A 57,671-nucleotide genomic window follows, 5' to 3' on the forward strand; every position below is an offset into this window, starting at 1 on the left:
ATAGTACCGTTGCATTTGAGCTTCAATTGGGGCAGGGTAGGGGGTGATCATCTATCCGCTCCTCTCGCTACCTCTCTAGCTTAGGAGCCCAACCCGCAGTATTACACCTTATTCAATCCACGATCCTGAGTGCATAGGTCTTGCCCGCTCCCGCTACTCCCTGCCACGCCATCACCGCATCCGGTGTGGTTGCCGCCATCTCCACCGCGTTTTGCTGCTCCGGGTTCAGAGAATGGTTGGTCAGACCATTTAACCGGGTGCCACTGGGGACAATCGGTGCCATCTGTCCCCGTCCCTGCTGCATCAAACAGATCGTGTTGAGTTCCAGATTGAGCGCGGTTTGGGTGGTGAACTTGCCGTCGGCGACGCGAATGAGTTCAGGGCTTTCGGCGAGCGCTCCCTCAATCGCCTCAAACCCCTGCACCCCCAGCTCATGCTCAAAGACAAACCGCTCCAGCGTCGTGCGCCGAAACACCGACTCCCGCTCCCCACAGTGCTGGATCGCCGCGTCAATGACCGATGTGGCTGATGGCTGGTCGCCAACTGCTTGGGTAGTGCCATCCGGCAAGTTTGGTAGCTCCAAACCCTTCAATTGAATCAGCGCATTCCATCCCCGCCGCAACAGACCCTCATCCACCTCCTTGGGCTTCCGTTTCCGCGAGACTAAAGTTGCCGTCTCCCGCATCGCCCGGTTGTTCTCAGAACCTGTCGCCTCCCATTCCTCGATCAGCTTCAGGATCTGCTGTCTGCGGGTCGAAAACGCCTTCAGTAGTTCCGGTGAATACCCCGCCAGTTCAAACTGCCCATGGGCCTTGGGCTCAATCTGGTAGCCGTGCTGCTTCAGCGCTACGGCCAGCTCGTTCTGGTAGATCTGGCCCAGGAGCTTTTGGTTGGCGATCGCCGCCTCATTGCTCAAACTAAACCACCGCCCATCCTCCAACTGCGTCGCACTCATCACCACACAATGGCTGTGCAACTGCGGCTCCGCCTCCCGACTAGTGGAATGGGTAAACACAGCCGCCGCGATATTGCCGGTCGTCACCTTTGTCCGGCCCGCTTCCGTCGAGATCCGCGTCTGGGCATAGCGCTTTTCCAAAACCGATAGAGCTTTCGCCACCGCCTGATGATGGGCTTCCAATACCCGTTCATCCTGCTGCACCAGAGCCGCAATGCTGACGCTCTTAGGCGCACTAAACGTAAAGTCGGTCGCTGCCCGGCGCTTTTCGGGGTCAACCACTTTCCCGGTCAGCGATAGCCCATCGGGAGCCTGTCCTGAGAGCATCTGGCTGAATTCCTGCTGATTGACAACTCCAGCCAAACCCAACGACGCCGCTCCTTTGCCCACCCACTTAGTCGGGTGAGCCGCTTCTTCTGAGGAGTAATAGTCCTCGTGGGTGTAATAGGTCTCCGCTTGAGCCGCAGAGAGGTTGCTCGTGGAAAGCATGGAGAAGCTGGGTTAAAAACACGACGCCACCCTGGAGCGAAAGCGGCAGCGTCTTCAAAAACGGTAGAAACCCTGGAGGGAAGGCCATTGCCCGGTTTTTGCCAAAACCTTGGCGTACTGTGTGACCTCTCCGCGAAGCCCCCGATAGGGGCGCAGCATCCTGATACACCAAATTATATTCCAATTAATCAGCATTTTGAGCACCCATCCCAAAAGGTCACAACAACTCCGTGGAAAACGGCGCTTTTCGTAAACTTTCACAAAGTTGCACGGATTTAGCTGATTAAGTGCTGATAAATAGGACAGTGATTGGGAGATGTTCCTATGAATTCTCATGCTCCGACGCTTTTATTGGCCTGTGACTTGGGTAAATCGAGCGGCAAGTTCTTCTATAAGCTGCTCCATGGGCAGACTCACGCCCTTTGGATGGAGACGGAAGTAGCCCAGCGCGAAGCCGCTGGGGTCGAATCGATCAGCCCTGGGGGCCGTCCGCAAGATTGTGCTTGGTACCGCAATGGTGAGGTGTTGACGTTTGTGGGCAAAGCGGCTCAACGGTTTCTTGACTACAACAGCTTTAAGGAGGATAAAAGCCTGAAGGCTCCCGAGCGGATCGTGGGGGTGCTGGGGGCGATCGCCAAAACCGAAAGCCTTCCAGCTCGGTTTGATGCGGTGGTCTGGGTGCTGCTGCCCATCAATGAGTTGGCTACCCGTCAGCAGATCTCGTCTCGATTAACCGTCTTGGCTCAAGGCTTTCGGTTCCAAGACGAAGCGGAGTATCGGGTGAATCTGAAGCTCAGCTTTCGGCCTGAGGGCTACGGTATCTATGTCCAGCGCAAGGCTCAGCTTCAGCAGACGGGGGTGGCCATTGCTCAGCGCACCACCTGGATTGAGATGTTGGGCCACCGCAACGGCACCCAACTGGCTTTCGAGACGGGGACGTTGAACTCGGCTAAATCCACATCCAAGTTTCCGGGCTTCTGGGAATCTTTCGAGAAAGCGGCTAATGCAGCGGGGGTGTCGGTCACGGAATACGACGTGCTGCTGAGGGCGCTGGAGACGGGGCAGGCTCAGCAGTACTCGGTGGCCAAAGGGACTTCGGTTAATTTCTCGGCGGCGATCACCCAGGTCGAAGCGGCATATCTGGCCAGCCTGGAGTCCCACTTCACCGACCACCTGCTGCCGAGTCTGGCAACAGGCAAGGGGGATGTGGTGTTGGCGGGTGGGGCCGCTTATCTGATGCGAGAACCGTTGCGGCAGTTCTTTGACGAGCGAGGTTTTGCGTCTCGCCTATCGTTTACCTGGGAGCATCAAGAAGCGTTAACTCAATTGGTCAAAGCTCAGCTGCCGGAAGCGGTTGAAATGCCGTCTCTGTCGATGCGGATGACTGATGGCTTTGGTTTGTTCCAGGCGTTACTCGGAGATGTCAACCGGATGCGGGGGGCGTCATGAGTCAGGACGGTCAAACCCATTCGGCTCGGGTCAAGTTTATCTACAACGCTCAGTTCCCGGCGGCGACAGCGGTGGTGCTGAATTATCTGTTGAACAATCCGCACTTCACTGGTCGTCAGGGCCGACAGCAGGGGATGGATGCCATGATGGCGTTCTACCGTCCCCTGGCGGAGGAGTTCCACGGTGAGCTATCGGTCTCGGAAATTCAGGAAATGGCGCGGCACTGTGTAGAGCGGTTGGCGAAGCAGATTGCTGATTTATGCGATCGCTACCACATTGCTAATCCAGTCACATCCCATGTCGGTGCTTCGGCTCCATTGGGCAGCACTGCTCGCCTGGAAGCCATCTTGGAGGAGTTAGTGGCGGCGGTTAGAGGGGGAGGGGCGATGGCCCTTCCGGGCCAGTCTCTGACCATCGCGCATCAATCCACCTCCTCAGCTCCCGTGGACATTGAGCAGGGGGTTGCGATGGATGGCAATGAGCTAGGTGACCTCGGAGACATCCTCAACGATTAAAGCCATGCTAGCTCAGAGTTTCAGATACTAGAGGCTTTGGGAATCTACATTAAACTGGCTGTAGATGTTGAGCGCAGGATTCTATCCGAAGGTGGGGAACTTCACGCCGATTGTGAGCTGATTTTGCTGGATGATGGCAGTGTGCAGGCCATCATTTGGGGAGCTGATTGGTATCCACTCAGGCAAAAGGTTGGGTATGAATCACTCATCAACATTCGCCCTAGTGCGGATAATAAGTCGATGGAAATTCAAGAGCCTGTTCTGCGGGAAGACATTAGCCAAATCGTGCAATCTCTTTTGGGCAACGTTGAATGGCAATAAACTGGGACATTCTCAAGACACAGTATCTTCAGGCTAACCGGGCGGCTCAGCTAAATAGTTTGGCCCTGAATTTGACGCGGATCCAGCTCTTGCCGAGGAGCGGTACCGATGAGTCGGTTGCTCAACATCTGGTCAGAGAGAGTCAGTTCTTTATTGAGTGGGCGATACCCAGTATTGATTTGGAGACGGATGCAACCTTCGCGACTGAGTTGGTAGACTTGCAGCGGTTGCTCAGCCGGTGGAAGCTAAGTTGGTCAGAGCTTTGGGCTAGTGAGAGTAAGCGACGGGAGATTGCTACGCTCGCTCAGCAGTGGTGCGATCATGTTCATGGCCAATATGAGTCGCTGACAGGGTAAGGGTAGCTCACCACTATCCGAGCTGAAGCTATGACGGTAAAGACAATAGAGCTAACTTTAAATTGAGAAACTATGTCTAATAAGCTCAACACCATTATCCAAAGAGTTGTAGGCGATACCTTAACGGATGAACAGCAACAAGCATTACTGGTAGCCATTCAATCAGGGCAGGCAACATTAGCCACAGGCGATCGTGCCCTGGCTGTGGGCGGCAATGCTGACAATGCAGTGCTGATTACCGGCGATCGCAATATCGTGGGCGATCGCAACATTATCTTTGAGGGGGCTGACGCTGAGGTCATTCGTCAATATCTCCAGCCCGCACGGGTGGGAATTCCCGAGAACTTGCCTCGGAGTGGGGTAGTGCAATTTGTGGGGCGAGGGGCGGAACTTAATCAGCTCCACTACCAACTGCAGGCGAGTCAGCAATCAACAGTATTTGCCATCAGTGGTATGGGCGGCGTTGGTAAAACTGAATTAGCGTTGCAATACGCCCATGCGTACAAGCATCTTTACCAGGGGGGTGTGTGCTGGCTGCAAGCGAAAGGAACGGATATCGGAACTCAAGTTGTGCAGTTTGCGAGATCGCGCTTACAACTTAACCCCTCTGAGGGGCTAGACATTCTAGAGCAAGTGGGTCACTGTTGGACTTATTGGCCTGAAGGCAATGTTCTGGTGGTGATTGATGATGTAATTGACTACGACATTATTAAGCACTACCTACCTGCTGGTAAACCTCGATTTAAGGTTTTGCTGACAACTCGATTAAGGCTAGGGGCTTCGATTCAGAATCTGGCTATCGAAGTACTGAAAGAAACAGAAGCTTTAACCATGTTGAAATCACTGATTGGAGAAGAGCGAGTGCAGTCAGAGATTGACGATGCTCTCAAGATATATCAGTGGTTAGGCGGGTTACCTCTAGGTTTGGAATTAGTGGGGCGCTACCTCAATCTGAAAGAGGATCTCTCGCTGACAAAGATGTTTCAGCGATTGCAGAAAAAACGCCTTGACTCTCCCGCGATCTCCGATCCTGATGATAAGGAAATGACAGCTTGTTTAGGGATTGCCAACGCTTTTGAGTTGAGTTGGGACATGCTCGACGACGCAGATCAAGAGCTAGCTTATCTGCTGTGTTTATTTGCCCCGACATCGATCCCTTGGCATTTAGTGGAATGGTGCCTGCCAGATAAAGATGAAGAAGACTTAGAAGATCTGCGCGATCAATCGTTAGTTAAATTACATCTCATTCAGCGCAAGGGGAGAGGGAGCTATCAGCTTCATCAGCTGATTCGAGAGTTTTTGCAAGACAAAGCAGAGTCTGTACCTCAGGCAGAAAAGTTGCGGGAGACATTAGCCAAAACCTTGGCAAGGATAGCGAGTAAAATCCCCGAATCGCCCACACAACCCTGCATTCTGGAATTGAACCCAGTTATTCCTCATATCGAAGAGGTCGCAATCTCACTACAGCCTTGGTTGAGAGATGATGAAATCTCTATCATATATATCGGAATTGCAACTTTCTATTACAGTTTAGCCACCTTTAGAAAAGATTCAGCAGCAAGTTTAGCTGACATCACTGAAACCTCCAGCCTTAAACAAGCTACTCGTAAAGGGCTAAAGCAATGGAGAAGTTCAAAGCAATGGCTAGAGAAAGGTTTAGAAATCACAAAAAAACGTGTAGGAAAAGTTAATCTCCAAATTGCCGATCTTCTAAGCAGATTAGGGGTGATTTCTTATTCTTTTGAAGGGAATTACGATAAGGCTGAACAACAATTTCAGGAGGCTTTGAGGATCAGAAGGGAACTTCTGGATGAATATCATCAAGATTTGGCAACTGACTTTCATAATTTAGGTTCTATTCAACTCTCAAAAGGTGTATATGACAGGGCTGAAGAGCTCTTACTAAGAGCATTAAGGGTTAGAGAACATCTTGCAAATAAAATCCCTAATCCAGAATTAGCATCTACTCTCAACAGCTTAGCGAAACTACGAGAACTTCAATGCCGATACTCTGAAGCAGAAAATCTATATAAAGCTTCGCTTAACATTAGGGAGATTCTTTTTGGTGAAGATCATCTCGATACAGCGCAGAGCTACAATAATTTAGGATATTTATACACAATGCTGGAAAGATTTTCAGAGGCGGAATTTTTCTATCTCAAATCTTTGAAAGGCAGAGAAGAACATTTAATAGAAAATCATCCTGACATAGCACAAAGCTATAATAACCTAGGTGACTTATATGGCAAAGTAGATCAAAAATTCAAATTCGGGCTTCACCATCAGCAACGGGCTCAGTCATATTACAAAAAAGCTTTAAGAATATTTGAATGTCGGGAGGAAGAGACTGGTGAAACTCATCAAGAATTTGCTAAAACTTTAAGCAATTTGGGAGTCTCTTACATTAAACAGGGCTATTTTTATGAAGCCATATCTCAAGTTGATGAAGCAATTGATTACTATTCAGAAGCTATGGAGATCTTTCGAAAAGCACACCAAGCATTTGCAGATTTGTTAGGTCCAAATCACTCTATCACTCTATGTGTTTTGGAGAAGATGGAGTCTACAGAACAGCTCATCAAAAGCTGCGAAAGATGAAGTGACTTATAACTCTTCTAAGTGATCGATGAACTGAAGATGTAGAAGCAGTTGTACTTTTTGGTGATTTCAACAACAAAAGAAGACCAGGAACTAAAAATTTATTTCTTAAGGCTCAAATTCAAAAAATTAGAAAAAATGGCGATATAGGAACTATTTTGAATGCAAAGCCTGAAACTTCATTGAAGGAACAGCATCGTCTTTCCAGATTTCAGATTTAGAAGCAATCATTTCGTCTGGATGAATTGATGCATCTAAGAAAGACCAACGTGTGGGGGTATCTACATAAGGTTGAGGTGCCAATGTGCTTACTTGACCTAAGAAACTCCGCCACGAATCTGGATTAGTTTGTTTAACATACCTAAATAGGGCTGAGAAACGCATCGTATTCATGGCTGCACCATACACAGCAGTATTATACTCCTGCACAAATGGCAAAGCTGTTCTTATTCGTTCAGTTAAAGAGCTTACCGGAACAACTCTTGAACCATCAAGCTTCCAAAAGTAATAATAAGGTCGGTTACCTAAACTAATATATTCTCCACCTTCATTATTTTCTGCCACAGAGATATTTACCCCTAATCCTTCATCTGTTAAAACCCAAGACTGAAAATAATCGCCACCAAAAGCCTCTGAAATTTCACTTGCTGCAGTTGTCCAAGTACTACTGTCAGAATAAGATTCTCCTTCACCTAATATGGTTTCTCCATTCAAGGCAGGAAGTTGCCAAAATTCTCCCAAATCGAAAAACATAATATCTGCCTGCATTAAGCGTAGTCCAAGCAGCGTATTATCGAAAGCAGGATGATAAACAATGTGATAAGCACTGTCATTTGTGTCCTCACCAAATAAAGACACACAAGCGCTATATTCACTATCCGCATACTTAGCAATGGGAATCAACTGCCAATCGGGAAGCAAGGAATCATACAGTTGGTCCCTAATCTTAACTTGTAATCTAGTGCCATCTTCTCTTGAGGAGTTATAAATCAGTGAAACCTGATTGCCACTTAAAGCTTCTGCTGGAGTGGCAGTAGCATTGAAAGAGACCCCTCCTACTTGAGTGACAAATCGAGGAGATGTCAGGCTTGCTGGTTCGACTTGCAATGGGCGACTGGGAAAACCGTAGTCAAAAGAATAACTACCTATATTTATAGAGTTAGGTTGAGTGAAGCCGAGATCCACTAAGACAGGCAGGAAAAACACTAATGTCAACGAAGAAACTACCAATGACAAAAATTTGAATTTGAGGTTGCCAATGATTTTTCTCATTTCCCCACCTTCAGTCAAATTTTATTATTTTCTAAAGTATTGAAACACTACTCCGGAGTGTTGGCTACAATTACTGCTAACTAAAGCAGATAAGAACCACATTTCAGTGTACATCTATACAGGATTAGCTATTTTAGTAATCCAGGCATGGTGAGTTGAAGTCTGTTTCATACGTTAGGCATTCTATCATCAAAATCTTATTCTAAACAATAAAAATCGTTAGCTCTTTGACTCGGGTAAACCAAACCTTTAAACTCATAACGTTTATGCTGCGCGGAACAAGATTGAGAGCTGCTCTAGTTTGACTATTTCTGCCGATATTGCGCGTTGCTCGAATAAATGATCATGTGTGGCTATTCTCTAAATCATTGATCTAACTCAATTGATTAAACGATGGCAAAGAACTTCAATCATGGGGATGCATTCCTGGTTGATGAAGGTCAATATACCGAGCCGCAGTTGTCTCTGCCAGTAACGGTCCAAAACACTCGGGCTTTATACCTGATTGTGGTTAATCCTCAGCTTTGTGGTTACCCGGATAATGCTTAGCATTTGAGGGTGTTGCATGATGAGGGCGCAACTCAGCAAGCCATCCTAGACGGTTTGGAGTAGTTGAAGGCTCAAGCGATCGCTGATTCAGGAGCGACGGTGGTGTACTACTCTAGACATAGCTAGCTAGAGACCACGAATGGCAACTACAGCAGTCCGTCTCTAGCACCATCGGTTCGCCGCAGAGCATTGGTAATTGCATTGCGAGTAGCTTCTGCGCCAAAGCCCCAAGCTAGAAGGGCAAAATAATCTCGTAACCCACTTGAGCCGAACGTCGGGTTCTCCAGATAAAGCTGGTTAAAGCCTGTTCCAGCCAAAAATCCGATGGTGGTTAGATAGCCCGCGATCGCAAAAAGCTGAAGACGTTGTTTGGGATTCTTGATCAGGGCAGCAATGCTGTTAAATACGAAGGTATCATCTAAGGCCGCGACAGGAGTTTCCGTTACTGTAGCATGAGGCATTGCCACTTCTGAGGGGGGACTAGCTTCTATAGCTGCTTTTCCTTTTCCTGGCTTAAATTCTCGCAAGCCATCTACAGGAGCAGAATCCTCTGCTTTCTGTTTCAACGTATTTAGAACCGGGTTAGCCTCAGCGATGGCTAAACCAACCGATTGCAGTTGGGGATCATCGCCGGAGTCAGAAGGTTGAAGGGTCATGAGAGTTTCTTTCCAGGCATCAGTCCAAGAATTCATATCCTGTAGGGCTTTTTGATCGGAGGGTGCTAAGGCATCGGGATTAAGCTCCTCCAGAGTTTGCTGAAACTGGCGATATTGCTGGAGAATTCTTAGATAGCGAGTAGACTGTTGTGAAAAACGATTGATGATTTGCCCTAACGCTGCGGCATTGCCAAAGTTAGCAACATTGTCTAACACCGTCTGTAGATTAGAATAAATCGTCTGTAGATAGGGCGCGTGGCTCACTGTCGGGAGTTGTTCTGAAAGCTTAGACTGTAATTCCTTGCCCACCTGCAAAGTACTGAGCCACTCTGGGCGCTCACGAAACCATTTTCCCCACATTCCCCCGGCGGTATTGAGGGACTGACGAGCATTTTCCAGTTGTTTGGCATCGCGGGCTAATTGGGCATCAGCCAGATGCACTGCAATGCTAGAGGCAAATGAAAGGGGGATCTCTGAATCATTTTGAGTCTGGGTGCGCAGCGTTTCAATGCCGACCGTCAACTCATCGGTTGTTTTTCCCCAACGGCTGTAGCTAGAAACAGTGGTGCCAAGGATCACGCCCAAAATCAACAGTGCCAATGGCAAGTACCAGGCATCTTTCACGCGAACTGTAATGGGAACAGTTACCTGGTCGTCGCTGTAACTTAACAGTAATGACCCTTGAAACTCACCACTGGGAGCAGCCTGCAGATTAAACGTCACCGGCAAAGTGATCAGGGTACCCACCTTAACGGAGCCAATGGCGGTGGGAGTGGTAATGAGGCTTTGGGGGAAAACCCGATCGCGATCGCGACTGTACAAATCTAGAGCGTGGATTTGTAAATCTGTTATGGGCTCAGTTGCTCGAATCGCCAGGGTGCGGATTGCCGGTTCAGTTTCACCGCGAGTTCCAGTCGCCGTAAGGGCTTCAGGGGTGACGATGACAGTTGTTTGGGCCAGAATGGGTTGAGCCGGGAGGCAGCCCAATAGGGAGAATGCCAGGCTCAGCCAGGGAGAGGGATGGAGTTTCATGGGGAGATGGATGGATTGAAGAGCGATCGCAATTGTTAGGACTACAGCTCATGACCCCTGCCTGCGCAAGAAACATGGGTAAATCATGGTAAGACTCAATTTTATGGCTAAGAAACTCTAACCCTTTTTAGCGGCAAGGCCATAATGGCTGAAGACTTGGTGGATTTTCCAGTTGAGGGCAAACAGAGATGAGTCACCTTTTTGAACAAGGGCATGCTTGCGTGATTGGGGTCGGCGGCGATTTACCCAGTACAGCCACCGATGCCAAAGGTCTGGCTAAGGTGCTGAAAGACCCGGAGCGCTGTGCCTATCCAGAAGACCAGGTGCAGGTGCTAACGGGGGAAGAGGCAACCCGCAACCAGATTTTGCAAACTCTGGAGACCTTGGCGGCTTCAACCGACGATGATTCGACGGTGCTGATTTATTTTTCAGGTCATGGCCACCAACTACAAAAGCCGTTTAAGTCTTATTTTTTAATGCCCTACGGCTACAACACTGAAGCTTTGGATGAGACCGCCATTAGCGGCAGCGAGTTTGTAGATTACCTGCGAGAGATTCCAGCCCAGAAGCTGCTGGTGATGCTGGATTGCTGCCATGCTGGCGGATTAAGTGATGTCTCTGCCTTTGAAGTGACCAAGGCTCCATTACCACCGGAAGCTCAAAGGATGTTTGCCAAAGGGGGCGGACGCATTATGATTGGCTCCTCACGGCCAGAGGAGTTGTCCTATGCCGGAGAACCCTATAGTGCCTTTACCTATGCCTTGATGAAGGGATTATGCGGCGAAGGAGCCACGCAGCAAGATGGCTACATTCGGGCGACGGATTTGGCGATGTATGCCAGCCGCATTGTGCCGACGTTGACCAGCGATAAGCAACACCCAGTGCTGGACATTGAAAAGGCCGATAACTTTGTGCTGGCCTACTATGCCGGAGGAGACCTGCAGCCGAAAGGCTTGCCGCCTGAACTGGCAACCGAGCCCCGGATTGAGGCGCAGCCTGGTGAACTCAATAACCAGATCATCCAAACTACTACCGTGACTGTTTCGGGAAACCGCAGTGTTGGCATTGGTGGTAGTGTCCAAGGGGCAACCATCATCACTGGAGATGGCAATGTTGTCGGTAATAACAATCGGATGCAAACGGTAAATCAAAAAGGAAAAACTAACATCAGCATCGGCCAGGCGCACGGGTTGCACATCGGTGACTCCTATGGATCCGCTCGGGATGACGAGGAATAAGTAATTCGATGTCAGAAAGCCTGGAAAATCTTAAAGCGGCACTTAAGGATCTCCCTCAGGAAAATCTTCAGGCGCTACTGGCTGAAGTCACCGCGTCTGGTCAGGGAGCGGTGGCGATCGCCCGCGATGCCACTGGAGCAAAGATTGTCACGGGGAGTGACAACATCCTGGGTGACCACAACCGGGTAGTGATTCATCAGGGGATGGATGCAGAAACCCTGAAACTGGTATTGCAGGAGTTGCTAGCATCTCAACGCGTCTACTTCTATGGATTGCCAGAAACGCAGCCGCAAATTCAGGCTATCGCTCAAGCCATTCGAGAAGAGATAAACAAGTTAGTACCGTCTCAGGCAACAGAAGTTGCGTCAGTGGACAAGTTGGTGCAACAGGTGCGATCGCGCCTCCATGATGACATCCAGCGCTTACATGGCACGATGCCACTCTGGGGCGTGGATCATTGGATGCCGCTGGGAGAGCTGTTTGTGGATGTGAATATTTTGGAGGAGGTGAGTAGCAATCGCCGAACAGAGTTGGCTGACCTGTGGCAGGATTTCAGCCAGAATCCTGGCTATCGCAGTTTGGACCGCATGGGATTGGGGGAGGAACGGCAGAGGGTGTCGGGGCTGGAGGTGCTAGCTAGGAATACCAACCTGATGGTGGTGGGCAAGCCGGGTTCGGGAAAGACGACCTATTTGCAGCGGATGGTGACGGAGTGCAATGCGGAAAATCTACAAGCTAATAAGATTCCCGTTCTGATTAAGTTGCGGGAGTTTATAGAAGATGGGCGGGACATTGCCTATTCACTGGAGCAATATCTAGAGCGGAGCTGGCAGTTATCGACAATAGAAACTCAATTGGTTCTCAACCAGGGACGATCACTGATGCTGCTGGATGGGCTTGACGAAGTAACGGGGGAAGGGGAGAAGACTATTGCCAAGCAAATCAAGCGGTTTGCGCGGATCTATCCGCAGGTGCAGGTAATTGTAACGTGCCGGATGCAAAGTCAGGAGTCGCGGTTTGAACGGTTTGATTACGTAGAAGTAGCCGATTTTAATGAACTACAAGTCAGGGCATTTGCAGAGCATTGGTTTCAGACAGTTTGTGGGGATTTAACAACAGGGCAGGCTAAGGCAACCGCTTTTCTGGAGCAGTTATTTCGGGGAGAGAACAAATCGATTCGCAACTTAGCGATTACCCCGATTTTGTTGAGTTTAACCTGTGCGGTGTTTCAGCAGAAACAGGCATTTTACTCGAAGCGTTCTAAGCTCTATGGAGAAGGGTTGGAGCTATTGCTAGAGCGGTGGGACAAGTCTCGGGAGATTGAGCGGGATGAGATATATCGTGATTTGTCGGTGGAGCGGAAGCTGGATCTATTGAGCCATCTGGCGGTGAAAAAGTTCGAGCAAGAGCAGTATGTGTTGTTTGAGCAGGCAGAGATTGAGGGATATATTGCGGAGTTTTTGGGGATTGGGTTGCAGGAAAGTCAGGAGGTGTTGAAAGCAATCGCACAGCAACACGGATTATTGGTTGAACGGGCACATAAAATCTGGACGTTCTCACACCTAACATTTCAGGAATACTTTGTAGCGAAGTGGTTTTGGGGGCGATCTGGCTTTGATAAATTAGCGTCCCATATCTGGGACACTCATTGGCGTGAAATTTTTCTATTAACAGCCGAGGCGATAAGGGAGCCTTGCGAATTATTTTTATTAATGAAAGGCCAAATTGATCATTTTTTAATAGGCGACGAACAATTACAAGAGTTTCTGGATTGGGTACATAATCAGTCATCATCAACTAACAGTAGCTATAGTATTTCTGAGATTCGAGCATTCTATTTCAACTTTCAACAAGCTCACTTTGGAATGCTTAACCTTGATTATTTTCAGGTTCATCTAAAATTGCTAGGTATTGATAACAATCTTAAGCAGGCAACAGAAGGAATCACGCAATTAAATCTCAACCTAATTTATGGATATAGGCTTGAAGAAAATTATATTAAACGCATTCAACACCTTCTTGATTTGTCTTTATATCGAGACTACGCTTTAGCAAGTTTGATTTATTGCAGCCAAGCCTACATAGATAAAAACGTTAATAATATTAAAATTTTTGAGCACCCTCTTCGTTTAGAAGCACTAGATAGAGGGTTCTTTATGTACCTTAATCGACTTCTTGAAATTGAGGGTAAAAGTGTTTTTGGAGTTAAGCTAAAACAGCTTGCGATGCATTTGCCTCAAGTAGAGGCATCGCAAGAAAATTGGAAATGGTATGTCAAAGACACAGAAGCCTATAGATATTGGTGGGAAAATCACTCTCAAGACTGGATTTCTGAGTTGAAAGAGGCATCTGTTAAATATCGAAATATAGGCAGAAACTGGAAATTTAGCGATTTGCAGAATCAAGCACTTAAGAAATATTTTGACGCTAGCAAACTGTTGGTAGACTGTATACAAATTTCCCAAAGCCTAAGTAACAGCAGCTATGGCATTGTTGAGGATATTCAAGAGAATCTATTTTTACCAATTGACGAAATTGAGAAGCGAAAAAAACAAAGTTCAAATTAGCGATCGCCTTTTGCCTTGTTTGACAGCATTTCTGCAAAGTGCTCTCGTAATAATCCCTGGATAAAGCGATCGCGATCGCCCCTTCGATAGTTTCAGTCATCCACTAGGCCATCTGCTGCAACAGCGTCGTCCTTAGTGATGCAGAAAACTCCTGAAGACTTTATGTATAAAGGATTTTCGTCGAGACAGCGAATTTGGGGTTTCTCAAGGGATCGAACAAAGGCAATGGATTTCAGCCGCTATTTTGACGGTCTGAGCTGTCCGTCATGAGACTCAAAATAGTTTCTGCACCACCAGGGTAGAGTAGGTATGATTGTGAAGACCTAATCGACGTTTGCCAAAAGATATGCCTCAAGACCTCACGACTATCATTCAACGTGTTGCGGGCACATCCCTTACTCTTCAACAGCAACAGCAATTATTAGAGGCAATTCAATCAGGACAAGCCACTCTGGCAACGGGCGATCGCGCATTGACCGTGGGCGGCAATGCCGACAATGCCGTACTGATCACAGGAGATCGCAATATCGTCGGCGACCGTAACATCATCTTTGAGGGTGCTGATGCTGAAGTTATCCGTCAATATCTCCTGCCCTCACGAGTGGGGATTCCAGAAAACTTGCCTCGCAGTGGGGTTGTTCAATTTGTAGGACGAGCTGCTGAGCTAAGTCAACTCCATCAGCAATTACAGGGAAGTCAGCAATCAGCAGTGTTTGCCATCAGCGGGATGGGCGGCGTTGGCAAAACGGAATTGGCTTTGCAATATGCCCATGCTTACAAGCATCTGTATCAGGGCGGTGCTTGCTGGCTTCAGGCTAAAGGCACTGATATCGGGACTCAAATTGTGCAGTTTGCGCGATCGCGGTTGGAGCTTAACCCATCCGAAGACCTGAAAATCTTAGAGCAAGTGGGACACTGCTGGACCTATTGGCCCGAAGGGGATGTTCTGGTGGTGATTGATGATGTTATTGATTATGACGCTATTAAAAACTATCTTCCCGCTGGTAAATCTCGATTTAAGGTATTGCTCACGACTCGATTAAGATTAGGAGCTTCAATCCAGAAGCTGACCGTTGAGGTACTGGAAGAAACAGAAGCCTTGGCTATGTTAGAGGCTCTGATTGGGCCATTGCGAGTGCAGTCGGAGATTGACGATGCTTTCAAGATTTACCAGTGGCTAGGGGGATTACCCCTGGGTCTGGAATTAGTGGGGCGGTATCTTAACCTCAAAGAGGATCTCCCTTTAGCGAAGATGTTTCAGCGATTGCAGAAGAAGCGCCTTGACTCTCCAGCGATCGCTGATCCAGATGATGAAGAAATGACAGCTCGGTTAGGGGTTGCCAACGCCTTTGATTTGAGTTGGGAAATGCTTGATGAAACATCTCAAGAGCTCGCATACCTGCTATGTTTATTTGCTCCGGCATTGATACCCTGGCATCTGGTGGAATTATGTCTGCCAAACGAAGATGAAGAAGACTTAGAAGATCTGCGTGATCAATCGCTTGTCAAATTGCATCTCATTCAGCGTAAGAGGAGCGGTGGCTATCAACTCCACCAGCTGATTCGTGAGTTTTTGCAAGACAAAGCAGAGCTCGTGTCCCAGGCAGAAACACTGAAATACACGTTAGCGAAAACCTTGGCGGCAGCGGCGAGCAAAATTCCCGAATCACCTACGCGATCACTCATCCTAGAACTAGATCCAGTAATTCCTCATATCGAAGAGGTAGCGGCATGCTTCTGCGATTGCCTTGAAGAAGATGATCTAATTCAACCGTTCAAGGGGCTTGGTCATTATTACGAAGGGCAAGGTTTCTACAGTAAGAAAGAAGAGTGGTACCGACGATGCTTAGAAACGGCCCAAAAGCGGTTTGGCGATAAGCATCCACAGGTCGCGATGAGCCTAAATGGGATAGCTTCGGCTTGTCGTGCCCAAGGTCGATATTCTGAGGCCCAGCCTTTTTGCGAAAAGGGATTAACCATGCGGGGTGAACTGTTTGGCGATGAACATAATGAAGTCGCAGATAGTCTCAATAGCTTGGGGCTGTTACTAACCGAAAAAGGCGATTACTCAGAAGCTGAGCCGATTTACCTTAAGGCGTTAGCAATTCGACAAAAACAATTGCCTGCCGACCATCCTGACCTCGCCGATAGCTTAGACAATTTGGGTTTGCTGTATAACAACCTGCACCGCTATGAAGAAGCGGAACCGTTACTGCGTCAGGCATTAGATATTCGACAAAACGCCTTGGGCAAAACGCATCCTCGGGTGGCTACCAGCTTGAATAACTTGGCCTGCTGTCTGTCTGGTCAGGGAAAGCTAGAAGAGGCCAAAGCGGAATATCTCGCAGCCTTAGAGCTATATAAACAAGTTGTGGGTGAAGAGCATCCTGAAATTGCCATAACCTCAACTAATTTGGCTTTCGTCTACTATCGTCAGGATCAGTTTTCTCAAGCAGAGGATTTGCTGCGTGACGCTTTGAAAGTTAATCAGCGCATTTTGGGTGAAGAACATCCAAATGTGGTAAATAATTTGAATAGTCTGGCCATCCTTCATGATGTTCAAGGTCGTATTGATGAAGCTGAAGTGCTGTATTTGAAAGTATTAGGAAAGTGGAAGCAGCTTTTCTCTGACAAACATCCTAATGTAGCAACCTGTCTTAGCAATCTCGCTAAGTTTTACTGGTTGCAGAAACGTTTGAATGATGCTGAACCGCTTTATTTGCAGGCAATTAATATTTTTGAGCAGAGCTTAGGAAAGTCTCATGATAGAACCCAATCAGTGCGTAACGACTATCAATCCATGATTCAAGAACGGGATGCGACTTAGTCTTCTTGTGAGACTTCGATCAAAGTAAAACCAGCCCAGTTGATAGGGTCTTTGTATTTTTCATTAGACTTAATCTCTTGCATGGCTTTACGTAGTGCCCCTGCCGGATCAATAGAGTCTTCGTAAATAGATTGGCGATACATTTCGGCATAATAAACGCGCATCAACTCCTGGGTTGGCTTATCCGGTACTGACCATAAGGAGACAACCACTCGCGAAGCACCTGCTGCGCCTAGTGAAAAGGGTAAACCTAGAATCGTGCTCTCCCCAGAGATTCCTCTCGCAGTGTTACAGGCACTTAGCACCACTAATTCCGCATCTAATTCCAAACCGAGCAGTTCACTCGCTCTAAGTAAGCCATCATCTCTGCCCTCTGGTGTTAGGGCAATAGCTCCTGGAAGCAAGTCGTCCGCTAGCTTACTAAAATATTCCGTTGCATGGGCTCCATATCCATATTCATCCTCAATAATTTTGCCCAGGTCAGCATTTGTTAACGCGAGGTTACGGCTATCTAAAATGCCATGGGTTGCTAAATGAATCACGGAAGCATTAGCCATTTTCTGGCGTACTGCTGCTTTAGTTGCTATTCCGGTCAGGGGTTCGGACGCAAACAAGCGAGAAATCACATTCACCTCTGTTTGTGCTCCAGGCAGGGATGGCAATTTCTGTGGAGCATCATTCTCAGTCCGTTGAACAGTCGGCATATCTGGGTTGCCTACGAACAAGATGGCATCTTCCTTAGGAAACTCATTTAACGTTCTTGCAGACTGGCTCAGCGTCTTGAAGTTAGGCGCGACTCGAATGGTGTATTGGTCAATTAAGTAGTCGCCGAATTCATTCTGGAGGGCCGCAAATGGCACTCCGAATAACGGTCCTTGAGGAATGAAGACAACATGACTATCAATTGCCGGATCTGAATTGGGAGCCGGAAAATATTCATCAATCGGCGCAATGATCGATCTATAGAGACCTTTCAATGTTTGCGTTTGCTCATCCTCAGTCATAATAGATACTGCGGTATCAGTGTCACTCGATCTAAGATCGCCGCGTTTCCAAACGATGGCGCCCGCACCACCGTCGCCGCGATCTACGTTTGAGGAAGCTGCTTGTCGAGTCCTATCAACTTGTTCTGAAATGATTTCTGTAGGAGCTATAGGCAAAATCTTAAACTCAGGATTTCTTGCATTGGGTCTCACCACCCAAGCATAAATTTCGCGGTCATTGATGAGCGAGTAGTAAACAATAGTAGAGTTTTGCTCGTTTGCAATTTTCTTAATATCAGCCACACTCACTCGGTCTGGAATAGCAGGTTCTGAAAGTCCTGCACCTGCATTCAACAAAGGTGAGATGCGAACATATTCAAACTCGCGGCTCAGTTCGGCAATCTCTAATGCTTGATTGCGATCACCATTGACTACAAGTATTTGTTGCAGCAGTTTGATACTGTTACTGGTCGTGCGGTGTGCCCGTTCAGCATTCTCTTGTAATCGGGCACGAATATCTCCGTCTTTAAATAATTCTGGAAAATCTTCTTCAGAAAGTGTCGATTCTCCGAAAAATAATTGCTCTGTTGATTGCAGTAAAGGGAGGGTTACAATTCTTGCAAACCAAAAGTTTACTTGACAAAGCCCTCTGAATAACCAACCGATCAAAGGAACGTCAGACGGTGCATCACAAGGACGCTCACCTTCGTGCTCAACCCCTTCATACTTTGGATCCGGTTCAGTTTTAGGAAAGCTGGGATCTACCGATCTAGATATGACCCATCTGAGCTTTGCCTCAGAAGCTGCATAATCCCCTGCCTGAAAATCGCTCTTAGCATCGCGATAAAGTTTCTCCAGCTCATCAACTTGTTCTACAAGCTCTTCAAAAATCTGTTCTGCTTCTTGAGTTTTATCAGAACCAGTGTCCATATCAGTTTGAGCATCTGCTTGAGCCATATCAAAGCTCCTGGCGTTAGATTCCGTGAGTCCTGGAGCTCCGGAAACAAGTGCTAAAGCCGTGACGAGGCTAATCAGATAATGAGCTTTTCTAAATTGACGATTCATTGCCGCAAGTAAATTGGTGATTTGAGAATAGCCTTCTTTAAAGGCTTGGGTTAAGATAAATCCCTGGCCAAGAGCTGGTCATGAGCCGCCACGAATAAGTCATGTGGTTCACACTGCCATCTCATACCTATCTTCCTGCCAAATTCTCTTAACTTTACACCGTAAGCTGATCTCTGTAGAAAAATTCTTGTTATGACCCACGGCCATGATTGACTATTTATGGTGATTTGTGTGCTGCGCGAATGAATGGGCATACAGGGCTATCTTCTAAATGAATCGATTCAACTCAATGGCTAATTAGGGTGGGCCAGTGTGCCGAGCCACAGTTATCTCTACCAGTGATAGTCAGAGTTACCCAGGCTTTGTATCAGGTACTGGTAGATCTACCACTCCACGCTTACCCCGACAAAGCTTAGCATTTGCGATTGCTTAATGATAAAGTAGTGGCTCAGCAACCCATCCTGACCGGTTTGGAGTGGTTAAAGGCTCAAGCGAAGGTAGATCCAGAAGCCGTTGTGACTGTATACTGCCTTGGGCATGGTTGGATTGGTGCGGCAAGTGGCCACTACTACCTCATTCCCACGATTTTGATTCCTATGACTGAGCCCAAAGACCGCATCCAGTACATGCAGTATTCGGAGCAAGGGATTTAAGAGCTAGACCAATAAATCCGCAGTGTATCTTCCGCTAATCTAGGGGGCTTTCCCGAAGATAAGTAGGCCGCTCTAAATAAACGTAGTTCTGTCATGTCGAGCCGAGCGGAGCGAAGTCGAGACATCTCGGTCGTTGGCAGAGTCCGAGATTCCTTCCTTCGGTCGGAATGACATCGTTTAATTACGACACTCTACTTATCGACCTCTACAACAAAATCCGTTAGTAATTACCTTGCCTAACTAATAAAGTTGTTGTAGATTAAACTCGAAAAACCTCGAAATTCCTTCCAAACAAGGCTTTCAGTCCTTATTGGCTGAAAGCTCCGAAAATATTTTTTGGCAAGGCTTTCAGCATTTTTGAATTGCATTTCACAACATGTCTCACATCCTTAAAAACTTGAATATCCTCACAGCTACAACTCAAAGTGAGTCTGGGTTTAAAAAATTGATGCTGTCAAGAAAAATGAATGATTGGCTGAATGACAATTCACAAAAACTTTATTCTTCTTATTATGAATACCATGCTTTATAAAAACTTTTAAAGTCTAGAAAATCAGAAATATTCCATAAACCTTTGTAGCAAGCTAAAGCTGGTTCCTGAGTGCCGATACTGATAAGTGCTCTCTTCTTCTGATCCTTTTCTGGCAGGGATTCTATACATCTCTTCAGTGAGGTTACTAAATTAGGGTATGACTCATTTGGGACTGAGGGTAGGAAATCATGAAGAACCAGCTCTAGGCACCATGCAGCTTTCTTCTGGTTTCTTTCGTCCTGAGTATCAGCTACAATATTGATTAATTTTTCAATAATTTCTAGCCGCTTCAAGTTTAAGCTTAACCCTATCACTGACAATCTTTCAGCCAGATCTTTTTCTAGAATTTCACGATTGGTTCGAAGATTTGAAGTGTCGATACCTGTATTTTGAATTCCTAATTTATATAAGCCTTCTGAAATTTCATGTCTGCGTGATTGGAGCCAATTATTCTGAGATAAGAACTGAATCATAGCAATAGCTTGTTCATTGTCAGGATCGAATTTGAGAATACTAAAGGAAGCGGATAAAGCTAACTATAGCTGAGGTGGAAGCAAAACAGTAGTTTTTTCTAGAAATTGTGGCTGTATAAAATTTTCAAGATTCTGTATTACTTTTTCCTTTTGTATTTCTGCATATCTTAGAGCTTGTGCAGCAGGAATTGCCAAAGTAGCATCTATTCCCTGACTATATAAAATTTGAATTAAACCATCTATAGCCATTACGTTCGTAGAATCAATTTCTAATAAACTACAAAGCGCATCACAGCGGGTATCTTTGAACTCGGTTGTTAGAGCCAAGTATTCTAAAGCGTTTACTACTCTAGAATCACTACATTTCAGTTCTCCTACTAATTTGGCTGCATCGTGTTGAAGGTGAACATTTTCACATCTCAAAAACACTGAAAATGTTTCGGCTAGCACTGAGCACGGTATTTCTTTAAGAAGGTTCCTGGCGGAATTAGCGGTGGGGTTATTAAATGTTTCTATTTGGCTGATCGACAGATTTAGAATCCAGTCAGTTACTTCTTGCTTTTTGCTAAAAGATTGAAACTCTACAAGGCTAGAGGCTGCTAATAGTTTGGCACGAAATCTATAAAAGTCTGGCTTGCCAAATCCATCGTCAAAATTCATCAATGCACCCAATAGTTCTTCTTTCAGTGAGTTGGAGATGTGTTGATTTCCTAGCCATAATAAAAATACTTCCCGCCATGGCTGTTCAAAGGCAAAATAACTGGCATCCGGTTGAAGAGGATTGCCAGGAATATGATTGAGAAAGAAATGCCAGTCATAAATCGCTAAGCTTGCAAAATACTCTTGAAATGTAGGATGGAAAAAGGCATAGACCGCCGTTCTTCTATTTTCTTCTTCTACTCCGATTTTATTAAGCCACCCTAAACTCAACGCAAGTTGAAAAAGCGAACCTTCCTCGTCAGGTTCACCTAAAAACTGACAGACAAAATCATGCCGTAGCCGAAACCGCGTTCCCTCCTGGCTGATCGCTTCCCGGCCAACTCCCCCAACGCCGCATTCAACCGCCGCCGCTGCGCTGCCATCGTCGGAAACCGCTCTCGCTTCCACTCATAAAAATCCGCCACAAACTGCTCATACAACCCCGCCTTCGTCTCCGGTAGCGTTCCCTCTCCCAAATACCAGTTGAAACACAACAGCGTCAGCCGCAACGGATTCTTCACCAAATCCCGCAGCCGTTCCTTCCCCGGTTGCCTCAACGCCCCACACAACCGTTCTGCCTGCCCCACCTGCGCCTCCGGCAGCGCCGCAAACCACTGCCCCACAAACTGCTCTACTTGTCCCGGATACGCAAACTCCAACGTCCGATAAACGTCAAACGTATCTAGCGCATGACGATCTCCATCCCATAGATTCAACCGACAAGTCAACACAATCCGCGCCTGCGTCAACAACCCCCCCAACCGCGCCTGCCGCTCCATCTCACCCAACGGATTACCCGCCACCACCGGCATTTCATCCACCCCATCCAGCAATAGCCACACATGCCCTGCCCGAAACTGTGCTGCCAACGCATCCTTCACCAGCGTTGAAGCCTCCGCCTGTCCCTGCTGCTGCACCATCGCTGGCAACCATTGCTCCAGTAAATAATCTTCCAGTGATCGCCCCTGCAAATCCGCCAAAGATACCCAAATTGAGATCGCCCCTGCAATTTTTTCAGACACCCAGCGGGCCATCTGCTGCAACAGTGTCGTCTTGCCCGCTCCCGGCTCCCCAATCACCGCAATCCGTCGTCCCCCACTCCGAGGACTCTGCCCCCGCCGCAACACCTGCTCCAGAAAGTCCTCATGCTCAAACTTCCGGGTAATCTCCGTTTCCTCATACAGCAACGAGCCTTGTTCCGGCGACACATCCTCCCTCCGCCGCGACACTTTCTTGCGTTCCACCAACCCCAGCGGCACATACACCTGCTCTGTCCGATAAGCGATGCCCTCGTTACGGGTGAGTGGATTTGAAGTCAACCGCTCAATCTGGTGCTCCAGGAGTATGCGGCTAACCTTTGGCCAGTCAATCTCAATTTTGGGCTTCAGAATTTCCTGGAGGAGAGATCTCAACATCTCAGCTCCATCTCCCTGGTAGTCACGTTCCCCAACTCTCAATCCATTTGCCTGAAACACAATGTTGAGAATGTGATTGCCATCGCCAGTAGTGATTGTGGCTCCATCTGCGCTTTGGTTGATGGCTACCGACTGCGAACCGGGAGCTACCGCCCCAAGCCGTAATTGTTGTAGCTGTAACCAGTCGGCGTCATCCGGATGACCATTGAGGATGCGATCTATTGAGGCAAGCAACTCTTCAGGAACAGACATGGCTTAGGATGGTAAACATACTTAGGAAGAAAACTGAAATACTTACCTCAGGAACTATGCACTGACATCTAGTATGGTAGAACTCTCTAAATAATGGCATTTGATTAAAGAAACCCTCTGTAAAGAAATCTGCCAGTAATCCCCCTGTAGAACCGGTTTATGGAGTCAAACGTTCAGCAGTCAGGTAAATATGGAATCAACCTGGGCGAAGGTCAAGGAGATATTCATATTGGCGATCGCATTTACCAGATCGACCAAGAAACCTTACGAAGCATCATCCGAGATGAACTGTGGACGAACGAATACAGCCGTGAAGCCGAAATCGTGAAGACCCTCCTCCGTGAAGAACTGCGCCTATTTCAGAAGGAGTACGGCACAACCGTTGGTTTAGGACTGAACGCATTATCTGACTTGCTGCACAATCCGGAGATTCGTGACTCCGTAATCACCTTCCGTGCTGACTTTCGAACTGCGCGTGAGAAGATTGCTATCGTGGCAAAACTCAAAGAACTCCATGATTTGCTCCACAATGTCGAGGTCGTTTGTTACGAACCGCTTGCGAAGGAGGCTAAACAATTTCCAGAAGATGAAATTGCCGTCGGAGATTGTGCTGTGTACCATATGCGCCTCCAAAACTACACCGTAAAAATCCAAGCTGTCTGCCAGCAAATCGACCACAGTGTCAGTACTGCTCAATGGCCTAGTGATTTACAAAGCGCTGAAAAAAGCTTAGGTGAGGCGATCGCTGCTTTAGATCCGCAGAGACTTAGGCACGCTATCTATCAACTAAAACGAATCATCGCGAGCCAACCCTCCCGGCTCAATACCCAACTGAATCAAGCTGCACGCGCCTTACGACTATCCAAATTGATTGAATCAATGTTCGTCATTCAACAGAAGCTCTTTGACCTGTGTCCAGAATCTGACAAAGTTCGCGATTTCGAATTGAGTATTGCTGCCCTGGCTGACTTGGCAAACCGCTTGGCTGTACTGGTTGTCAGTCACGACTATTGGCAAGCCATTGATATCGATCTGAGGCTGATTGAAACCACCATCGGCTACAGCTTCATGGAACTTGAAGTGGCTTGGCCTGATCTAAAAGCAAGAGTTAAACCCTTCTTTGATGAGCATCAAGATGACTGGACTACGTGGTTTCAAAGCCACACTCAAAATTTGGAATCGGCGATGAGGGAAGACAACCCGGCTAGAATCCGCAGTTGCTTCCATCTGTACCGTAGCCAAGCTTTAAATCGTTTCTATCGAGTGGACACCAATTTGAAGCTACTATTTGATGAACTCAGTAAAGTGGGTGAGCATTTAGCAGGTGTTTTGAACGCATTGAGCTAAACACTGGAGTTTATTACACTCTCTTGAGCCTCTCCAAGTTATGGTTGCCGAAAAAAAGTGCTTTCCCTCCCTTCTATCGTTGCGAGTAACCCATAGTGAGTTACTCAAACAGCATCAGGTTCGAGGCGATGAGCCCGAAACCCTGAAGTTGATTGAGTCTTTTATCACCAAGGGCAAGGCAACAGGGGCGATCATTGATAACGAAGAGGAACGCTGGCTCGCTCAAGGATTTCTTGACTACTGGTCGGCCATTCTGTACCGAGCGGGTCATGAGCCTCCAGAAGCAACGCTGAGTAATTTTGAGCCTCAGCTAGCTCCCAGCCCAGATGATAGTCAATGCCCCTATATCGGCTTAAAACCCTATCGGGAGGCAGAGAACGCCCTGTTTTGTGGTCGTAAATCTCTGGTCAGACAGTTGCTACAAACCTCTGATAGAGAGCGCTTGCTGCTAGTTACCGGCTCTTCGGGTGTTGGTAAAACATCAGTCGTTTTTGGAGGATTTCTGCCGAAACTCCGAGCACGCACACTACCCAATCGGCATTCCTGGCTCGACTATTCTTGGATGGCACCGGGTAGTCGCCCATTTGAGGCACTCGCTCGACTGCTATGCCCTAAGCGGGTAGACAAGGAGCCATTAGTCTCTCGTTTGACTCAGTATCTGCAGCAAGACCCGAGTCACTTAAGACAAGTTTTGGATCGGATAGGTCAAGGCAAACCTGCCGTTTTGGTGATCGACCAATTTGAAGAACTCTTGACCCTGTGTGATGACATCACCACTCGGCAGATTTTCGTTGATAGCTTGCTACAACTGATTCAGACCCCTGAGCCCCAATATACCGTCATCATCATTCTTCAGTCTGAATACGAGTCACGACTAGTCGAATTTCCTAAGTTGGCGTCAGCCTGTAAGTCGGTTCGTATCCCTGTAATGTCTCCAGGTGCTCTTGAATTACACACTATGATTACCAAGCCAGCCGATTTGGTAGGGCTGAAGTTTGAAGCGGGAGTCGTGGATGCCTTGGTGCAAGATATCCTGCGTGAACCCGAGTGCCTACCACTACTACAGGTGATTTTGGCCGGACTGTGGGAAAAGCGCGATCGCAACCGAATCACTTGGCAACATTATCGAGAGGTAGGACGTGGTCGTCATGCCCTGGTGCAGCAGGCTGAAAAGTGTTTTGCGGAACTATCCCTCGATGAGCAAGTGATCGCTCGACAGATCATGTTGGGGCTTGTGCAGTTGGGTAATGGAATGAACCTGGTTAAGCGGCGTATTCCTTGCCGGTTGCTTGCTGAAATTGCTATGGACGTTCAAGTAACAAGGCCTCTCCAGACTGGCAGTCGAGTTCAGAACATTGAGCATCCTGATATTGTGACCACAGCCACCAGCAATGAACCGGAGGGCAACCCTGAAATAGCACAGCAGCTCATGGACGCGTTGCTCACGTCATCCGAACCGCCCCCTGTCGTACAGCAGCGCTTTAAAGGGTTGCTGCACGAGAGAATAACAACGGACAGCGAGCGCCAGCCGCCGCTCTTTCCTTGGGAAACCGCTTTAGTAGAATATCCAATCGACCTTTCTGAAACGGTTCCACAGCCTTGGTTGACGCAATTGCGATCGCTGCGGCTTCCCACAGCTTTACCTGAACAAATTTTGTCTGAATTACTGGAACGCTGTCAGGAATTACTTTCAGAGTCACTCAAGCCTGGGGTCCAATTGGTAAAAGCTGTAGAAAGTTTGTTTCCTGCTCAGGCTCAGGCAATGAATCAGGTTGCCGGAGCTGTATTGGCGGCCAATGTACCAACCCGTGGAGCGACAACTCGAATAACAGACAGCTTAAAGGCAACTTTCCCAAAAGGGTATGAAGGAGCCAGCCCCCAGCAGCAAATGGCTTTAACCATGCTTGTCGCCAAAGACATCCTGGATAATCTGACCCTGACTCTGTCAACAGATAAGCCCTCTGTTCAACGTGAATGGCTAACGACGCAAGGAAAACTCCGTCTCAAAGCCATGCTTGTAGGGGGGAATCGGCTAAGGGTATTAGGACAGCTTCCCTCCGAAGGCTCAATTCGCATTCATGATGGTGACCAGGATGGGTTTGCTCAACGCGATTCGCCAGGGCTGCTTTTGGTTGAATTGAATCATTCTCAAGCCAATCAAAGCTATCCAATTGAGGTGACTTTAACTGACCTGGATAAGGCATCTCTTATATTTTCAGTTTCTGTTCTATCCAGTCAGTCTTAACTAGGATACATTTATGGATGCTGCTCAAATTAATCAAGTTATCGATAAATTAGTTGAGGCAAAGCTGGTTCGACTAACGCCCAGTGATACTCAAGGTGATGGGCAGGTTGAGCTAGTCCATGAGGCTCTCATCGACAACTGGCCGCGCTACCAAGGTTGGCTAGAGGCAGAGCAGCTAAATCGCTACAAGCGTTTACGCCTAGTGAGAGATGCTCAAGACTGGCAGGCCCAAGATCGCCCATCGGATTTATTGTGGCGAGGTCAGGTGCTGCAAGAGGCGAAGTCGTATCAAAATTTGAGTGTCATAGAAACTGAGTTTTTAGAAGCCAGTGAAAATGCTTTGAAAGCGGCAACCTTTCAAGAAGAAAACTTTTTAATCCGCTTGGAATTCCTGACAAAAGAACTCGAAGTGGCTAGAACAAATGAGAGGGCATTGCAGGAGGAATTGAACACAATTCAAGCTACCTCGAAGCTTCAAGAAGAGGCTCTGCAAGAAAGAATAAGCTCTTTCGAGTCCGATGCAAGGGGTCGAAAGTTAGTCTTGCAGAAAAGAGTCGATTCTCTAGAAACTTCGTTAAAGGCACAAGAAAAGACTCTGCAAGATAAAGTCAATTCTCACAAAGCAGCCTCTGCTGAGGTTTTACGCTACAAGCAAAAGTATCAAAGGTTCCTAATCATAACGGCATTTCTGGTTATTTCCACAGGTGCAGCTATCGCTTTCGCTGTGGTTCAAAGGCAAAACAGTTCCAGCCAAAGCGAGTCCATACTAAGGGATCTTACAGATCCCCCTCAGTCTGAGATTGCTAGATTGTAATTAGTGGATGAAACAGTAGCGACGGTGCGATCGCAGTCGGCTCCTATCATCCGATTCAAATATCTCTTCCTTCGCCTACAGGGGTGTTGTATTTACCAATTTGCAGCACGTACTGGATGATTTTCTATCCATCTTCCGTTTGCCGTCAACTTTTTAAAGACGCCCCATTTTGCTAAATTTGATTGAGGATTTGGTCTGTTATCAGCAGTAACTCGTGGGGTGTTGGCATGTTAAGCTAATTAAGTGTCAAGAAAGATTGACAAGGCAAGCTTAAAGGCTCTCCTAAATGATCATACAGTTGGCTATGGTCAAATTCGTGGGTTATGCTTGGTGCACATCAGCTTTTTTCGCTAGAAACAAAGATGCTGGATAAACAGGGTGGTACGCCTGAATCGACTGAGAAGCCTTTAGCCAGAAATGACCAGTCAACTCCACAGTCCCCATTCAACGCCAATCAATCTGTTTCACAGGATGGGAAGTTTAACACCGTTATTGGAGAGGGGACTGGTGTTCAGGTGGGCCATCGTTATTATGGTCCTACCGCCGCCGATATTCGCGCGATCGTTCAGACAGCTTTACAGGTACAGAGTTTTCCTACCGCTACTGAGCTAGCTGATCCAACCCTAGAGAATCTCCCTTTACCTACTCTTATTTTTGAACCTCAACTGGCAGATCATCTCAATATCCGCTTGGCTGCTCTGGATGAACTCCGTAAATTAGGACACCTCCCCCACAAACATTTAGCAGATTTTAATCAAGTCAGAGGAAAGGTCCTTCAGCTAATGGATGTGCAGCAGGAGTTGTCTGCACTTGCCGCTAAAGCCGATATTCTCCTCCAAGCTGGAGTAGATAATCTGACGGCAAAATTACAAGCTCTCGAAAGCAGCCAAGATAATAGCCTTCTAGAAGCTCGCTCTCAAGCGTGTCTTCAAGAACAAATCAAGCTACTCCAACAGTTTCGTGAGGAATTAGAAGATGGTAAAGTCGTAGCCCGCTGGCTAGATCGGAAGCGAGCTAATGGTTTAGCAAGGACCTTAGGACAATATACTTTACAGTACTATCCTGACATCCAAATTAGTGCGTCTCAAGGAAAAATAGATGCGTTTTATTTCACGCTAGATCAATTTTTGGAAAACCTTAGTCACTGCTTGACTTGGGGCCGGAAAAGCAGTTTGGAAAACCCAATTACTCCGATAGTTATTGAAGATGAACTCTATGTCTTTGCACTAGAATATTTAGGACTTAATCTTCTTCCAGAAAACTTACCTTCACATAGCGTCGTTCAGCTACAGGGATATATTGCTTATCTGGTTAAGCGTTTGCCTGACTACGAACATGTAGACATAGACTAGCTACAGAATTAGAAATTGCATTTATGCGGCTCTCGGATTAATTTGCTATCAAGAATTGCGCCTAAAATTTTGAAGATCTAAAGCGACTTTTTGCTTAATCTTAAAGAGCTTGTCGGCTTTTCCAGCAAGGTGTTGATGATCATTTTTTGCTTGATTAAAAGCATCATCTAAATCACAGTTATCTTCAAAAACCAGCTTTCTAAGTTGCTGCTCAAAATTCTCTTCGGGGGGCATGGCTCAAAAGGATAGGTATATTCAACGACCAATCCCCTTTACTGAACTCCAGACGATAAACCGGATAATTCCGTATTTAGTTTTCATGAAGAAATCCTGCTCCTCGACTATTGCGTCAGGGCAAATCACCGAGGAGGCAGGTTTCCTGCTCGGAGAAGCTAGACTGCTCAAACTTAGCCAAACCTAAAATTTAGCCCCAGAACCTCCTCAATTCGCGAGCTTGCTTTTCACGTAACTGGCGATCAGCTTCATCAGCCCGCTGTTCATAATCTTGCTGAGACTGATTAGCCGTACTACTGTCTTCGCATCCGTTTTCTTTAGATCTTTCCAAACCTGCTTTCAATCGTTCAAGTGGAGTCATGGATTGATTCCCTTCAATGGTTCATCACTGTTTAATGCCTGATGGAGCGCTCATCAGCGATCGGACAAAAAAGGATGCATCCAATTTTGTGTAGAGCCCTTAAACGAAACGTATCTAGTATAGTTCGCTTGTACTATACTAGCAGATGTTCCCATTGATTCGTAAAGTTGAGGTGTGGAAACGACTAAAGACATCAGCAATCGCCCATCTGGCAAAGCCTCTTGAAGCGGTCAAATCTCTCAGTATCAAGAGTTGCCCGTTCCTATGGTTGCCCTCGCTGCGCGATTGCTCAGGCTGATGACAGGATGAAGCCACTTGATTTGCTACGTGTACTACTAATCCGCTTGTTCAATGGCTTAGTTTGCTGATGGGGAAAGCCCCATCAGCTATGATTTGATTAAAGAGAATCTGGATGTTTTGGATCGACCATCCAAAACATCCTAAAAATTCAGTGAGGAGATAGTTTGGCTGTGGGGGTCAGCAATTCAACAATGGTCGCTCCTCGCTGCTGAGTAATCAAACTAGACGTCGTCGATTATCAATGAGCGATCGCCTGCAAGACATTATTCAACGCATTGCCTCAAGAGAATATTCTGAGGTGGATATTGTAGCGCTGCAGCAGGCTCTAGATAGAGAACACGATGGATCGAAGTTGGGCAAGTACAACGTCAATATTGGGGAAGGACAAAATATTCATATCGGCGATCGCACCTACGTTTCCTGGAGCGACGAAGCGATTCAGGCACTGATTCAAGCTATTCGCGCAGACCAGAGTGATACCAGCAAGGCAAACGCCCCGCGCCCACAAGAGCTGTGCCGCGATCGCCAAACGCTCGATCAATATCTGGATGGAGCTCTGAACCGCCTCAAGCAGCAGGGTTGCCTGGATATTCAGCAAAACGTGATGAGCGATAGCCAGTATTTCAACTACGTCGCTAGAATTTCAGACTTTGAGCTTCCGTTCGGCCCGCTGAGTACCCGAGGAGAGGCAATTTTCCTGTTTTCTGAGTTTGCTTCGCTTACCATGCCCATCCTGCAGCAGTTCTCGGGTGAATGTTTGCAGTGGGCGAGTGGGCAGGTAAACCCCAAAGCCGCTGGCCAAGCCTTGTACAACTTTAGAGTGCCAATGCATTTTTGCTTTGCGATCGCCCTGGTCGATCAACTCGATACTGAGACGAAAGCGGCGATTCAGACGACGAACCCAATTGACCGTCGAGTCGATATTCTCTGGTATGAGGTGCCGGTCGTTTACGGATTGAGCGATAATCAGCTGTATTACTACAGTGAGCCTGCCAATTTTTTCGACCACTTCAAGGGAGAGATTGCCTGGAAGCAAATACGCCCCGTGATTCAGCAACTGCTGTCGCCATCTTCTGACCAACCATAATCGGAGCCCGTGCCGCTTATGACTGATGACCTTTCCGACATCTTTGAGCACATTGCCTCCGGGGAATACTCTGAGGGAGATATCACAGCGTTGCAGCAAGCTCTAAAGGATGAAGAAGGGCGATCGCTGTTCCAGCTGGGCAAGTACAACATCACTATCGGCGAAGGCAAAGACATTCAGATTGGCGATCGCACTTTCGTCGAAATCAATGATGCAGCCGTGCAGGCGATCGTCGAGGCAATTCAGAGCGGTGCAGCTTCGAAGGCTCCAGCGCAGATTAACTTTCAGCCATATTTGCAGTCACTGGTTGATACTTACAAAGAGTGGTGGCGTTACTACACCCTGACCGATGCCACTGGAAAAATTCAGGAACCAGGGTTAGAGAGCCCCTCGCCCTTTGACTTCGGCTTGATGGTCCAGACTGTTCCTAGAGAAAAGGATTCGACTGCTTCGGAAGCGAACCGACGTCAGGAGCAGCAGGAGAAAATTGAGCGATTGCCTGTACTGGAAGGCATTCGCAAATATGCCGATGACCATGTGCTGCTGGTTGGACGCCCCGGCTCTGGTAAATCAACAGCGCTGATTCGGCTACTACTGGAAATGGCAACTCAGACTCTAGAACAGAGATCGGGCCAAATTCCCATTCTGGTAGAGCTGCGCTACTGGCAAACCTCAGTCATAGATCGCATCCAGGCATTTCTCCACAAACACGATCCGACTTTCTCTCTGGATGAGATTACCCTCTCGTCGCTACTACGCCAGGGGCATTTTTTACTCCTAGTGGATGGGTTGAATGAGTTGCCATCCGAAACGGCAAGAACTCAGCTGGCCAGCTTTCGGCAGGACCACTCCAGAATGCCCATGATCTTCACCACCCGAGATCTGGGCCTGGGGGGAGACCTGGGCATCAAGAAGAAACTGGAAATGCAGCCCCTGACCGAAGAGCAAATGAAGGTGTTTATTCGCGCCTATGTACCAGACCAGGCCGAGGTAATGCTGCGGCAACTCGACAATCGCCTGCGGGAGTTTGGCCAAACACCTTTGCTGCTGTGGATGCTCTGCGAGGTCTTTCAACAGTCGCCTAAGCATCAAATGCCATCTAATTTGGCAGGGATTGTTCAGGCATTTACCAGGATGTACGAAGACAGCAGTGTGCGAAAGCATGAGGTGGCGCTGCTGAAGGGGGACGTGAGGCCGCTCAGTGATCGCAGACTTTGGAAACCTGCCCTGCAAGCCATCGCCTCCGTCATGATGCAGGGAGAAACCCAGGTTGATTTTCGTGTGGCGCTCCCTAGGAATGAAGCAGAACAGGAACTCAGCAGAATTTTTCCCACGGAGAAATTCCCGGTTCGAGATATTTTAGATGACTTACTCAAGTACCATCTGCTGCAAAATCGCAGTGCTGATAAAATCGAGTTTGGCCACCAGCTTATTCAGGAATATTACGCAGCGGAATACTTGCTAAGGCTGTTGCTAGATCTTAGTGATGACCAACTAAAGCAAGACTATCTTAATCTATTGAAATGGACTGAACCGATTGCTCTAATGCTGGCACTGATCAGTGAGGAAGACCAGGCACTGCGAGTGGTCAAGCTAGCCATGAATGACGTGGATTTGATTTTAGGAGCGAAATTGGCGGGTAAAGTAAAGCCAGAATTGCAGCGGAAGACTATTGATTGGATTAATGCCTTAAACATTTCATTAATACTTAAATGCCAATGCTGAGGATTTAGCTCCTCCGATATAGCAATACCACAATTGCTCAAATCATTAAAAGATGATGATCATGAAATCGCTGAGAGTGCAACTAAAGCATTAATAAAAATAGGCAGCAAAAAAGCTATTGCAGAATTGCTAAAGATATTTTTTTCTATATGTCTTTTAACCGATTTATATGTGATTTTGCAGCACAGGCTCTAGCTGGAATTGGTGGTGAAGAAGCTATTCAAGCATTGCAACATGTCTCTCAAACTGCATCCACAGCTACCCGTCTAGGTTTTTATGTTAAACAAAGTGCAACTCGTGCACTAGAACAACAATTAAGAGATAGCTCAACTGCCCCTAAGAATCAATATTTTCAACTCCGCGAGACAGTAGAATTTGAGACAGCATCACGAGAATTAGAGAAACTTGGAATTGAATTGTCAATACCAAAACTGGTCGAGGCTCTTGAGCACTATAACTATACAATCTCCAGCAATGCAAACTCAGTGCTTAAGTTTGTCGGAAAACCTTCGCTTTTATCTGATCTTTGGTCATTTTGTTGTCATAAGCCAAGCGACAAGCTGTGGCAAATAATAACTACTATTCAAAACCGCTGCAATTTCTACAACTACGAAATCTTTCAAAGTATCATCCCCCAAGGCTCAACGATCTCCCTCTACTTCTCCTACGCCCCAGCCGACGAAGTTCTACAAGCTCAACTCGCTAATCACCTCACCCTACTCGAACGCCAAGGCGTCATTACCAGTTGGAGCCAACGCCAAACTCTCCCTGGCGACGATCGCGACCAAATCGTTAATCAGCAACTCAACACTGCCGATATTATTCTGCTGCTAATCAGCGCTAACTCCCTAGCCGACGACACCTGCTACGACCTCGAAATTCAACGGGCCATTGAACGATACCAGGCAGGAAAGGCTCGTGTCATTCCTATTTTGCTGCGTCCTGTAGATTGGGCTGGTTTACCCTTTAGTCAGCTTGAGGTTTTGCCCAAAAACCATCAGCCCGTCACCACATGGGCCAACCCAGACGCAGCATTTCAAGAAATTGCAGAGGGCATTCGAGCAATCGCACTTGATTGGCGACAGAGGCATTCAAGTTTCTCGTAAATTCCAAACGTTACGAGGAATCATCCACTGGCTGAAATCGGTGGTGTCCTACGGCAATTCCTGCTCCGGTAGCATCCTAACTTAATTTTTAAGCAAAATTGAACTTGAAACGACTTCCAAGCTGATTAGGGCAAGGTGTTGATGACTTCTGTCGCCGAAGTGCTCTCACAACTGCGGTTCTACGTTCACTGTGGGGCCTACAGCGAAGTGACCAACTACGTGGATGAGCTGCCCCCTGCGGTTAAACAGGCTCCTTTAGTTGCTCTGGATCTGTCGCGGGCTTTTCTACGCCAGGGGCGTCCCATTGATGCTGAAGCGGTTCTAACTTCCGCAAATTCGGCAGCAGCAACTCCAGGAGAACAGCTGATCTTAGCCCTGAAAAAAGCATCTCTGAGCATTTATCGGCAGATGGCGATTCAGGCCGCACTGCAAGCGGCTCAGACAGCATTTTCCGCAGCAGAAACGCAGTCCATTGACCCGGCTGATCGCGCCGAAGCCGATCGCGTCCATACCCGAATTCTGCTTTCCGCCGCCACCTACTTTGAGATCTCCAAAGAGCAAGGCCATCTGGCAGGGGATTGGCTGCCTGCGATCGCCAGTGTCTTAACCGACCGATCAGTCGGGTGTCCTTTGCATAATCTGCTGCCCCGCTACCGCGTTCATAATGGCATCCGGATTTTGCCCTGAGAGAAACACCCGAATCCCTGCTTTGGCACCGTTGGCGCAGAGCTATACAATCAGTCAGGCTAAGCAGCCGTAGCTCATGCCCCAAAGGTAGCAAGGTTAGCCAATTGAGACGGCCAGCTCAGCTCGTTGGCTTAGCTGGCCTTTGCGCTCACAATATCAAGTTTTCGCATTTGAAGAACCCCGGTCGCCATTCCTTGGGCAGCCGTGTTGGCTAGGGTTTGCCAGTCATCCTGGGTCAAAATGTCGCCTAGCATCGCGATCGCCTCTAAGCCCCCCGATTGTTGGTCAGAAGCCAGATTTTGTTCTGGATCAGCGAGTAGCTTCTTGGCCCAGGCCTGCTGTTCTGGGCTGAGGTGCTGAAGACGGTGGCGAATGAGCCGACGCGCTTCTGTGTAAGTGGTCTCAAAACTTAGGCCCAGCTGCCACGATTCCATCCAGGTGCGAAGTGCTGAGAACAGAGTAGATTGCAGCTTGACCATCTGAAGCTGCTCTATCGTAGGTGCGTCCAGGCGAGCGGCATACTCTCGCAAGGCCAAACCAGCCTCAACCCTACCACCACAATCCGCTTCAGCCTGAGCCGATTCCTTCAACCAGTCTTCGCTAGCGCATAGATCCATCAGGTTGCCGGTCTGTGCGAATTGTTCTGCTAGTCTGCGCTCATCCATAGGAAGCATTTGAGTATTGAACCGTTCATTGCCGCATCGAGCCGTACTCGAAGTATACCAAGCCCTCTTTTTCCGGGTCAGCTCCATAGTCCGGCATTTGCAGGCGTTGGTAAAACGCTTCTGATTCGGGCAGGGCATGGAGTCCGACTCGGCCTCCGTATCCCAGTTCCAGGCTACGTTGGCGGGCAAATAACAAAAGCGATCGCCCTACGCCCTGGAAAAAAGGCGGCTGCTCCAGACTACTCCGATTCCAAGGGGCAGAGGCCAGGGCTTCTACATAGACCAGACGGGAGGATGGCTGCACCTGCGATCGGTGCCATTGGGTTTCGAGAAACATGAGCCCCTGGGTCAGTTCCTCGGCTTCCAGCGCATAGGCCTCATAGCGGCCCTCCTGTTCTGACTGGCGGCGCTTATAGTCCCATATCCACCCTGCATCGGGCTGGTCTGTCACATCCAGGATTCCTTGCCAGGTGGATTGAAAGTCATCCTCGTGGCGCTGCTGCATGGTGCAAATCAGCCCGCTGACGACTTGCCCCTGGCCACTGAGGATCTGTACGGGACGCTGAATCATCAATCACAGGGTTCCACAATTCCCCATCATCATAGAGTCCCCTGGCTGAAGCGCTGTGATGGCCGAAAGCTTACAACGTCAAGAAAAGTTAACGTCCAGGAATATCTATCAAGGACTTGAATCCAATAGAGAATTACCTATTGAGCATCATTTCAAGGCCTCCCAGTCCTTGACGTACTGATCTTTCGTTAGATCAAATTTAGTTCAGTAAATTTTTCTGCTCGTGAAAGCCTTATAAATCAAGATTTTCGGGCTTTGAGTTACTGCCTTACAAGCATGAGCTCGAACTCAGTATGACCTCCCTAGCCAATCCAAGCTGGGTAAGCAGCCATCCTCCATCAGAGGATAGTCGGCCACAAAAACTAGTTCATATTTAGTTCACGCTTTTTGCCGATGGCTGAAACCTATGGGCGATACTGGACTCGAACCAGTGACATCCTGCTTGTAAGGCAGGCGCTCTACCAACTGAGCTAATCGCCCGTGCTGCATTTGCAATTTTACATTCTAGCAGAGGATAGGGGCGTTTCAACCGTTTTTGTAAAACCTGGTCGATTGGGTGGGGTCACACCGCATGGACTAGAACTGGACTATCCCGTTGCCCCCTGTGACCCCACCTACTACCCGAGTCAAAGTCACCCTAAGGCTAGAGACCAAGGCAGCTCTGGAGCTCGTCGCTACCAGGCATGGGGTCAGTTTAAGCGAGCTGTTGTCTACAGCCGCAGAGGAAAGATACTTAGTCTCTCAAAAGCCAGCCGAATCGTTAGACATCGTAATAGACTGGCTGACCCGGATAGAAGAGAAACTGGCTTCCCTAAGTGCTACACCTGGGCCTGTTTCTCCATCCCCCAACCCACCAGCATCCCCCCAACCGCCTGACAAGCCTCAGAAGAAGCGGTGGGGCCCCAGGCTTGGAGTCACAGGTTGTGCTAAGTCTGAGCCAACCTTGGACACGCCAAAACCCAGTGTGATGACCAGTCCCCTTCAAGGGATCGAGAAAGAACTACCCGTCCATATCGATCATCTAATCGATCGTTGGGGCGGCGATAAGGCTTCAAAAGCTAGGCTCTGCCAGCTGGGCGGGCGTAAAGGCCATCTCTTCAAAGGCTCTATCACCCACGCTCAAACCGTTGAAGCTGTTACGAAAGATCTTGACCCAGAAGGTTTGCCTTGGTTTCCCACCAGCCAGGACAGAGACTTTTGGGTTCAGATGGACAGCTCAACGTTCGTGAAAACCATCCTAACGAAGCCATGACGAAATATACGATCAACTACGAATGCTGCAAAGAAGATTTCACATCTACTCGTAAGAAAATGACAGCCTGTGACGCATGCCTTCAAACCATTGCTCAGAGAAGGCAAGAACGTTTGGACTACCATTACAAACGTTTGGACTACCATAAGGAAATACACCAAAAGCCAATAGAAGAAATAGCGAATCGCCTGCGTGTACAACCCAGCCAAGCACGAGGACTCTTTGACCTAATGGAATTAACTGTCCCAGATGAAGACTTTTGGACAGGACTCCACGGTCAGTCCTGCCCAATTAAGCCAGAAAATTTGTCGTACGATACCGACTCCTCAGAAGTTTGAGTGCTTTACGCCCCTCGCCAATGACACGAGAGCGCGTCTCTTCTTCAACAGCCGCGAGGGGCAATATCAATCGTCCTAAAAAGCTCTGATGAACTTATTTAGGACGATTGATGGCTGCACGATTGGAGTAGGTGCGCCGCCGCCCTGGTTGCTAACTGTGATCGCTGGAGAAGTGCTTTGAGTTGTGATTCCCGTGGTACGAGAAGAGATAGAAAGTCCTGTCCCAGATAGTCCAATAGAGCCATTAACTGTCGCAGGGTTTAAGGAAACACCTGTGGTGGTAGATAGGATAAATGCCGTCTGTACAGGAAGGTTAAAGTTAAACTCGGTTTGGATTACCGACTGACCGGGGCCTGGGCCACCTCCAGCATTACTACGCGCAGGGTGACTGTGTCCAGGGTCATTAACCCCGTGGTTGTGGGGAGACTGACTAAAGGCGTGAGCATGCCCAGGGTCACTGATCGGGTGAGTATGTCCAGGGTCATTGACCTCGTGGCTATGCGCTGTCTGACTAGCATTGTGCCCGTGAGGAGGCATCTGAGCGACCGTAAGGGTGACGGTTTCAGCGCCCGTCTTAGTACCTAAAGAACGGTTGGTTAAAACGCCATCAGTGCCTGCTCCAATCGTTACTCGTTGACGACAATCAGGAACTCGAAACGTTCCTAGAGGGTCGCCAATATTGTTGTAAATAGTACCAATTGCCGCGTGAAGAAGAGGGTAAGCCGCAACAGCATAGCTTGTACCATCACACAGCAACCAGCCTGATTCAGGGACACTGCGCGCGCTTTCTTTGATATCCCCAATGGAGAAGATAGACGTTGCTGAAATGTTGACAGGACTGACGATTTCAACGGATTGATATCGTAAATCGGCTAGGGTAGTAATCGCTCCAGCAAAGGTTTCAAAGTATGCCAGAGGTACACAAAGCTGCGGGAAGTTAGTCCCTTGAACAACCGCGCCAGAATCGTTAATAAAGATTCGGCCTGAGGTGTTATCAGGTAGGGTAATAGACCCAGCGCTGATTGCGACTGAGTTACCGTTGGTTAGTAGTGCTACCGCAGAAGTATAGGATACGCTCAGTCCTGAGACTTCGGTAATCTTAATTCGATTCTTCCAGTCATAGAACTGGGCTTTTATCTGGTCGGGTTCATCGTCTAACCATTCATCGATTACCTTGGGGCCATGTCCATATTCGTCTTCACCCGTCATCTGGGGAAACCCAGCAGCGTTTGCCAGGGAATCTTGCCAGACATCCCCTGTATTTAAAGTAGGCCGAGCCATCTGTTGTTTGTCCTAAAAGAAATTAATGTTGTAAGAGGGCCTACGCCGTCTCGGTGTACTCAAGCGTAAGAGAAGCTGTTAAAGCATCTGCATCAACCGCAGGCACAGCTTCTATGTACATGCCTAGAATTGTGTCGGGCTGTGAGGAGGTATAAACCTGATGCTTAAACAAGCGATCGTTCACTTCCGAATCGAGCGGGGTTGACCCTACGGTTAGCTGAACGTCTATCCCACTACTGTTGATAATGCCAGCGCGAAAAGTCCAATCGGCGTAGCCTGATAGACCTAGAATTCGTAGCCCTCTAATTAGAACTCCTGAGGTGAAGGGTTTGTTGATAAACCACTTGGTACTAGTAGTGATACCTTCAGCTTGAACATTAAAGAGCTGAGCGGGCCTAATCCTTACAATCAGTTCAGCATCGCTGGCAATGAGTTTCGCTACCCGCAGCGCGCTTGTGTCGAGGTTCGCGTTGTTAATCCCAGTAGGAACTAAGCTTGCGAACTCGACAGTACCAACGTTTGGAACGATGGCGAAGAAGTCAATGATTGGGACATCTTCGCCATCAATCGTGAACTTGAATTGATAGGGAACGTTGTAGCTTTCGCTCTCGGGCAAGTCGATGTCAACTTCACCAGCTGTGATATCAAACGCCACTTCGACCGGCAGATAGATGCTATCGGGAATGGTCGAGTCATCAGTGATGTTATAGACCAACCGCGCGGTCAAAGACCCAGCGAGGCCTGCCCCAGCTGAGTCAGCTAGGGTTCCTAAGATATTAGTCATTCTGGCCTACGCCCTGTAAGAAAGTTAGCTGGTTTGAATCGAAGTTATTGCGGTCGAGCACATCAACTAATTCACCGAGAATGTCTATATTAGTATCCTCGGTGAATATGAGGTTCAGCGCTGCGTAGAGCATCCAAGGTTCTCGATGTCGGTTATTTACCACTGCCAAGAGATAAGCAAAATGATTGGGTGTAGCATTCGCTAACATCCAAGGCATCAACACAGGGCCAAGGTTCACATCTTGAATAAGCTGCAACCAATCGGGTTGATTAGGGTCTACAACGATAGGAGCTTCTTCGTCAGGAGGTTCTAGACCTAAAGCCTGTTCATAAACATCAATTTTGCCGTAGAGGCTCATGATGCTTTGTCTACCCTCAGGAGGAGCAGATTGACTATGAGTTACAGCGTCGATCACGTAATGGATCTGATTAGTCTGAACCTCAACAAATCCCTCAAGGATTTCAAAGTCAGGCTCTACCGCTTTAAGCTGTTCTAAAGTTAATGTCAACTCCCGATTTCCGTTATTTAGATAGACTGAACTTGTTGTAATAATTACCTGCTTCATTAGCTACGCTCTCCCATAAACCACAACTCGAAATAAGCTTTCCAAGGTTGCATGTTGTTGTGTGGTGCTCCACTCCCACTGTTTTGAATAGATACGCCTGTGAAAGCACCGTTAATGGCGTAGTTTTGAGGGCCAAGGAAGGAACCATTTCGCTCGATAGTTTGAGTATCTGTTCCTGTTCCGGGGTCTGTTCTGGAAACGGTCATTGAGTGAACGTGCCCAGGGTCATTGACTCCGTGAACGTGAGCACCATTCTCATTAGCGTCTAATGAGTGAGTTTCAGCACCACCTCTAGTACCAATAAATCTCCCAGTAAGACCTGAGCCAGCACCAGCCGCAATAATGTCTCTACCCCGCATATCAGGGATAGTGATTCTCTTGTTAGCCGCCCAATCAGCAGCAGCACTAGCGCCAGCAGTTGAAGCACTGCCAGTAGAAGTCAAGATTGACCAACCACTAATAGCAACGTTGGCCCATAGCGCTAGGAAGAGTTTTTCTGCTAGAGCGTTAGCGTAAGTTGCTCCACTCGAAGCATTACCAATAGTTAGACCGATTGGGCCTAACCAATACCAGCCGCTCGAATCCTGCCAAACTCCATTAGTTAGAGTTACTGCATAAGGAAGGTGAATAACACTACCCACGGGTTGAGGGAGGATGTTTAGAGCAGAAGTTTGAGGTTCCCAGCGACTATTCGCAGATGAGTAAATTAGAACTTGACCATCAGTAGGAGTAGCCGCCTGAATGTTTGTCCCTTGAAGTTTGTCAGCATTCCACTGAGCTGTAGTATTACCAACTTGAGCTGGGGTGACGGTGTGAGGGTTATTAGTTAGAGCTGCGTGAGTGTCGAGATTGGATTGAACTAAATCAACGTTCTCCTTTCGAGCCGCATTAGCGTTTCCACTAGGAGTAGGAACAGTCACCTGGCCAGTGACAGCAAGAGTGCCGCCGACCGTAGTATTTCCAGTGACCCCTAAGGTTCCGCCAACAGTAGCGTTACCAGTTACGCCAACAGAGGCAAGGGTAGAAGCTCCTGTAACGCCTAGAGTGCCACCGATGGTAGCGTTGCCCGTTACGGCTAGGGTCGAAGAGAGAGTGACCGCCTGAGCCACGCTGAGAGTACCAGACAGCGCGATCGCACGATTGGATCGAGTGATGGTAAGAGCAGCAGTCTTGGTAGTGCCGTCATCGTTGATTGAGCTGATTACGAAGTTGGAACCAGCGTTAGAACCTGATTCAGCAGTGTTGTTTTTCTCGATAGTCCAGCGATCGCTAGTGCCAGAAGCGAGGCGTAGTTCAGCAGCAGTACCAGCAGCCTTGGTAACCCTAGGCCCGTCAGTGAATGTCTTAACACCCGCTACGCTCTGGTCGGTTCCAGTATTCACATAATCGCCAAGGGCGGTGAGAATCTCGGTTCTCAATTCCTCAACGTCTTCTACAGCTTCCTCTGCCACGGACGCGAAGATGTCGCCAAGATTGGTCTTTCGAACAGCCCCACCTTGGCTGATAGCTAGTTCGTCTGAATCGTTAATCGTAGTTGCAGGGTCAAGGTCGCCAACTTGGCGCAAGATGACCTCGTCGCGGCTCAAAATGAAATCGGTCATGGATAGTCCTAAAGTTGAAATGCTTCGCCAGCGGCGGTGTTGGGTGAGAGTAGGGTGATTTGGTCGTTATCGGTGAACCCTAGGACTTCAAAAGTCCTGAAGAATTCGCTGCTGAAGACGACCGTTTTCGTACACCAGCAAGGGCCGAACAGCGTGTCCAGTCTGCGGGTTAGTGTCTCTTTAGGTGTTTTGTAATAGTCGTTGGGCAGCAGAATGGTGTAGTCCCAGGCGACGACGCCTAACTCGTCCCCAACTTCGTCCACGCCAATGATGAAGCTGGTGCCCTCTTGGATAATGTGCTTGATGTCAAAGGCGTTGAGAACAAAGCTCAGAGCTTGTGAGGTTCCTTTCAGTGGCCAGATAAGGCTGAAGCTAGCGTTCAGCAGCGTGCGCTTGGCTTGGGTTGCCCAGGTCTTATCCCAGTAGGGCCCAGTGAACCCGCACAGCCCAGCGATGTAGTCGAGCCATTCCTCATCACATTCGAGAGGGTTTAGCTGCCGCCCTAGGTCATCAACCTTGTCGCGTATTTCAATGAACAGGTCGTCTGCCGGGCGTGTGAGCCAATCAGCAACAGGGTTTTCAGAGTAGCCGCCATTTACACCAGGGGTTAGACCATAGGCTGGTCTCGCCTGCTCGTACCAGCGCTCATAGACGGGATTAGAGGTCATCACCAAGTCCGCGAACGAGTTCAAAGAGGTTGCCTGATTCGTCAGCTAGAGAAAGACTCATAGCTAAAGGCACCGGCATGCTGTACGGCTCCGGCATGTCTAGATTGTTTGGAGTGTCGTTCAGTAGGATGTAGTCGATCAACTTGACGCCAGCGACGAACCGCAGCTGGTGCCGAACCTCTTCGATAAACAAAGTTTCCCCAGGCGTTTGGATGCTGGGTTCCAGGTAGCTTTGGAAGGCTTCCCACAGACTGTCAGCGACCTCATCAGCCGTGATGTCGTTGGATATCTTGGCGTAAACACTTACGGTGACTTCCTCAACATCCATCGAAGAAACGTGGAGGGTAGTCCCCAACAGAATTCTGTCGGCTAGCCCATTGCGAACGCTGTTTAAGACTGCGATGTTGGCAGGCTCTCCACCAGGGGCTAGGCAGAAGATATGAATCGCGCCAGGTGTAGTGGTTACCTTGTCGCCGCCTAGGAGCCCAATGGTTTTAGCTTTAGACCCAGCACCCATCAGCCGCTCTGCTTCTTCGTTGAAGTCAAACTCTGAGACCAGGTTCTGAGTTCTGATTTCTCGCATGCCCCGGTTGATGGCATCCTCGATAGGTTCAGCCTCAGCACCACCTTGGGCAGGCTCAACATTAATGACGCTGCCTAAAAACGCCAGCGGCTGGGTGATTCGATTAAGGCTATAGGCGGGCACGTTGAAGTCTCCACCCAATGCCTCAGCTTCAGCATCTACGGTTCCAGACAAGTTGCCAGGCGGGATGACCAAGATGCTCTTGGTGAAGAACTTCTTGCTTGAGCCCGAGGTAACGACTTCAAAGCCAGCAGGGATTGTGTAAGGAGTGCTCCTGGGTGCGGTGAGAGTGAAGGTCAGGCTAGCGGTAGCTTTAGCGCCCAAGCTTCTCTCAACTCCAGCTAGGCTGAGGAACTGAACGATGAGAGCTAGAGGCAACTTGTTGCAGCGGAATAGGAACTCTGCGGCTGCAAACGCTTGGGCCCTTAGTAAAACACCAAGAGGTTCTCCAGCGCTACGGTCATTGAGAATGCCATTACTCAAGAAGGCGACTAAGTCAAAAGCCTTGGCGTAGATTTCCTCCTCACTGCGGTCGTCTATAGCGGGAATGAATAAGTCGAGGGATTCAGTTTCTACAGTCATGTCTACCTTAAAAAGTTGAGGAGGAAATCTTCTTGTTGCTCGCCGCGATAGGCATAGGCGATTCGAATCACCGCTCCCCCGTCATCAGCTATCTCGCTCGTGGTTGCGAACTCTGCTTCAGGAATTTCCTGTACGAGCTTCTGCTGGATGGAGAAGGCGTAGGTCGTCCAGTCGAACTGTGAACTGAAGAGAGGGCTCTCTGTCCCATAGCGAGGTCTCATGGGATTTTCCAACGGCAGCGTGTCGAGTAGTGAATCAATGCGAGACTTTACCCAATCAGCTTCAGTAACAATTTTGAGGTTGCCTGTCTCCTCGTCCACGGCGAGTGGATAAGCTAGGCCAGTAGTCATAATGAAAAACCAAAGAGGGCGAAAAGATTTTTATAGGTATTTATACCTAAATAATAACCACCCAATAACTATTCCCATACTTATAGGAATACTTATGGGAATAGTTATTGGGTGGTAACGATTTTTGCAGTGGAATTTAGGGTCAAAAATAATAATCACCCAATACTTATTCCTATAGTTATTGGAATACTTATAGGTATAGTTATTAGGTGGTTATTTTTTAGGTAATATTACTTACTGTCCAGAGCTTACGATAGTGTCACCATCAGAGTCCACACCGCCCACAACTGTGATGTCTTTACCGTTAATGCTGGCGCTGCCTGTGATGGTTACGTCACCATTAATTGAGATGCTGTCTCCGGTAATGGTGATGTCCCCGCCGCTGCTGATGGATATTGTTGAACCACCCGCAGTAATGGTGATTGAACCCGCATCGAGTGAATAGGATTCTCCAACGGTTGTCTCAGACGCTGCGGCAATGTTGAGCTGATGCTTGCCCTCGATGTCGTAGCGGTAATCCAGCTGAGGATTATCTTTTTCGAACGGTGGGTTAATATCGTTCACGCATGGAAGATACCAGCCGTTGGTGTCGATGCCGTCGCTAGAGAAAACCAGAACGGTCTGACCTACCTTGGGCAATGGCTCATCCAACTTGAAGGTGGTGCTGAGGCGGCGAATCCAGTGAGTCTCCAGCGATGGGTTGGCTGGGTTAACAACTTTGATTCGCCTGCGCCCCAGCTCGTCTTCGTTGTTGGAGACTATAGCCAGGTAGGCGAATGGATTACGGTCACGTAGGTCGAGAGCGATGCCAGAGGCTTTCTCGGCTTGGCTCAGTAGGGATAGAAGATCCATTGGATTAACCGATATAGCGCTGCGGATCGACTCTCGTTCCGTTCAGTCGAGTTTCAAAGTGCAAGTGAGGGCCAGTGGATGAACCACTGTTCCCAGACTTAGCGATGACCTGGCCTTGGCGAACGGTAGCGCCGGGAGAGACAAAAATATTGTCTCCATCGAGGTGGGCGTAGTAGGTTTTGATTCCACCAGCGTGAGCGATGACGACATTGTTACCAAAGCCTCCACCGCAGCCACTGCCGCGATATCCGTTGAGGGGGCAGCTGGTTGTAACCGACTCGACCGTCCCAGCTGCTGCTGCCCAGATGTTTGTACCGATGGGACAGGCGAAGTCCACACCACCATGAAGCCTTCCCCATCGCTGGCCAAAGGGAGAGTTGATGGGTTGGGATACTGGTCTGATGAATCCTCCTGAGTTTGAGTTAGGAGCATCCCCACCAGGAGGAGCATTAGCACCAGCTGCTGTCTCTGTAGGTTCAGGGGTCGGGTACTTGTTCTTCAGTGGGGTATAGAGTTTTCCACTGGTAATAAAACCAGAGTCAGCCCCAAGCGTATGGGTTACAGACTCATGCACCCAGATTCGATTGAGGAACCCGCCGAGCTTCTCAGTTCGGATAGGGTCATCAGGCGTCAGGATAAGAATCTCTGGGGTACTGGGAGCCGAATAGGTCGCCTCAATCCCTTTGACCCGCTGCTCGTTAGCTATCCGCTGCCCGTCTTCGAGGTCAGTAACACCCGTGGTTAGAGGGCGATTACTATCAACGTTGGAGCCGGTGGTGGATTCGGTTTCGTCTGCACCTTTGGCGTCAGTTGTCTCAGCGGTCTTCTCTTCGATCAACCCAGTATCCGGGTTGAGCTCGAACTTCTTGACCCCAGTAGAGTTTTGTTCGCCAGGTTCAGCAGAGCGAGCTGAACCGCCAGCCGACTGGGCTTGATGGCTCACGCTGAAGTTATTCAGGTTCTTGCCGATGGTCAGGGTGTAGATGTTGTCGTTGCCCTGCTCTAAGGTCTCAGACCTGGCTTTAATCTCCAGGGTGTTGTTTCCAACGTTCTTGATGATGAGGCCAACCCGTTCACATTCCTGCAATAGGAACTGATAGTCGGTTAAGGCTTTTTGACTGATGTAGACGTAGCGCGGGCCCTCGACCTGCATGTCCACTCTTAGGCCATAGTTAGCCGCAATCTTCTCAGCGAGCTGCTTGAGGGAGATATTGGTATAGGCACTATTCTTGGGAGCCTGATGCATCACCCAAGCCGCCGCCGCACCCGTGAACTCTAGGGTTGATTGGTCGTAGAGGCTGTAGCTCAAGCCGGTGTGGATGAAGCTGTAGGCCACCAGAGGCTTTCCATCGAACCCGAGATAGAGGGTGATTTGCTGACCGGCTAGAGTTTCGCTTCGCCCTGGTACGTCAGGGTTTCGCTTAGCGGTTGATTGAGTAGCAGCTTCTTGGCCTGTAGCAGCCTCCTCTTCAGGGGTGGATGTAGTGCCTTGGTAGTTGACATCCATCGCGTTGAGCAGGGCGATCGCCTCGTCTTCCCAAGCGTTATAGGCATCAGGGAAAGCGCTTCGTTGTACCCTCTGTGCGGCCTGGCCTTTAGTAAACTCCTGCTGACGCTTCGGGTAATCAAAGAGCCCTTTGTTGGTTCCAGCTCCTCTGAGAAAAGCGCCCGTTGAGTAGGAAGGATTAGTAATTTCTGCGTAGCTGCCCCAGGCTTGGGAGGGTCTTTGCTGGAAAAGCCCGGCAGAGTCTCTATCGCCGCCCCTTAGGTTTCTGAGGCTAGATTCCTGAAGTGCCGTCATCAGGGCTACTTCTAAGTCCCATCGGGTAGCGCCTAAGCTGGCCCCGACACTAGCGATCGTGTAGGCATTGCCGACTTGTTCAGCTGTGAGGGTAGAGCTCCCATATGACCCTGCCGCTGGTGCTGAGCCAGAGATAGCAGGCGATGCTGAGGTCTCTGGTTCAGCTCCAGCAGCTGCGGTCTGACCAGGCTCCTCTACAGGCTCAAGCCCCTCAATTTCTTTGATGTAGGCAAGGAACGCATCTGTTACTTTGCGGTCTTCGTCGTAGATGCTGAAAGTACAGCCTGACAGGCCTTTACCTTCGCTAAGGGTTACAGAGACTGCACGCAGTTTCCCATCGCCCCAGGAGAACGTCTGGCTCTCATCCCCCATACCTACTTCAATTCGGGCATACGGTTGGAACATTGTTTACAAGAGCCATTCGATGAGTTGTTGCGGGCTCAGAGAAGCAGGCCCGCGGATGGCGCTGAGGTCTAAGCTTTGGGTGTTTATCTGGGACAATGCCGATGCGATCGCGCTAGAAGCTCTGGACTGAATTTCTTCAACGCTAGGAACCTCGATAGTTTGTCCAGCAAGGCTTTCAGGGTTGAAGATGTCTAAATTATTTAGTTCAGCCAGCTCTCTGAAGTAGGAGGTATCTCCATACAAAGAACCAGCTAGAGAGGATAAGCTCTGACCGGGTCGGATTTCTTGAATTGTCACGTTAGCTCCTCAGAAGCTCTGAATTAGGTGCCCACTGCCGACCGTCCCAGGTGCCTACAGTCCCAAGGACAGCGTTGTTAGCATCAGTAATCTGAACCGTACCGTTGTCGCTGGTTAGGAACTTAAAGGCTCTGGAACGCACTCGTTGCTGGATGTCTGGTCTCAAGCGGTTGATGTTAGCGGTTAGCCATGTATCGGCTTGTTGCCTGGCTTCTAGCTTCTGTCTGTCGGTAAGGTCGGGGTTAGGCCCAGCGGTGGTGGTTGGTGTCTCTGTGCCTGCGGTAGTTGCTGCTGTGGGAGAACCAGGTACCTCGATTAAGGTGATGCTAATCCTACCGATTGCAGGTTCCCCGTTTAGCCAACCCTCAGTCTCCCAGTCCAGATTAGTGAGGTAGGCGGGCCCAAACGAGAATGTCCCGTAGACAAAGTAGATGAGAGGTGGTTTGAGGGTGTCAGCTGCTGGCAGTGTTAGACGACCTAGACCTTCGATTAAGTCGCGCCCCGACTTCCCGTCGCAGAAGGTGTCGAGCAGCAGGTTATCGAGCCTGAGCGTAGTTCCAGTGGTGTAGCCATAAACCTGGGGTTGTCTGGCTGTACCCCCAACAGGCACCTCAGTAAACTTAGCTGACTTGCTGAAAGCCTGCTTCTCAGGTGCGTAGAGGAATCGGTAGAGGATGGCCCCTTTATCATCTACGAGCTGTGCCGGGACTCCCGATGTTTGGGGAGACTCGGCCAGCGCGTTTAGGGCTTCAGTATTTACGATCGTCATTAGGCAGTCCGCATCTGTGATTGCTGAAGCATGGATTCAATCTCACGAATAACTTGGGAGGCCAGCTCTCTAGGGTTCGTGGTACTGCCAGCGTGAATGGTGATTCCCCCAAAGTTGATTGAGTTGCTCCTAGGCTGAAGCAGCGCGGCCTGTTGCTCACGGTTGAGGATTAGCTCGCTCGTATTAGCGACAATGGGGCTGGCCCCAGCGGGCATGGCATTCATTTCCCGTCTGAAGGCATCAGGTATAAAGCCCGAGGCTGCGTTAGGAACATCGCCAGCGCTACCTACGCCTATCCCAGGGATACGGTTAACTAGGCCTCTAACCGCGTTGAAGGCGGATGTAATTCCACCAATCACAGCGGTGATAGCAGACCTCAGAAGGTTGAAACCTATCCGCGCTGCTGCGATAACTGGATTCGCAAACCCTGTCACAGCATCGAAGACAAACCTCATCACGTCTTGGAAGCTAACACCGAAGTATTTCATAGCTCCCACCATGACAAGGCCAACGCCAGCGATCGCGAGGACTACAGGCCCTGTAAGCGTTGCAACGATACCAGCACCGATTAAAACAGCTACAGTCGCGAAGGACGAAATGATGGCTGGGACTGCGGTAGCCATTACAGCTGTGAGTAATGCCGCTCCAAGAACGGCTAAACCACCCATCATCAGTACTTGCCAATCCAGGTTTGCTAGGAAGGAACCTATGCCAGAGATGACAATTTTTCCAACGTTGAAGAGCCCTACCAGCAGCGCCCCATAGTCCATATTGCCAATCATGGACAGGACTTGTGAAGCAAAGAAGTTAGTGGCCTGCGCCAGCGCTTTGCCTATGATGCTGCCGTAATCTGTAGAACCAGCCCCCCTGGAAGCGTTGAAGCCCCTAAGCAGTCCACTAATGGATTCAGAAATGAACTTGCCAGGCGCTTCCTTTAACTTCTCGAACGACTGCTTGGCCCCATAGACAAATTTTGAGATGCCAGCCTGGTTTCTATCCAGAAAGCCGCCCAGGTCATCAAGCTTACGGCTTGTCCAGTTGATGGCGTTGTATAACCCTTCCATTGGGTCACCTAGCTCAACCCCAATGAGTTCGAAGATGTCTTTAAGGCTGCTTAAGGGCCCACCAGGCGACAGCACCTTTTTAAGGAGGTCGTTCGTTGCTTGGATAACGGTCTGATTCCCCTCAACATTGGGCTCCAAATCGCGCATCAGGCCAAATAGACCAACCTGTGGATCAAGCAGGCTAGATTTAAGACCTTGAAGCAGGCCCTCAATGCTCTGTGTAGATGCTGCGATAACCTCGTCAGGAACAGCGAGAGCTTTCTGTAGAACCTCTGCACGCTCCCGCGCGGTCATGTCCTTCAGGCTCTTACCCATCTTCTGGGCTTCCTGTTCAACAAAGGCCAGGACGGCGGGGTTGGCTTCAAAGAACTTGAGTTGCCGTAGTTCTGAGATACCGGCACCACCCAGCAGTTTGGAGATACCTAGACCAGCTAGAGCAGTATCAGTACCAGACGTAGCAGCCCGCAGAGCCCCCATCTTGGAGATTTCCTCCAGGGCCTTGGTGTATTCCCCTTCATTGAGAACACCGTCGAGACCTTTGAAGGCGGGAATCAAATTGTCCATGATCCCTTTTCCCAGGCTCACATAGTCTTTCGTGTCTCCTGGTAGAGAAGCCGCGGCCTTGGCCATTGAGGCAGAAAAGTCATCAATGAATTTGGTGGCTTCCCCATAGCTCTGGCCTGTCAGTTTCATGAAGTCGCCAGCGACAGCAATATTGCCTTGCTGAACTCCAATCGATTCCTTCAAACCGCTGACAAGGGCTCCAACACCCTTAGTAGCTGCTCCCAAACCAGCGGTGATCGCGCTGGCCATCAGGTTTCCCTGAAGCACACTCGATCGCATGGAGTTGTTGAGCTGGGCGAATACACCACTGGCTTCGTCTCTGGCCGTAATCCGCGTGGAAATAACATTCGACATAAAAATAGCCCCGCGATCGCGGGGCTTAAGGATGGTTTATTTATCTAAATCAAGCTAACTAGCTTCTTGAGTGGAGCTGTCATCGGGCAACCTCCATCCCTTTGCTGACTTGATTTTCCCTTGGTTTAGCTGGCACATATTCCCAGGATTGAGGTCGTTTTGTCGGCAAAACTCTCTTAGGTTAGACCCCTCTACTATTTCGCCAGAAGGACTTAAAAGCCTAAAAGACTTACTGTTTACTTTTCGTATTTTTTCTATAGTTGCCTCTGAATGAGGCTTCCAGGCTATTGATTTCCCTCTTTTACTTTCAGATATCTTCTGTCTGGCTTCCTCTGACAGTGTTCTACCTATATGGGCTTTAGACATCTTCTGCCTGGCTTCAAGAGAACGAAATTTACCCTTATGAGCTTTGCCTATATTTTTCTTATGTTCTTCTGAAAGCGGTACGCCTTTACGACATTCCGAGTTCTTTTTTCTACTTTCTTCAGACTGTTTTCTGCCTCGTAGAGCTAGAGATAGTTTTCTACGGGTCTCTTGAGATATAGTCAAATCTGGTGTATGGCAAGAGATTAGGCGGCGTCCTGCTGTGGGATCAAATCAGCCTTGTCATTGGCTCGACAGCCATCTTTGAATGGGACTCCTTCAATCACATCAGCGAGGTACTTAAAGCCTCGAATTCTGAGCCAGCTTTTCTGAGCACTCTCGACCAGCTTGAACACCAGGGCCAGGATGGTGTCCTTGGAAACACAGCCTCTGATTTTGTCGGTTCTGAGGCGTACGGTGGCAAAGGTGGACTCAATGGGATTGGTAGTGCGAATATGCGCCCAATGCTCAGCGGGGAAGTCGAAGAAGGTGAGCAGGACATCTCGGTCTTTGACCAGACAGGTGACGGCTTCTGGATACTTCGCCTGGTAGGTCTTGCTAAAGCGGTCTAAGGCCTTATTCGCCTCTGCTTTAGACTCAGCTCGATAAATCTCCCAAATCGCGCGTTTGGCCTCCGGTTGCTGGCGTTTCGGTAATTTGTTGAGCACGTTAGCGGTCTTATGCACCCAGCAGCGTTGTGTCTTCGTAGATGGAAACACCTGAGGCAGCGCTTTCCAGAAGCCTAAGGCCCCGTCACCAATGGCCAATTCAGGATCCTGCGAGAGCCCTTGGTCTTTAAGGCGTAACAACAGGGATGTCCAGCTCAATTCAGACTCTCGATAGCCCGCATCAAGGCCCAGGAGTTCTTTGTGTCCTTTACCCGTGACGCCGATGATGACCAGAATGCACTGCCGCTCATCGGCACGAATGTTGAAGTAGATGCCATCAGCCCAGACATAAACGTAGCGCTGCTGTCGCAGAGACCGCTGTTGCCAATCTTGATGTTCATCGCTCCATTTCGCCTTCAACCGACTAATGGTAGCCGGAGAGACCCCTTTGGCTTCAGCCCCTAGCAGCGCGCTCAGGGCCTCGCTAAAGTCGCCCGTTGAAACGCCTTTGAGATACAGCCACGGCAGAAGTTCTTCTACGCTGCTGGCACGTTTTAAGTACGGTGGCAGCAGCATAGAGTTGAATTTGACGCCGCTGCCACTACGGTCCCGGACCTTGGGAACTTGGATCGCTACCTCCCCGACCCCGGTTGTAATCGTCCGTTCAGGCAAGTAGCCGTTGCGCACCACCACCTGGCGGCCTTGCTCATCACGATGGTCTTGATACTGCCCTAGAAACTCTTGCAATTCGGCCTCCACCGCCTGGGCGATGATCTGACGGGCTCCTCGACGAATTAGATCGCTGAGGGCGTCGCTGAAGGTTTCCGTTGGCTCCAGCGTGGGTAATGAAATAAGATTGTCGCTATTCATGGTGTATTCCTGGTCTGGTGGTTTGCTTCATCCAGCAGGATACGCCCTTCCTTCTTTCTCCTCCATACACCAGAAACGAGCATAGCTCGGTCTCTTCAGACTTAGCGAAATGTTTCGTAGAACCTGCAACTCTGCAGAGGTTGTAACCAGCGTCGTTGTCTGCCCAAGGCTCCCAGGTATCAAAATAATACTGTTCAAAGAATAAAACCTTGCTCGCTTCACACTCTTCTAAAATCCAGACTTCAAAACCATCTAAGCCATAGGCGTTAAAAGCTCTCTGCAATGGGATGCAGTTGTGTTTGTCTTGATGTAGGAGATTAAAGTGCTTACTAAAACGACTCTTAAAGCCCTTTTTATCTTGAGTGCCGCCGATGTAAATCTTACCGTTCCTAGTATTTACTATGGAGTAAATTCCTGTGGTTTCTGGTAGGAGCCTATATTCAGCTAGTTTATAAGTTCGCATTTGTTTTGTCGTTTATTTGCCCACCTGATTAGTATCGGCAAATAGCACTAACCAGGTCTGGCCAATCTCCTTGGCTACGATTCTGGTTTGGACGGTATTTGCCATAAAAATAGCCCCGCGATTGCAGGGCTGTAAAGGAGCTATTTTTGTAAATTTTTAGCCTTCTACAGTCTGTTGAGATGCATGAGAGCATCCCATATAGGGCTTCAAATTTACAACTTTATGGAATGATTGAGAGCTACAGAGAACCCTAAATCAATCAAATGAAAGTTTTCTCAATAGTTACCAGTACAGATAGACCATCTATGCGGGTAATGAAATTTGTTGCCTGTCACTGTCTATCCTAGCCCTACTGCAACTCCAGATTCAACTAAACCGGAGTAGTTGCCAATAAAGGTACCAGAAAACTCAGCTGAATATGCAAAAGTGCCAGGTTCAATTAAACCACTACCGAAAAAATTAATGTTGCCTAATATCTGCTGTCCGTCAGGGCTAAACTGTAGGTTGATTTCCCCTGCCAAAATTTGTTTTGGAGCCGATAATATGCCGCTGCTGGAGTTAAATGTGTTGAGTTGACTAGCTCGCGCTGTTGTTGGATCTTCTATTAAAATTGAATATGTACCTGTAAGTGGATCAAAACTCTGCTCGACGACATCGATAGCAGCCTGCTGAGAAAAATTTCCGCCTGCGTAGGCATGTAAAGCGGTATTAGAAGCAAACAGGAGTTCTCCTGGTAAAACATTAATATCGAAAACACTGCCGACAAACAAACCTAAATCAAAATAACGGTTAGGGTCAGTGTCTTCAAAGTTTGATGGAAAAATAGGTTGTTCAACCACCAAAAAGCCGGGCTGAGAAAAATTCGCAATCGGCGTATAAACAGTTTCTGAAGACAAAAAAGCCGTATTGCCCGAAAAAGTAGTACCAGTCAATTCAATTTGATATGCGTTTGCCAATGGCATAAGTAGAAGCCCCTGGTAAGAAACAACCTTGTGAGAATGACAGCGCTTAATTTATCGTGACTTTAGTGATTTCAGCTATTTGCATAATATTTTTTTAACAAAGGGCGGGATGAAACGTTTTACTTGGATAAAGGATGGGCGGTTGTTTGAGAATGTTAGGCTCAATAGATTTTCAAAATCAGCATTAGGTGCATGCTAGTCTTGCAAGTCCAAACGTGAGACGCCATTTCAAATCCCTCGCTTCTCAGAGTTTAACAACTATGTATTTATGCCTACTGCAAAAGTGGGTTCAAGCTTGTACCCATATCCTACTTGTTTAAGAATTGCTTTATGCCCTACAACACTTCCAGCCTTTGTGAGTAGCTTGTTGGCCTTCAGCGACCCTCAACATAATGTTGAAGTCTAGTTTCATGATTTCGCAGAAGGCGTTTAAGTTAACAACACCAACCTCTACATTGTCAGGGCCTTTCACGTAATAGCGGGCGCGGACGAAGTTATCTTTAAGTGTGAGCTTCTTAGGGTTCCGCAGTCGATAACCATGAACTAGCCAGGACTGCTGACCATCATCAGAGGTGAGGACGTAGGTGTCCGAGGAAGGGAGTTTTTCTTTAACAGTTAGTTTATTTGGCCCAATCTTTAGACCGATTAAAGAAGCATCTGTAGGCTTCTTTCTTCGTCCCATTGTGGCAGGTTCAGTCAGGGTACGTTCGACAGACCAACCTGCTTTGACGCGACCTATAAGGGTAACTTCTTTGATGTTTGTTTCAGCAGCCCACTCTGCGTAAGTCTGGGTTTTGCCTTGATATGTAAGGGTTTTAGCGGCCATTTGTTTATTTGTTAGATTAACTGACTCTTTTAGAGTACGGAAGAGTCAATATATTTAGGTGGCCAATTTGAATCTTGAAAGCCTTGTATAGCAAGGCTTTCAAGCCTCTCCGTCGAGGATGCCCTGTAACGAAGTGCAGGTCGCAGTATATAGACCCATGCCGTTTCGTTCGTTGTGGGGCATCCTGAGAGGACTATTTTTCGGAATTTTAGCCATTTTCAACGGTTTCCCACTCGATCGCTTCTTCACCACCAAAAAGACCGAATACTTTCTGATTTGTCTGCTGTTGCTTCTGTTGCTCAGCAGCTGCTTGTTGAAGCTTCTGAGTTGTTTGAACAATCTCGACGTGATACAAGGCATCACTAATGTCGAAGTCCAGCATCTTCAAATAGGCCTCATTAATAAAGCCGCCGCAGGCTGACAGTATTAAGCAGAGAAGACTCTCAGCCGTGAATCCTCGACCGGCAATACTAAACTGAAGCTCGGGCGGCTTGCTCTGCTGCTTTCTTGGCTGCTTCGGCTTCTTTTGCTTTGGCGTTGAGATACTCAAACACAGATTGAAAGGTGGCGAGGGCGCTGCCCAGGGCCTCCATATCCCGAATGTCTAGGTCATCAATCCAGCTGTCAAAGTCTAGGGTGAAAGGCTCACCATTAACGTCAGTGATGCACAGGTGGCAAAGCTTAACCGTGACACCAGACTCGCTAGCGTAGATGGCATTCTCAGGGTCTTTAGCCCAAGAATCCATCAGTAGGAATTGCTTAACTTTGGGTTCTTTGAAGGTGACTTTATCGCCATTACGCAAGGTGACGCGGACTTGGCCATTGTCTAGAGTTTCAACCACAACGTCCTGAGAATCAGCTTTAGGCTCAGGCGCTGCCGATTGAGGAGAGAGTTTTAAGGTTTTAGTGGGCATCTTTTTATTTGAGAAAGGGTGTTAGGCCCGCGCGAGCAGGCCATTTGGGAGCGCTATAGATTAGGTGAAGTCGTAGTCATCAACGCTGTAGGTTACAGACAGCTCGACAACGTTGTCACCAGCGCCGGTATCCATCGAGTTCATGAATTCGAGCTTGGTCAGGCGACAGCCATAGAAGAACAGAGCTTTGCTGCCACGTTGCTCGACACCATCACAGCGGCGAACAGGTCGTACTTGAACCTGGAAAGGATCGCCGCAGCGAACGCTCTTTGCCCACTCGTAGGCAGCTTGGTCATCAGCATTGTCAGGGTCAAAGGGACGACTGATAGTAACTTCAGCGATTTCAGACGAGCCAGAAGTGGCGTGGCGTTTACGGTTGGTGCTGCCATCAGAGAACATGGCGCGGCTGATAGTCTCAGACAGACCAGACATCTTAGACCAGTAACCAGCAACGCCTTCCACGGTGACGAGCACGTCACTGTTGGTCATTGGGTCTTTTTGTTGTAATCGAATCGACATTGTTAGGAGTAGCTCCAGAAAGGTTGTTAAAGGGTTAGGGCCCAGCGGTCAAGCCAGGCCCAGGTGACTAGTTGGTGATGGTCTGACCAGCAGCAGCAGCGCTTTCGACTTGGCCGATGCCCACGCGGATGGTGTTCACCAGGAGCTTCTCCAAAGTTGGTGAAGGGGCGACGTACACTTCGAGGAGGACGTTACCGTTCTCAAGGTCATCAGCTTGGTTGTTGGTGCGATCGCAAATGCAGGCGAAGGCTTCCTGTTCGCTCTGGCCGTAGAAAGCACCACTGAGCCAGAACCGGCGACAGATGGAGCGAGCAGTCTCTTGAATACGAGAGAACAAAATACCGAAGCCATCGACGGTCGAGAAAATCTCGTAGTCAAAGGCATCGCGCAGGGTGCCATTCAAGGCATTCAGGATGACCCTGGTGTTGACGAAAGTGTAGAAGCTATTGCTGGAGCGGGTTCTAGCGCCCCAAGCGACTACCCCAAGGTTCAGCAGGAAGCGAACGAGGTTGATGCCTAGGGGGTTCAGAACAGATTGTTGCGTGTTGCCAAACCGGGTCTGAACATCCTTGACACCCTGAACCGGAAACTGAGCGCCAGCGGGAGGTTGATGGAAACCTTGAGTACGGTAGCGACGAGTGGCTAGACCAGCGATCGCAGCAGAAGGAGGTACAACACCGTCTTCGATGTCGATTAGGTAGGGAGCGTAGTAGGCCAGGTGACCTTGAGGAGTACTGTACTGCTGACCATCGGTCTGAACCTGAGCCACGGTGGTTAGACCAGGGCCGCAGTCAACGAGAGCCATCCAGTCGTAATCTTTGTCGGCGCAGAGGTTCTCCATAGCAGTACCCAGGGCCAGACGGTCGGTAGCAACGCTCAGGTTCTGGAATGCTTCAGGGGCAATCAAGAAGCCTTGCTCAAGGTTCTTACCGCCCAGGGCATCGAAGGTATTTTCGACTGCATAGATGTAATCGGTGGCGGTCGGCAAAGACGCAGGGGTGATGTCATCGACCTCTAGGTCAGGGTCAGACGACACCACGGTCAGAGCGGTAGCAGGATTGTCAGAGCGAATCAGAATGCTGTCAGTACCACCAGAAACAGCGGTTACAGCGGAGGCAACAGCAGAACCGTTGATGGCCAGGACATACTTGGCGATCGCCTCAGCTTCAGTCTCATCACCCACCAAAGTCGTGGAGACAGCGGTGCCATTGACGGTGATAACAACATCGCCAGCGGTTACGTCAACGAGAGTAACCTCGAACAGGTCAGCGATTCGGGTGCGAATGAAGAACAGCTTGCCCTGCCGGTCGTTGCGGAAGAACAGCTTCACGCTTGCCTCAGAAGGGCTAGAGCCAAACTGGTTGGTGAAGTCTTCTAGGCTGGTGCACAGGGTGGGGGTGCCGTAGTCACCAGTGGTTGAACTGCCGACCATGTAGACAGTATTAAAGCTTGCGAACTCAGGCGCTCGGTAACCCGCGGTGGTCTCGACAAGAAACGTGCCGGGTCGAGTAAGGTTGGCAAAAGTGGTGGATACCATTAGTTAGATAATTCCTAATCTGATTAGTTGGAGATGTTGACCGTGAGGGTCGCGTCTAAGGTTGAGTCGTCGGGTTCGTCAACATCGAAACCAGTCTTGGCTCGATAGACACCGATGGTGAGTTCGTTGAGTTCGGGGGGTGGCTCAGGCGTTGGGCCAAAGGCAGGGTCTAAGCCAAAGTCCGTCAAGATGAACTCAATGCTGAAAACTAAGTTGGCGTAGACTAACCAATCACCTTGGTCGGTACCATCACGCTCAACCTGAACGGGAAACTCATTCGTTGCTGGGACAGCGCGGCGAATACCACCACACCCAGACAGCGAGAGCAGAGCCTGAGCTTGGATGTACTGAACCAATCCCTCCAACTGCACCAGAGGCAATTCGTTAAGGGTTAAGTCGCCAGGGTAGCGATAGACAATGCTGTAGCTGAAGGAGCCAGAGCCGGTGATGCCCGTAACCTCTGAGCGCTCGAAGATTAAATCCTTACAGGGAAACTCAATGGCTGTATTCGCAGGGTAGAAAGCTTCACTGGTGCTGGCCACCGAGTAAAGTTCAGCGGGCGGGTCAGCGTCGTACTTATCGATTCGAATGAGCGAAGACATCCAAGTCTTCAATCTCATTCGTGTGGTTTGGATGTTACTCATTAGTCTTTGTCGCGTCTGAGCACCAGCTTCCATAGCGTGTCGTCTTTGTCATCTATATGGAGGATGCGACAGGACATGCTAGCTGTGAGAGCTTTAGTTATTTCATTTGAATAAACTGGAGCGCTGTCCGCTGAGTTTGTTTCAACATCCACGAAGGCGATCGCGCGTTTACCATCAGCTCTGACGAATCTGTCGTAAGGAACGGTGCGAGCTAACTCAACATAGATGTCAGCTGCTGAAACAGAGACGGCGGTTTCATCATTTCCGAGGAGCAAGCCAATCAATCGCGGCGGGGCCGAGGTGATGTAGGGTCGAGGGACGACAAGGAAATCTTCAATGGTTGAAGCAGTGCGCGCGGTATTGAGCGACTGATGACGAAACAATAGAGTACGCCGCTGAGGCAGGCCCAATCGAGTTTCGATAATAGCGGCAACATTCTCGACTCCAGCAAGTTTTTGAAAAAGG

At 48.7% G+C, this 57,671-nt stretch carries 52 protein-coding genes and 1 tRNA gene (1 of these 53 running past the window's edge); 18 read left to right on the plus strand and 35 right to left on the minus strand.

The annotated features are described in order from the left end of the window. Positions 1 to 112 precede the first annotated feature (112 nt). Entirely contained in the window at positions 113 to 1,444 is a 1,332-nt protein-coding gene (mobF, locus tag VB780_RS03100) for a MobF family relaxase (protein WP_323349674.1), read from the minus strand. Between the two features lie 324 nt (positions 1,445 to 1,768). Between mobF and VB780_RS03105 the strand changes: the two genes are divergently transcribed. The 5 genes from VB780_RS03105 to VB780_RS03125 all read left to right on the plus strand — a co-directional run bounded on the left by VB780_RS03105 (position 1,769) and on the right by VB780_RS03125 (position 6,683). Next, positions 1,769 to 2,893 (plus strand): hypothetical protein, encoded by a 1,125-nt coding sequence (locus VB780_RS03105; RefSeq protein WP_323349675.1) that lies wholly within the window; start codon positions 1,769 to 1,771, stop codon positions 2,891 to 2,893. Continuing rightward, positions 2,890 to 3,408 carry a hypothetical protein gene (locus VB780_RS03110; RefSeq protein ID WP_323349676.1) on the plus strand — a complete coding sequence of 173 codons (519 nt, stop codon included), beginning with the start codon at positions 2,890 to 2,892 and terminating at the stop codon, positions 3,406 to 3,408. The genes VB780_RS03105 and VB780_RS03110 overlap by 4 nt, the downstream gene beginning before the upstream one ends. Before the next feature lie 24 nt (positions 3,409 to 3,432). Continuing rightward, positions 3,433 to 3,729 (plus strand): DUF5674 family protein, encoded by a 297-nt coding sequence (locus VB780_RS03115; protein ID WP_323349817.1) that lies wholly within the window; start codon positions 3,433 to 3,435, stop codon positions 3,727 to 3,729. Next, entirely contained in the window at positions 3,720 to 4,085 is a 366-nt protein-coding gene (locus tag VB780_RS03120; RefSeq protein ID WP_323349677.1) for a hypothetical protein, read from the plus strand. The genes VB780_RS03115 and VB780_RS03120 overlap by 10 nt, the downstream gene beginning before the upstream one ends. Before the next feature lie 72 nt (positions 4,086 to 4,157). Continuing rightward, a complete protein-coding gene (locus VB780_RS03125) occupies positions 4,158 to 6,683 on the plus strand; it encodes a tetratricopeptide repeat protein (RefSeq protein WP_323349678.1) in 2,526 nt (841 codons plus the stop codon). Between the two features lie 153 nt (positions 6,684 to 6,836). Here the strand turns inward: VB780_RS03125 and VB780_RS03130 are convergent, their stop codons facing one another. Together VB780_RS03130 and VB780_RS03135 are read right to left on the minus strand one after the other, a co-directional pair. Continuing rightward, positions 6,837 to 7,955, minus strand: a complete 1,119-nt coding sequence (locus VB780_RS03130) for a hypothetical protein (protein WP_323349679.1) — start codon at positions 7,953 to 7,955, stop codon at positions 6,837 to 6,839. 695 nt (positions 7,956 to 8,650) lie between these two features. Then, positions 8,651 to 10,192, minus strand: coding sequence for a hypothetical protein (locus VB780_RS03135; RefSeq protein WP_323349680.1), 1,542 nt, complete (start codon positions 10,190 to 10,192; stop codon positions 8,651 to 8,653). Between the two features lie 188 nt (positions 10,193 to 10,380). Between VB780_RS03135 and VB780_RS03140 the strand changes: the two genes are divergently transcribed. The 3 genes from VB780_RS03140 (at position 10,381) to VB780_RS03150 (ending at position 16,824) form a co-directional block, all read left to right on the plus strand. Continuing rightward, the gene (locus VB780_RS03140) at positions 10,381 to 11,430 is read left to right on the plus strand and encodes a caspase family protein (RefSeq protein ID WP_323349681.1); all 1,050 of its coding nucleotides are present in this window, start codon (positions 10,381 to 10,383) and stop codon (positions 11,428 to 11,430) included. Between the two features lie 8 nt (positions 11,431 to 11,438). Then, complete coding sequence (locus VB780_RS03145) at positions 11,439 to 13,997, plus strand: NACHT domain-containing protein (protein ID WP_323349682.1); 2,559 nt, start codon at positions 11,439 to 11,441, stop codon at positions 13,995 to 13,997. Between the two features lie 346 nt (positions 13,998 to 14,343). Next, positions 14,344 to 16,824: a tetratricopeptide repeat protein gene (locus tag VB780_RS03150; protein WP_323349683.1), complete on the plus strand. Its 2,481-nt coding sequence runs from the start codon at positions 14,344 to 14,346 to the stop codon at positions 16,822 to 16,824. On the opposite strand, the gene VB780_RS03155 is transcribed toward VB780_RS03150, so the two are convergent. Then, complete coding sequence (locus VB780_RS03155) at positions 16,821 to 18,872, minus strand: CHAT domain-containing protein (RefSeq protein WP_323349684.1); 2,052 nt, start codon at positions 18,870 to 18,872, stop codon at positions 16,821 to 16,823. The genes VB780_RS03150 and VB780_RS03155 overlap by 4 nt on opposite strands. Before the next feature lie 443 nt (positions 18,873 to 19,315). Between VB780_RS03155 and VB780_RS03160 the strand changes: the two genes are divergently transcribed. Continuing rightward, positions 19,316 to 19,525 carry a hypothetical protein gene (locus VB780_RS03160; protein ID WP_323349685.1) on the plus strand — a complete coding sequence of 70 codons (210 nt, stop codon included), beginning with the start codon at positions 19,316 to 19,318 and terminating at the stop codon, positions 19,523 to 19,525. Between the two features lie 510 nt (positions 19,526 to 20,035). Here VB780_RS03160 and VB780_RS03165 read toward each other — a convergent pair. From VB780_RS03165 to VB780_RS03175, 3 genes are all read right to left on the minus strand, one after another. Then, positions 20,036 to 20,530, minus strand: coding sequence for a hypothetical protein (locus VB780_RS03165; protein ID WP_323349686.1), 495 nt, complete (start codon positions 20,528 to 20,530; stop codon positions 20,036 to 20,038). Between the two features lie 63 nt (positions 20,531 to 20,593). Continuing rightward, a complete protein-coding gene (locus VB780_RS03170; RefSeq protein WP_323349687.1) occupies positions 20,594 to 21,460 on the minus strand; it encodes a hypothetical protein in 867 nt (288 codons plus the stop codon). Between the two features lie 38 nt (positions 21,461 to 21,498). After that, positions 21,499 to 22,896 (minus strand): NACHT domain-containing protein, encoded by a 1,398-nt coding sequence (locus VB780_RS03175; RefSeq protein WP_323349688.1) that lies wholly within the window; start codon positions 22,894 to 22,896, stop codon positions 21,499 to 21,501. Positions 22,897 to 23,055: 159 nt separating this feature from the next. On the opposite strand from VB780_RS03175, the gene VB780_RS03180 reads away from it, so the two are divergent. From VB780_RS03180 to VB780_RS03195, 4 genes are all read left to right on the plus strand, one after another. Next, a complete protein-coding gene (locus VB780_RS03180) occupies positions 23,056 to 24,243 on the plus strand; it encodes a hypothetical protein (RefSeq protein WP_323349689.1) in 1,188 nt (395 codons plus the stop codon). Positions 24,244 to 24,283: 40 nt separating this feature from the next. Next, positions 24,284 to 26,488 carry an ATP-binding protein gene (locus tag VB780_RS03185; RefSeq protein WP_323349690.1) on the plus strand — a complete coding sequence of 735 codons (2,205 nt, stop codon included), beginning with the start codon at positions 24,284 to 24,286 and terminating at the stop codon, positions 26,486 to 26,488. A 13-nt stretch (positions 26,489 to 26,501) separates the two neighbouring features. Continuing rightward, positions 26,502 to 27,302, plus strand: a complete 801-nt coding sequence (locus VB780_RS03190) for a hypothetical protein (RefSeq protein WP_323349691.1) — start codon at positions 26,502 to 26,504, stop codon at positions 27,300 to 27,302. Between the two features lie 362 nt (positions 27,303 to 27,664). Further along, positions 27,665 to 28,654: a hypothetical protein gene (locus tag VB780_RS03195; protein WP_323349692.1), complete on the plus strand. Its 990-nt coding sequence runs from the start codon at positions 27,665 to 27,667 to the stop codon at positions 28,652 to 28,654. A gap of 48 nt (positions 28,655 to 28,702) precedes the next feature. Here the strand turns inward: VB780_RS03195 and VB780_RS03200 are convergent, their stop codons facing one another. Further along, positions 28,703 to 28,888: a hypothetical protein gene (locus VB780_RS03200; RefSeq protein ID WP_323349693.1), complete on the minus strand. Its 186-nt coding sequence runs from the start codon at positions 28,886 to 28,888 to the stop codon at positions 28,703 to 28,705. 190 nt (positions 28,889 to 29,078) lie between these two features. Further along, positions 29,079 to 29,249, minus strand: a complete 171-nt coding sequence (locus VB780_RS03205) for a hypothetical protein (protein WP_323349694.1) — start codon at positions 29,247 to 29,249, stop codon at positions 29,079 to 29,081. A gap of 541 nt (positions 29,250 to 29,790) precedes the next feature. Here VB780_RS03205 and VB780_RS03210 point away from each other — a divergent pair. From VB780_RS03210 to VB780_RS03225, 4 genes are all read left to right on the plus strand, one after another. Beyond that, a complete protein-coding gene (locus VB780_RS03210; protein WP_323349695.1) occupies positions 29,791 to 30,636 on the plus strand; it encodes a hypothetical protein in 846 nt (281 codons plus the stop codon). Between the two features lie 18 nt (positions 30,637 to 30,654). Then, positions 30,655 to 32,361, plus strand: a complete 1,707-nt coding sequence (locus VB780_RS03215) for an NACHT domain-containing protein (protein ID WP_323349696.1) — start codon at positions 30,655 to 30,657, stop codon at positions 32,359 to 32,361. A gap of 149 nt (positions 32,362 to 32,510) precedes the next feature. Beyond that, positions 32,511 to 33,467, plus strand: a complete 957-nt coding sequence (locus VB780_RS03220; RefSeq protein WP_323349697.1) for a toll/interleukin-1 receptor domain-containing protein — start codon at positions 32,511 to 32,513, stop codon at positions 33,465 to 33,467. A 141-nt stretch (positions 33,468 to 33,608) separates the two neighbouring features. Then, positions 33,609 to 34,154: a hypothetical protein gene (locus tag VB780_RS03225; protein WP_323349698.1), complete on the plus strand. Its 546-nt coding sequence runs from the start codon at positions 33,609 to 33,611 to the stop codon at positions 34,152 to 34,154. Positions 34,155 to 34,285: 131 nt separating this feature from the next. Here the strand turns inward: VB780_RS03225 and VB780_RS03230 are convergent, their stop codons facing one another. The 3 genes from VB780_RS03230 to VB780_RS03240 form a co-directional block, all read right to left on the minus strand. Then, the gene (locus VB780_RS03230) at positions 34,286 to 34,819 is read right to left on the minus strand and encodes a hypothetical protein (protein ID WP_323349699.1); all 534 of its coding nucleotides are present in this window, start codon (positions 34,817 to 34,819) and stop codon (positions 34,286 to 34,288) included. A 25-nt stretch (positions 34,820 to 34,844) separates the two neighbouring features. Beyond that, positions 34,845 to 35,390: a hypothetical protein gene (locus tag VB780_RS03235; protein WP_323349700.1), complete on the minus strand. Its 546-nt coding sequence runs from the start codon at positions 35,388 to 35,390 to the stop codon at positions 34,845 to 34,847. 407 nt (positions 35,391 to 35,797) lie between these two features. After that, positions 35,798 to 35,870: transfer RNA gene (locus VB780_RS03240), tRNA-Val, on the minus strand. Positions 35,871 to 36,357: 487 nt separating this feature from the next. Between VB780_RS03240 and VB780_RS03245 the strand changes: the two genes are divergently transcribed. After that, positions 36,358 to 36,642 carry a hypothetical protein gene (locus VB780_RS03245; RefSeq protein WP_323349701.1) on the plus strand — a complete coding sequence of 95 codons (285 nt, stop codon included), beginning with the start codon at positions 36,358 to 36,360 and terminating at the stop codon, positions 36,640 to 36,642. A gap of 413 nt (positions 36,643 to 37,055) precedes the next feature. On the opposite strand, the gene VB780_RS03250 is transcribed toward VB780_RS03245, so the two are convergent. From VB780_RS03250 to VB780_RS03360, 23 genes are all read right to left on the minus strand, one after another. Further along, on the minus strand, positions 37,056 to 38,261 hold the full coding sequence (locus tag VB780_RS03250; RefSeq protein WP_323349702.1) for a tail fiber protein: 1,206 nt from the start codon (positions 38,259 to 38,261) through the stop codon (positions 37,056 to 37,058). 40 nt (positions 38,262 to 38,301) lie between these two features. Next, the gene (locus VB780_RS03255; RefSeq protein WP_323349703.1) at positions 38,302 to 39,045 is read right to left on the minus strand and encodes a hypothetical protein; all 744 of its coding nucleotides are present in this window, start codon (positions 39,043 to 39,045) and stop codon (positions 38,302 to 38,304) included. Continuing rightward, on the minus strand, positions 39,038 to 39,610 hold the full coding sequence (locus VB780_RS03260) for a hypothetical protein (RefSeq protein ID WP_323349704.1): 573 nt from the start codon (positions 39,608 to 39,610) through the stop codon (positions 39,038 to 39,040). Before VB780_RS03260 ends, VB780_RS03255 begins: the two co-directional genes overlap by 8 nt. After that, complete coding sequence (locus VB780_RS03265; protein ID WP_323349705.1) at positions 39,610 to 41,211, minus strand: hypothetical protein; 1,602 nt, start codon at positions 41,209 to 41,211, stop codon at positions 39,610 to 39,612. The genes VB780_RS03260 and VB780_RS03265 overlap by 1 nt, the downstream gene beginning before the upstream one ends. A gap of 8 nt (positions 41,212 to 41,219) precedes the next feature. Beyond that, the gene (locus VB780_RS03270) at positions 41,220 to 41,879 is read right to left on the minus strand and encodes a phage tail protein (RefSeq protein WP_323349706.1); all 660 of its coding nucleotides are present in this window, start codon (positions 41,877 to 41,879) and stop codon (positions 41,220 to 41,222) included. Continuing rightward, complete coding sequence (locus VB780_RS03275) at positions 41,869 to 43,044, minus strand: baseplate J/gp47 family protein (protein ID WP_323349707.1); 1,176 nt, start codon at positions 43,042 to 43,044, stop codon at positions 41,869 to 41,871. Before VB780_RS03275 ends, VB780_RS03270 begins: the two co-directional genes overlap by 11 nt. A gap of 2 nt (positions 43,045 to 43,046) precedes the next feature. Further along, positions 43,047 to 43,394: a hypothetical protein gene (locus VB780_RS03280; protein ID WP_323349708.1), complete on the minus strand. Its 348-nt coding sequence runs from the start codon at positions 43,392 to 43,394 to the stop codon at positions 43,047 to 43,049. A 234-nt stretch (positions 43,395 to 43,628) separates the two neighbouring features. Then, a complete protein-coding gene (locus VB780_RS03285; protein WP_323349709.1) occupies positions 43,629 to 44,246 on the minus strand; it encodes a hypothetical protein in 618 nt (205 codons plus the stop codon). 4 nt (positions 44,247 to 44,250) lie between these two features. Next, a complete protein-coding gene (locus VB780_RS03290; protein ID WP_323349710.1) occupies positions 44,251 to 46,452 on the minus strand; it encodes a peptidoglycan DD-metalloendopeptidase family protein in 2,202 nt (733 codons plus the stop codon). A gap of 3 nt (positions 46,453 to 46,455) precedes the next feature. After that, entirely contained in the window at positions 46,456 to 46,749 is a 294-nt protein-coding gene (locus VB780_RS03295) for a hypothetical protein (protein ID WP_323349711.1), read from the minus strand. A 1-nt stretch (position 46,750) separates the two neighbouring features. Then, positions 46,751 to 47,518 carry a hypothetical protein gene (locus VB780_RS03300; RefSeq protein ID WP_323349712.1) on the minus strand — a complete coding sequence of 256 codons (768 nt, stop codon included), beginning with the start codon at positions 47,516 to 47,518 and terminating at the stop codon, positions 46,751 to 46,753. Then, positions 47,518 to 49,500 (minus strand): hypothetical protein, encoded by a 1,983-nt coding sequence (locus VB780_RS03305; protein ID WP_323349713.1) that lies wholly within the window; start codon positions 49,498 to 49,500, stop codon positions 47,518 to 47,520. The genes VB780_RS03300 and VB780_RS03305 overlap by 1 nt, the downstream gene beginning before the upstream one ends. 54 nt (positions 49,501 to 49,554) lie before the next feature. Continuing rightward, positions 49,555 to 50,049 (minus strand): NUMOD3 domain-containing DNA-binding protein, encoded by a 495-nt coding sequence (locus VB780_RS03310; protein WP_323349714.1) that lies wholly within the window; start codon positions 50,047 to 50,049, stop codon positions 49,555 to 49,557. 20 nt (positions 50,050 to 50,069) lie between these two features. Next, positions 50,070 to 51,341, minus strand: a complete 1,272-nt coding sequence (locus VB780_RS03315; protein ID WP_323349715.1) for an IS256 family transposase — start codon at positions 51,339 to 51,341, stop codon at positions 50,070 to 50,072. Next, positions 51,334 to 51,804: a GIY-YIG nuclease family protein gene (locus VB780_RS03320; RefSeq protein WP_323349716.1), complete on the minus strand. Its 471-nt coding sequence runs from the start codon at positions 51,802 to 51,804 to the stop codon at positions 51,334 to 51,336. Before VB780_RS03320 ends, VB780_RS03315 begins: the two co-directional genes overlap by 8 nt. A gap of 338 nt (positions 51,805 to 52,142) precedes the next feature. Beyond that, on the minus strand, positions 52,143 to 52,766 hold the full coding sequence (locus tag VB780_RS03325) for a hypothetical protein (protein ID WP_323349717.1): 624 nt from the start codon (positions 52,764 to 52,766) through the stop codon (positions 52,143 to 52,145). A gap of 328 nt (positions 52,767 to 53,094) precedes the next feature. Further along, on the minus strand, positions 53,095 to 53,592 hold the full coding sequence (locus VB780_RS03330; RefSeq protein ID WP_323349718.1) for a hypothetical protein: 498 nt from the start codon (positions 53,590 to 53,592) through the stop codon (positions 53,095 to 53,097). Positions 53,593 to 53,800: 208 nt separating this feature from the next. Further along, a complete protein-coding gene (locus tag VB780_RS03335; RefSeq protein ID WP_323349719.1) occupies positions 53,801 to 53,974 on the minus strand; it encodes a hypothetical protein in 174 nt (57 codons plus the stop codon). Positions 53,975 to 54,062: 88 nt separating this feature from the next. Continuing rightward, positions 54,063 to 54,506 carry a hypothetical protein gene (locus tag VB780_RS03340; protein WP_323349720.1) on the minus strand — a complete coding sequence of 148 codons (444 nt, stop codon included), beginning with the start codon at positions 54,504 to 54,506 and terminating at the stop codon, positions 54,063 to 54,065. 60 nt (positions 54,507 to 54,566) lie between these two features. After that, positions 54,567 to 55,025, minus strand: a complete 459-nt coding sequence (locus VB780_RS03345) for a hypothetical protein (RefSeq protein WP_323349721.1) — start codon at positions 55,023 to 55,025, stop codon at positions 54,567 to 54,569. 67 nt (positions 55,026 to 55,092) lie between these two features. Then, positions 55,093 to 56,562, minus strand: a complete 1,470-nt coding sequence (locus VB780_RS03350) for a hypothetical protein (RefSeq protein WP_323349722.1) — start codon at positions 56,560 to 56,562, stop codon at positions 55,093 to 55,095. A 23-nt stretch (positions 56,563 to 56,585) separates the two neighbouring features. After that, positions 56,586 to 57,164, minus strand: a complete 579-nt coding sequence (locus VB780_RS03355) for a hypothetical protein (protein ID WP_323349723.1) — start codon at positions 57,162 to 57,164, stop codon at positions 56,586 to 56,588. A gap of 41 nt (positions 57,165 to 57,205) precedes the next feature. After that, a protein-coding gene (locus tag VB780_RS03360; RefSeq protein WP_323349724.1) for a hypothetical protein crosses the window boundary here: on the minus strand, positions 57,206 to 57,671 show its 3' portion. Its footprint extends 8 nt past the window's final position; 466 of the gene's 474 nt are visible here — the last part of the coding sequence; its start codon lies off the right edge, out of view — the gene reads right to left on this strand; the stop codon is at positions 57,206 to 57,208.

It is taken from the genome of Leptolyngbya sp. CCNP1308, assembly GCF_034932455.1.
Lineage (GTDB): Bacteria > Cyanobacteriota > Cyanobacteriia > Phormidesmidales > Phormidesmidaceae > Nodosilinea.

What these genes read in the sequence shown, in the direction of transcription:
- VB780_RS03190 (WP_323349691.1), top strand. Translation starts at nt 26,502, where the DNA reads ATGGATGCTGCTCAAATTAATCAAGTTATCGATAAATTAGTTGAGGCA.
- VB780_RS03110 (WP_323349676.1), top strand. Translation starts at nt 2,890, where the DNA reads ATGAGTCAGGACGGTCAAACCCATTCGGCTCGGGTCAAGTTTATCTAC.
- VB780_RS03200 (WP_323349693.1), bottom strand. Translation starts at nt 28,888, where the DNA reads ATGCCCCCCGAAGAGAATTTTGAGCAGCAACTTAGAAAGCTGGTTTTT.
- VB780_RS03125 (WP_323349678.1), top strand. Translation starts at nt 4,158, where the DNA reads ATGTCTAATAAGCTCAACACCATTATCCAAAGAGTTGTAGGCGATACC.
- VB780_RS03185 (WP_323349690.1), top strand. Translation starts at nt 24,284, where the DNA reads ATGGTTGCCGAAAAAAAGTGCTTTCCCTCCCTTCTATCGTTGCGAGTA.
- VB780_RS03120 (WP_323349677.1), top strand. Translation starts at nt 3,720, where the DNA reads ATGGCAATAAACTGGGACATTCTCAAGACACAGTATCTTCAGGCTAAC.
- VB780_RS03325 (WP_323349717.1), bottom strand. Translation starts at nt 52,766, where the DNA reads ATGCCATTGGCAAACGCATATCAAATTGAATTGACTGGTACTACTTTT.
- VB780_RS03330 (WP_323349718.1), bottom strand. Translation starts at nt 53,592, where the DNA reads ATGGCCGCTAAAACCCTTACATATCAAGGCAAAACCCAGACTTACGCA.
- VB780_RS03350 (WP_323349722.1), bottom strand. Translation starts at nt 56,562, where the DNA reads ATGGTATCCACCACTTTTGCCAACCTTACTCGACCCGGCACGTTTCTT.
- VB780_RS03255 (WP_323349703.1), bottom strand. Translation starts at nt 39,045, where the DNA reads ATGACTAATATCTTAGGAACCCTAGCTGACTCAGCTGGGGCAGGCCTC.
- VB780_RS03155 (WP_323349684.1), bottom strand. Translation starts at nt 18,872, where the DNA reads ATGAATCGTCAATTTAGAAAAGCTCATTATCTGATTAGCCTCGTCACG.
- VB780_RS03300 (WP_323349712.1), bottom strand. Translation starts at nt 47,518, where the DNA reads ATGACGATCGTAAATACTGAAGCCCTAAACGCGCTGGCCGAGTCTCCC.
- VB780_RS03315 (WP_323349715.1), bottom strand. Translation starts at nt 51,341, where the DNA reads ATGAATAGCGACAATCTTATTTCATTACCCACGCTGGAGCCAACGGAA.
- VB780_RS03205 (WP_323349694.1), bottom strand. Translation starts at nt 29,249, where the DNA reads ATGACTCCACTTGAACGATTGAAAGCAGGTTTGGAAAGATCTAAAGAA.
- VB780_RS03270 (WP_323349706.1), bottom strand. Translation starts at nt 41,879, where the DNA reads ATGACCTCTAATCCCGTCTATGAGCGCTGGTACGAGCAGGCGAGACCA.
- VB780_RS03220 (WP_323349697.1), top strand. Translation starts at nt 32,511, where the DNA reads ATGTCTTTTAACCGATTTATATGTGATTTTGCAGCACAGGCTCTAGCT.
- VB780_RS03250 (WP_323349702.1), bottom strand. Translation starts at nt 38,261, where the DNA reads ATGGCTCGGCCTACTTTAAATACAGGGGATGTCTGGCAAGATTCCCTG.
- VB780_RS03150 (WP_323349683.1), top strand. Translation starts at nt 14,344, where the DNA reads ATGCCTCAAGACCTCACGACTATCATTCAACGTGTTGCGGGCACATCC.
- VB780_RS03215 (WP_323349696.1), top strand. Translation starts at nt 30,655, where the DNA reads ATGACTGATGACCTTTCCGACATCTTTGAGCACATTGCCTCCGGGGAA.
- VB780_RS03280 (WP_323349708.1), bottom strand. Translation starts at nt 43,394, where the DNA reads ATGACTACTGGCCTAGCTTATCCACTCGCCGTGGACGAGGAGACAGGC.
- VB780_RS03225 (WP_323349698.1), top strand. Translation starts at nt 33,609, where the DNA reads ATGACTTCTGTCGCCGAAGTGCTCTCACAACTGCGGTTCTACGTTCAC.
- VB780_RS03180 (WP_323349689.1), top strand. Translation starts at nt 23,056, where the DNA reads ATGGAGTCAAACGTTCAGCAGTCAGGTAAATATGGAATCAACCTGGGC.
- VB780_RS03175 (WP_323349688.1), bottom strand. Translation starts at nt 22,896, where the DNA reads ATGTCTGTTCCTGAAGAGTTGCTTGCCTCAATAGATCGCATCCTCAAT.
- VB780_RS03285 (WP_323349709.1), bottom strand. Translation starts at nt 44,246, where the DNA reads ATGGATCTTCTATCCCTACTGAGCCAAGCCGAGAAAGCCTCTGGCATC.
- VB780_RS03355 (WP_323349723.1), bottom strand. Translation starts at nt 57,164, where the DNA reads ATGTCTTCGCTCATTCGAATCGATAAGTACGACGCTGACCCGCCCGCT.
- VB780_RS03230 (WP_323349699.1), bottom strand. Translation starts at nt 34,819, where the DNA reads ATGGATGAGCGCAGACTAGCAGAACAATTCGCACAGACCGGCAACCTG.
- VB780_RS03290 (WP_323349710.1), bottom strand. Translation starts at nt 46,452, where the DNA reads ATGTTCCAACCGTATGCCCGAATTGAAGTAGGTATGGGGGATGAGAGC.
- VB780_RS03340 (WP_323349720.1), bottom strand. Translation starts at nt 54,506, where the DNA reads ATGCCCACTAAAACCTTAAAACTCTCTCCTCAATCGGCAGCGCCTGAG.
- VB780_RS03105 (WP_323349675.1), top strand. Translation starts at nt 1,769, where the DNA reads ATGAATTCTCATGCTCCGACGCTTTTATTGGCCTGTGACTTGGGTAAA.
- VB780_RS03140 (WP_323349681.1), top strand. Translation starts at nt 10,381, where the DNA reads ATGAGTCACCTTTTTGAACAAGGGCATGCTTGCGTGATTGGGGTCGGC.
- VB780_RS03210 (WP_323349695.1), top strand. Translation starts at nt 29,791, where the DNA reads ATGAGCGATCGCCTGCAAGACATTATTCAACGCATTGCCTCAAGAGAA.
- VB780_RS03335 (WP_323349719.1), bottom strand. Translation starts at nt 53,974, where the DNA reads ATGCTGGACTTCGACATTAGTGATGCCTTGTATCACGTCGAGATTGTT.
- VB780_RS03195 (WP_323349692.1), top strand. Translation starts at nt 27,665, where the DNA reads ATGCTGGATAAACAGGGTGGTACGCCTGAATCGACTGAGAAGCCTTTA.
- VB780_RS03235 (WP_323349700.1), bottom strand. Translation starts at nt 35,390, where the DNA reads ATGATTCAGCGTCCCGTACAGATCCTCAGTGGCCAGGGGCAAGTCGTC.
- VB780_RS03165 (WP_323349686.1), bottom strand. Translation starts at nt 20,530, where the DNA reads ATGATTCAGTTCTTATCTCAGAATAATTGGCTCCAATCACGCAGACAT.
- VB780_RS03135 (WP_323349680.1), bottom strand. Translation starts at nt 10,192, where the DNA reads ATGAAACTCCATCCCTCTCCCTGGCTGAGCCTGGCATTCTCCCTATTG.
- mobF (WP_323349674.1), bottom strand. Translation starts at nt 1,444, where the DNA reads ATGCTTTCCACGAGCAACCTCTCTGCGGCTCAAGCGGAGACCTATTAC.
- VB780_RS03245 (WP_323349701.1), top strand. Translation starts at nt 36,358, where the DNA reads ATGACCAGTCCCCTTCAAGGGATCGAGAAAGAACTACCCGTCCATATC.
- VB780_RS03320 (WP_323349716.1), bottom strand. Translation starts at nt 51,804, where the DNA reads ATGCGAACTTATAAACTAGCTGAATATAGGCTCCTACCAGAAACCACA.
- VB780_RS03345 (WP_323349721.1), bottom strand. Translation starts at nt 55,025, where the DNA reads ATGTCGATTCGATTACAACAAAAAGACCCAATGACCAACAGTGACGTG.
- VB780_RS03265 (WP_323349705.1), bottom strand. Translation starts at nt 41,211, where the DNA reads ATGACCGATTTCATTTTGAGCCGCGACGAGGTCATCTTGCGCCAAGTT.
- VB780_RS03260 (WP_323349704.1), bottom strand. Translation starts at nt 39,610, where the DNA reads ATGAAGCAGGTAATTATTACAACAAGTTCAGTCTATCTAAATAACGGA.
- VB780_RS03130 (WP_323349679.1), bottom strand. Translation starts at nt 7,955, where the DNA reads ATGAGAAAAATCATTGGCAACCTCAAATTCAAATTTTTGTCATTGGTA.
- VB780_RS03275 (WP_323349707.1), bottom strand. Translation starts at nt 43,044, where the DNA reads ATGACTGTAGAAACTGAATCCCTCGACTTATTCATTCCCGCTATAGAC.
- VB780_RS03305 (WP_323349713.1), bottom strand. Translation starts at nt 49,500, where the DNA reads ATGTCGAATGTTATTTCCACGCGGATTACGGCCAGAGACGAAGCCAGT.
- VB780_RS03145 (WP_323349682.1), top strand. Translation starts at nt 11,439, where the DNA reads ATGTCAGAAAGCCTGGAAAATCTTAAAGCGGCACTTAAGGATCTCCCT.